The following is a 57,671-nucleotide window of genomic DNA, read 5'->3' on the forward strand; positions in this document are numbered from 1 at the left end:
ATCGAACCGATCCGGTACTGCACGTTCTCGTCCGGGGCATGGACCGCAACCGAGGTCCGTGCCCCCGTCCACACGGTCCTGCCGCCCCGCACCACGGCCGCGACGAGCGAGGGCGCACGCCCCTCGCTCTGGGCGACGGCGATGCGGTGCAGCAGGGCGCGCCGCGTCGCGGGCAGCAGTTCTTCCTCAGATGTCGTCATGCCCTCAGTCCAGCACGCCTGCCGGACGAAGGACGGTGGGCGGTGGTGACGACCGGTCAGGTCTGCGCCATGTCCACGAAGCGCGAGTAGTGGCCCTGGAAGGCGACCGTGATCGTCGCCGTCGGACCGTTCCGGTGCTTCGCCACGATCAGGTCGGCCTCGCCCGCCCGAGGGGACTCCTTCTCGTAGGCGTCCTCGCGGTGCAGCAGGATGACCATGTCGGCGTCCTGCTCGATCGATCCGGACTCACGCAGGTCGGAGACCATCGGCTTCTTGTCGGTGCGCTGCTCCGGACCACGGTTGAGCTGGGAGAGCGCGATGACCGGGACCTCCAGCTCCTTGGCGAGCAGCTTGAGGTTACGGGACATGTCCGAGACCTCCTGCTGCCGGCTCTCGGCACGCTTGGAACCGCCGGACTGCATCAGCTGGAGGTAGTCGATGACGACCAGCTTCAGATCGTTGCGCTGCTTCAGACGACGGCACTTGGCGCGGATCTCCATCATCGACAGGTTCGGGGAGTCGTCGATGTAGAGCGGTGCCGCCGAGACGTCCGGCATCCGGCGCGCCAGGCGCGTCCAGTCCTCGTCGGTCATCGTGCCGGAACGCATGTGGTGCAGCGCGACGCGCGCCTCCGCGGAGAGCAGGCGCATCGCGATCTCGTTGCGTCCCATCTCGAGCGAGAAGATGACACTGGGCAGGTTGTTCTTGATGGATGCCGCCCGTGCGAAGTCCAGGGCGAGCGTCGACTTGCCCATCGCGGGACGAGCGGCGATGACGATCATCTGCCCCGGGTGCAGACCGTTGGTGAGCGAGTCGAAGTCGGTGAACCCGGTGGGTACTCCGGTCATCTCACCGCTGCGCGACCCGATCGCCTCGATCTCGTCGAGGGCGCCCTCCATGATGTCGCCGAGCGGCAGATAGTCCTCGCTCGTGCGCTGTTCGGTGACGGCGTAGATCTCCGCCTGCGCACGGTTGACGATCTCGTCCACGTCGTCGTCGGCCGCGTATCCCATCTGGGTGATGCGCGTACCGGCCTCCACCAGGCGGCGCAGCACGGCGCGCTCGTGCACGATCTCGGCGTAGTACGCCGCGTTCGCCGCGGTGGGGACCGTCTGGACGAGGGTGTGGAGGTACGAGGCCCCGCCGACCTTGTTGATCTCGCCGCGTTTGGTCAGCTCCGCGGCGATCGTGATGGGGTCGGCCGGCTCGCCCTTGGCGTAGACGTCGAGGATCGCCGTGTAGACGGTCTCGTGGGCCGGCTTGTAGAAGTCGTGGCCCTTGAGGATCTCGACGACGTCAGCGATGGCGTCCTTGGACAGCAGCATGCCGCCCAGGACCGACTGCTCGGCATCGAGATCCTGTGGCGGCACCCTCTCGAACGCGGAGCCTCCGCCGTCCCACCCGCTGCCTTCCGGGCCGCGGTCGTGCTGTTCGTCGCGGCCCCTGCCGCGGTCCTCGCGTCGGCGGGAGGCGGGCAGACGATCGCTGGGACCACTGTCGGCCCACGGGTCGTCCAAGGGCTCGGAAATGCTCACCGAGCCACCTCCTCCCGTCCGCCGAGCGGACCTCGCCGTGCCTCTCTGTTCTACGGCACGGCACTGACAAATAAGAGGCCCAACTCCTTTTGTCGCGCGCCGGATTTGTGACGTTTCTGCAACCGGCGGACGGAGCGGGCGCCGGACCACCGTAGGCCTGTCGGCAGCGTCAGCCAATCTGGTTATCCACAGGCCATGTGGACGACGCGCCCAATGCTGTGGAGAACTCCGGGAAACCTGTGCACGAGACGGTGGACAGCCCTGTGAACAAGCCCCCAACTCTACCAAGACGAGGCCTTTGACCTGCATCTTTACCGTCCACCGGCTGTGCAGAAGAAAAACTTTCCCGGTCGGATCAAGATCGCTTCATGCGGTGTACGCAAGCCCACACCCTGCGCCACCAAGTAAGGGTCGAGAATGCTTTGCATCTCTTACCTGTGGACGATTAAATTGGTGCACATGACACAGGCCCCCGCGCGCCCCGGAGCCGTTCGACGGCAGCACGACCGAGAGATCATCATGCTGGCGGTCCCGGCCTTCGGCGCCCTCGTCGCCGAGCCGCTGTTCGTCATGGCCGACAGCGCCATCGTCGGCCATCTCGGGACGGCGCAGCTCGCCGGGCTCGGCGTCGCGTCGGCCCTTCTGATGACCGCCGTCAGCGTCTTCGTCTTCCTGGCCTACGCGACCACGGCCGCCGTCGCCCGGCGCGTCGGAGCAGGCGACCTCCCGTCAGCCATCCGCCAGGGCATGGACGGTATCTGGCTGGCGCTGCTCCTCGGTGCCGTCGCCCTGGCCGTCGTCCTGCCCACGGCACCCGCCCTCGTGAACCTCTTCGGTGCCTCCGACACAGCGGCCCCCTACGCGACGACGTATCTCCGGATCTCCACGCTCGGCATACCGGCCATGCTCGTCGTGCTCGCCGCGACCGGTGTCCTGCGCGGACTGCAGAACACGAAGACACCTCTCTACGTGGCCATCGCCGGCTTCGTCGCCAACGCCGTACTCAATGTCGCCTTGGTCTACGGCGCCGACCTCGGTATCGCGGGCTCCGCCTGGGGCACCGTCATCGCGCAATGGGGCATGGCCGCGGTCTATCTGACCGTGGTGCTCCGCGGAGCGCGCAGGCACGGGGCATCCCTGCGCCCGGACGCCGCCGGGATCAGGGCCTCGGCCCAGGCGGGTGTCCCACTTCTGGTGCGCACCCTCTCCCTTCGGGCCATCCTGATGATCGCGACGGCCGTCGCCGCCCGCTTGGGCGACTCCGACATCGCGGCCCACCAGATCATCCTTTCCCTGTGGAGCCTGCTCGCGTTCGCACTGGACGCCATCGCCATCGCCGGGCAGGCCATCATCGGCCGTTATCTCGGGGCCGGCGACGCCCAAGGAGCCCGCGAGGCATGCCGTCGCATGGTCGAGTGGGGTATCGCGGTCGGTGTCGTCCTCGGCGTCCTGGTGATACTCGCCCGGCCCGTCTTCCTGCCCCTGTTCACCAGCGACGCCACGGTCAAGGACGCTGCACTGCCCGCGCTTGTACTCGTCGCACTGTCGCAGCCGATCTGCGGCATCGTCTTCGTTTTGGACGGAGTGCTGATGGGCGCGGGAGACGGACCGTACCTAGCCTGGGCGATGCTGCTGACCCTCGCGGTGTTCACTCCGGCCGCCCTTCTGGTCCCGGCATTCGACGGAGGGCTCACCGCGCTGTGGGCCACGATGACGCTGATGATGACCGTGCGCATGCTGACCCTGTGGATGCGTACCCGCTCGGGCCGCTGGATCGTCACGGGCGCGGCACGCTGACTGTTTCACGTGAAACACGGCCATGGGGGCCGCATCCCGAAGGATGCGGCCCCCATGCTCATTGCTTCAGCGAGTCGGCGTTCAGCCGGCGACGACCTCGATGTTGACCTTGGCGTCAACCTCGGGGTGCAGACGCACGGACGTCTCGTGGGCGCCCAGCGTCTTGATCGGCGCACCCAGCTCGATGCGGCGCTTGTCGACCTCGGGACCACCGGCGGCCTTGATCGCGGAAGCGATGTCGGCCGGGGTGACGGAGCCGAAGAGACGACCGGCGTCGCCGGAGCGGACGGCCAGGCGGACCTTGACGCCCTCGAGCTGGGCCTTCACCTGGTTGGCCTGCTCGATGGTCTGGATCTCGTGGATCTTGCGAGCACGACGGATCTGCTCGACGTCCTTCTCGCCGCCCTTGGTCCAACGGATCGCGAGCTTCCGCGGAACCAGGTAGTTGCGAGCGTAACCGTCCTTGACGTCGACGACGTCGCCCGCGGCACCGAGGCCGGAGACCTCGTGGGTGAGGATGATCTTCATGAGTCGGTCACCCTTCCCTTATCGCGCGGTGGAGGTGTAGGGCAGCAGCGCCATCTCACGGCTGTTCTTGACGGCCGTGGCGACGTCACGCTGGTGCTGCGTGCAGTTGCCGGTCACGCGGCGGGCACGGATCTTGCCGCGGTCGGAAATGAACTTCCGCAGCATGTTCGTGTCCTTGTAGTCCACGTACGTGACCTTGTCCTTGCAGAATGCGCAGACCTTCTTCTTAGGCTTGCGCACAGGCGGCTTCGCCATGGTGTTTCTCCTGTGTGATCAAGAAGTGTGGGTACGGCCCCGCCTAGAAGGGGGGCTCGTCCGAGTAGCCGCCGCCGCTGCTGCCGCCGGAGCCACCGCCCCAGCCGCCGCCGCCACCGCCCTGCTGGCCACCGGCGGGTGCGCCGGTCGCCCACGGGTCGTCGGCGGGAGCGCCGCCGCCCTGCTGGCCGCCGCCGGGACCGCCGCCCCAGCCGCCGCCCTGCTGGCCGCCGCCACCACCGCCGCCGCCGTAGCCGCCCTGGCCACCGCGGCCGGTGGTCTTGGTGACCTTGGCCGTGGCGTTGCGCAGGCTGGCGCCGACTTCCTCGACGTCCAGCTCGTAGACCGTGCGCTTGACGCCCTCACGGTCCTCGTAGGACCGCTGCTTCAGCCGGCCCTGCACGATGACGCGCATGCCTCGCTGGAGCGACTCGGCGACGTTCTCCGCCGCCTGGCGCCAGACCGAGCAGGTCAGGAACAGGCTCTCGCCGTCCTTCCACTCGTTCGTCTGACGGTCGAAGGTGCGGGGGGTCGACGCGACACGGAACTTCGCGACGGCCGCACCGGACGGGGTGAAGCGCAGCTCGGGGTCATCGACAAGATTGCCGACGACCGTGATGACGGTCTCGCCTGCCATGGGGGAACCTCTCGGCGGGTTTGCTGCTGGCTGCTTGTGCTGCTACTCGAGTCCCGAGACCAGCTGAGCGGAAGGGCTCAGTGGGTCTCGGGGCGGAGGACCTTGGTCCGGAGGACCGACTCGTTCAGGTTCATCTGGCGGTCGAGCTCCTTGACGACCGCAGGCTCGGCCTGCAGGTCGATGACCGAGTAGATGCCCTCGGGCTTCTTCTTGATCTCGTACGAGAGACGACGACGGCCCCAGGTGTCGACCTTCTCGACCTTTCCGCCGCCGTCACGGACGACAGAGAGGAAGTTCTCGATCAGCGGGGAGACAGCACGCTCCTCGAGATCGGGGTCGAGGATGACCATCACCTCGTAGTGACGCATGTGGAACCCACCTCCTTTGGACTCAGCGGCCACGGTCGTTCCGTGGCAGGAGGGTCGTGATGCGTTGCGCAACGATGCCTGTCAGTAAAACAGCCGCCACTGACAATCGAGGCCGGGCGGCGGTTTCCCAGGTCGGCCGGGACGGGCCGTGGCCCTGCCCTGCTCCTGCCTGGCTCTGTCCGGACAGACACCGGTGCAGACGCTACAGAGTACCCGCACAGCGGCTTCCGGTTGAAATCCGGCTGTGCGGACCCCCAATCTGTACACATCGGGTGTGTACGGCGCTACGATCCGCCGCCTTTCGCAGGAGGTGCCCCATGGCACAGGCATTGCGACCCAACACCGCCGGAGGCCTTTTCGCCACGGACGGCAAGCCCCACCCCCTCCAGGACACCCTGCTCGCGGTGACCCTGGTGCTGGGCATCACGTCCTTCATCACGGCGATGTTCCACCATCTGCACCTGCTCAGCTCCTGGACCGGCCTGGTGGGAATCCTCACGGGTGCGTACGGCCAGTGGATCTCGGTGACGACCCGCGAACGCTTCGGTCTCGTCCTGGGCCTCGGTGCCTCGGCGGTCGGTTTCTTCCTGGGCATGGCGCACGGTGGCCTCTTCGGCGGGCTCGGCTGACCGGCCTCAGGCGCCCCCCCCTTCCGAACATCGTCCGACGTCCCGGCCGGCGACAGGCCGGGGCGAAGGGCCCGTGCGCCCAACCGGGGCGCGCCCAAGGCGCAGTAGGCTTCGCGCGAGAGCCGGAGCCCCTGACCCCATGGGGACACACCAGCCCGAGGAGCGCCCCGAATGAGCCTGACCCTGAGGACCATCAGTCGAGAGCAGCATCTGGCCTACATCCAGAGCCTGCCGTCGGCGAGTCACATGCAGGTCCCGGCCTGGGCTGATGTCAAGGCGGAATGGCGCTCGGAGAACCTCGGCTGGTTCGACGACCGGACCGGTGAGCTGGTCGGTGCGGGTCTGGTCCTCTACCGGCAGCTGCCCAAGATCAAGCGGTACCTCGCCTATCTGCCCGAGGGCCCGGTCATCAACTGGTTCGCCCCGAACCTTCAGGAGTGGATCGAGCCCATGCTCGCGCACCTGAAGCAGCAGGGGGCCTTCTCCGTGAAGATGGGTCCGCCGGTGATCATCCGGCGCTGGGAAGCCTCGACCATCAAGAGGGGCATCCAGGACCAGGACGTGAAGCGTCTGCGCGACCTGGAGGCCGACTTCATCGAGCCCCGTGCCTTCGAGGTCGCAGACAAGCTGCGCCGCATGGGCTGGCAGCAGGGCGAGGACGGCGGCGCCGGCTTCGGTGACGTCCAGCCCCGCTACGTCTACCAGGTGCCGCTGGCCAACCGCTCGCTGGAAGAGGTCCACAAGAACTTCAACCAGCTGTGGCGCCGCAACATCAAGAAGGCGGAGAAGGCCGGCGTCGAGGTCGTCCAGGGCGGCTACAACGACCTGCCCGAGTGGCAGCGGCTCTACGAGATCACGGCTGTGCGCGACCACTTCCGGCCGCGCCCGCTGTCGTACTTCCAGCGCATGTGGACGGCCCTCAACACCGAGGACCCCAACCGCATGCGGCTGTACTTCGCCCGGCACAACGGCGTGAACCTGTCCGCGGCGACGATGCTGATCGTCGGCGGGCACGTCTGGTACTCCTACGGCGCCTCCGACAACATCGGCCGCGAGGTCCGGCCCTCGAACGCGATGCAGTGGCGGATGCTGCGCGACGCCTACGCGCTCGGTGCCACCGTCTACGACCTGCGTGGCATCTCCGACTCGCTGGACGAGACCGACCACCTCTTCGGTCTGATCCAGTTCAAGGTGGGCACCGGCGGCCAGGCCGCCGAGTACCTCGGCGAGTGGGACTTCCCGCTGAACAAGCTGCTCCACAAGGCGCTCGACATCTACATGTCGCGCCGCTGACCCGCAGTTCGTCACGGTCTTCGTCTTCGTAGCCCCGAGGGCTTCGTTGGCTCCCATACCTTTGATACACCGCAGCCACGAGAAAGGTTCCAGGTCCGGCCATGGCGCTCACGCTCTACGTCGACACCGCGCGCTGGCGGGCGCATCACAAGCACGTGCAGGAGCAGTTCCCGGGTCTGGTCCCGGTCTGCAAGGGCAACGGCTACGGCTTCGGCCACGAGCGTCTCGCCGAGGAGGCCACCCGGCTGGGCTCCGACGTCCTGGCCGTCGGCACGACGTACGAGGCCGCCCGGATCAAGGACTGGTTCGGCGGTGACCTGCTCGTGCTGACGCCGTACCGGCGGGGCGAGGAGCCGGTGCCGCTGCCCGACCGGGTCATCCGCTCGGTGTCGTCGGTCGACGGCGTGTACGGCCTGGTCGGTGCCCGCGTGGTCATCGAGGTGATGTCCTCGATGAAGCGGCACGGCATCACCGAGCAGGATCTGCCCCAGCTGCACTCCGCGATAGAGAACGTCCGGCTGGAGGGCTTCGCCCTTCATCTGCCGCTCGACCGCACCGACGGCTCGGACGCCGTCGAGGAGGTCATCGGCTGGATGGACCGCCTGCGGGCGGCCCGCCTCCCGCTGCACACGATGTTCGTGAGCCACCTCAAGGCCGACGAACTCGCCCGGCTGCAGCAGCAGTTCCCCCAGACCCGCTTCCGGGCCCGGATCGGCACCCGGCTGTGGCTGGGCGACCACGAGGCGACCGAGTACCGGGGCGCGGTCCTGGACGTCACGCGCGTCGCCAAGGGGGACCGGTTCGGCTACCGGCAGCAGAAGGCCGCCTCCGACGGCTACCTGGTGGTCGTGGCGGGCGGCACGTCGCACGGAGTGGGCCTGGAGGCCCCCAAGGCCCTGCACGGGGTCATGCCGCGCGCCAAGGGCGTCGCACGCGCCGGTCTGGCCACGGTCAACCGGAACCTTTCGCCGTTCGTCTGGGGCGGCAAGCAGCGCTGGTTCGCCGAGCCGCCGCACATGCAGGTGTCGATCCTGTTCGTGCCGGCCGACGCACCGGAGCCGAAGGTAGGCGAGGAACTGGTGGCCCATCTCCGGCACACCACCACGCAGTTCGACCGGCTCGTCGACCGCTGACAGCGAGAAGGCCGGGCACGGATGTCCCGTTGCCCGGCCTTTACCGCGCCTGAGAAGGCGCCCCACCACGAGCTGTTCGCTCAGAGCGAACTGCCGGTGGCTCCCGTCCTGCCCCATTCGACCCGGCGCCCTTCGAAGTGGGCCGCGTGCCGCGCGGGACGCGCTGCGGGGCCGAGCACGAAGACGTCGTCCGCCCCGTCGAGCACGCCACCCGAGGGATCGTCGTCACCGGACCGGCGCACCGGGTCCCGGTCCGGCATCAGGATGTCGCGCACGACCATGACACACAGGTAGAGCGTCCCCAGCAGGTGCATGCCGATGACCCAGTGGTAGCCGTCGGTGGGCAGGCCCTTGTGAGCGTCCCCGCTGGTCGTGTACGCGAGGTACATCCAGATGCCCAGGAAGTACGCCACCTCGCATGCCTGCCAGATGAGGAAGTCCCGCCACTTCGGCCGGGCGAGGGCCGCCAGCGGCACCAGCCACAGGACGTACTGCGGCGAATAGACCTTGTTGGTGAGGATGAACGCCGCGACGATCAGGAAGGCGAGCTGGGCGAACCGCGGCCGGCGGGGAGCCGCGAGCGCGAGTGCCGCGACACCCGCGCAGCACAGCAGCATCAGCAGCGTGGCGAGTGTGTTGACCGTGTCGGTGCTCAGCGGGTCGTCCGAGTTCTGCGCCATGATCAGCCAGAAGGACCCGAAGTCGACCCCTCGCTCCTGGCTGAACGTGTAGAACTTCGACCAGCCGTCGAAGGCGAACAGCATCACCGGGCCGTTCACGACGAGCCAGGCGACGGCCGCGCCCGCGAGGGCCGTGCCGTACTGCCTCCAGCGACCCGCGCGCCAGCACAGCACCAGCAGCGGCCCGAGCAGCAGCACGGGATAGAGCTTGGCGGCCGTGGCCAGGCCCAGAAGGACACCGAAGGCGAGGGAGCGCCCCCGCGACCACATCAGCATCGCGGCGGCCGTCAGAGCCACCGCCAGCAGATCCCAGTTGATGGTCGCGGTCAGCGCGAGGGCCGGTGCCAGCGCGACCAGCAGCCCGTCCCAGGGCCGCCGTGCGTGCGTGCGCGTCACGCAGACCGCGATGACGGCCGCGCATGCCATCAGCATTCCGGCGTTGACCATCCAGTACCACTGCTCCTGGTCCTGGATGCTGCCGCTGCCAGGGGTGAGCCAGGCGGCGACCTCCATGAACACGCCGGTCAGCACCGGGTACTCGAGGTACTGCATGTCCCCGGGGAGCTTGTCGAAGTACGGCACCAGCCCGTCGGCGAAGCCGCGCCCCTGGTACAGGTGCGGGATGTCCGAGTAGCAGGCGTGCGTGTACTGGGAGCCGGCGCCGAAGAACCAGGCGCCGTTGTAGCAGGGCGCCTTCTGCACCAGACCGAGGGCGAACATGCCGATCGCCACGAGCGCGATCACCCGCACCGGGGTCCACCAGGACCTGCCGGGCAGGGCACGCCGTCCGAGCGGGCCGCCGATCAGCTCGCTGCCGGCCGCGGCGACCCGGTCCTCCTCGGTCGGCCGCACCGGCTCCGGCTCGTGGACGCTCGCTTGCGTCGATTCTCCACTGGGCATGCCGCACATCCTGCCGTACGAGGCCGGGGATACGCCGAGGGCCGCCGTACCCGGCGGGTACGGCGGCCCGTGTTTCACGTGAAACGCCCAAGCCGGGCGATAAGACGACTAACCGGTCGGGCCTCCGAAGAGACCGCCTCCGTTGCCGTTGCCCTTGCTGGTCCCGGTGTCACCGCTCTCGGTGGGCGACGGTGACGTGCTCACGCCTCCGTCCGTTCCACCGGTGTCCGTGCCGCCGGGACCGGTGCCTCCGGTCTCCTCTTCGTCCTTGCAGCGGAAGTCGAACGGTTCGCACGTTTCGGTTTCCTGCGGCGGCGCCGGCGTGGTCTCGGTCTCCGTGGGCGACGGCGGCGCCGAAGGAGTCGGCTCCTCCGTCTCCGTCACCGTCGGGGTCGGGGACGGCGCACCGATCCCGTCGGCGATCTCACCGATCTTCTCCGCCTCCGGGAACCCGGGGTCGGACTCGCCCTTCAGCGCTGCCTTCATGAACTCGGTCCACACCTCCGTGGGGATGTCACCACCGTGGATCGAGTCCTTGCCCGCCGTGCCGTTCATGGAGAGCAGTTTGTGGCTCTTGGGATCTTCACGGAACATCGTGACCGCGGTCGACAGCTGCTTGGTGTAGCCGACGAACCAGGCCGACTTGTTCTCGTCGGTCGTACCCGTCTTGCCGGCTGCCGTGCGGCCCAGTTCCAGCGCGTGCTGGGCGGTGCCGTTCTCGATCACGTTCTCGAGCATGTCCGTGACGTTGTTCGCCACGTTCTCGGGCATGGCCTGCTTGATGCGCGGCTTGTCGAAGCCGGGCAGCTCCGACCCCTTGTGCTTGACGGAGGTCACCGAGTACGGGTCGGCCTGCTTGCCGGATGCCGCGAAGGTCGCGTAGGCATCGGCCATGCGGATGGCGCTGGGGGTCGAGGTACCGAGCGCGAACGAGGCGTTGAGCCCGGCGAAGCTGTCCTTGAGGATGCCTGACCTCTCGGCGAGATCCGCCACGTTCTTCATCCCCACGTCCATACCGAGCTGCACGAACGGGGTGTTGACGGACTGCTCCATCGCCTTGCGCAGGGAGATGTAACCCCACGGACGGTCGCTCTCGTTCTTCTGGAGGAAGGGCGTGTTGTCCTTCTTGAGGACGAGGGACCCGTCGTTGTTCCTGATCTTCAGGTTGTCGTTGCCGTTGTACTTGCTGAGCGGCGAGATACCCACACCGTCGGTCTTGTACGTGCCGTGCTGCATCGCGGCGGCCATCACGAACGGCTTCCACGTCGAACCGACCGGGATACCCGACGTGTCCGCGTTGTTGTTGAAGTGGCCGTTCTCGAAGCCGGCGCCACCGTAGAGCGCGACGATCGCGCCGTCATTGGGCTTCACGGTCGCCGCACCGAACTGGACGTGCTTGTCCAGCTCGCGCTTCGGGTCGATGTTCTTCTTCTCGACCTTCTTGACGGCCTTGGCCAGCGCGTCGACCTTGTCCTTCTCGAAGGTCGTGTAGATCTGGTAGCCGCCCTGGTCGAACTGCGCCTCCGTGACGTCGGAGTTCTTCAGGACGTACCGCTTCGCGGTGTCGACGAGGTAGCTGATCTGACCGGTCATGCCCTTGGTCGCCTTGCGGCCCTGCGGCAGGGGGTACTTCTTGGTCGCCTGCTGGTACTCGGCGTCCGTGAGGTGGCCGTCGGCGTGCATCTGCTCGAGGATCCAGCCCCAGCGGTCCTCGGAGCGCTCACGGTTGGCCTCGGGAGTGGCCGAGGAGTCCAGGCTCTGGTTGCCCGCGGGGTCGTAGTACGTCGGGCCCTTGAGCAGGGCGGCGAGGAAGGCGCACTCGCTGGGCTTGAGGTCGACCGCGTCCTTGCCGTAGTACGTCTGGGCGGCTGCCTGGATGCCGTAGGCGCCACGGCCGTAGTACGAGGTGTTCAGGTAGCCCTGGAGGATCTCGTCCTTGGAGAGCTTCGTGCCCACCTTGATCGAGATGAACATCTCCTTGAACTTACGGGAGACCGTCTGTTCCTGGCTCAGGTAGGTGTTCTTCACGAACTGCTGGGTGATCGTCGAGCCACCCTGCGTGTCCGCGCCCCGTGCCATGTTGCCGAGCGCCCGGGCGATGCCCATCGGGTCGATGCCGGAGTCGTCGTAGAAGCTCTTGTTCTCGGCGGAGATCACCGCCCACTGCATGGCTTCGGGGATGCGGTCGATGGTGACGTTCTGCCGGTTCTGGCCGCTGCCGGTGGCGACCATCTGGCTTCCGTCCGCCCAGTAGTAGACGTTGTTCTCGGACAACGCCGCGGCGTTCTCCTCGCTGGGCACGCTGACCATCGCGTAGCCGATTCCCGCCACGGCCACCAGGCTGCCCAGGAAGGCGAGGAACAGGCCGGACACGAGCTTCCAGGACGGCATCCAGCGGCGCCAGCCGTCCTTGTCGTAGCGCGGATAGTCGATCGCCCGCTTCCTGCCGGGAGGGGCCGCACGTCCTCTGCCCCGGCCGGGCGCGGCGGGACCGGTACGCCGGGCCCCGCCGCGCTGCGCCGCGCGTCGCGCCTCGGCGCGGCTGCCGTACGTACGCTCCTCACCCCCCGAGCCGCGGGAACCCGACCCATAGGAATCGGACGGAGATCCGGTGGCGCCTCGCGGTGCCGCGCGGCGGCCGGAGGACGAGCCGGACTGGCCGCGTCGGGCCGCGGCACGTCCGCCTCCCTGCGGCTGCGGCGGTTTGCGACGGTGCTCGCTCATCGAACGACTACTCCTCGGGCAGGCGCACCCTTGCGCGCCTGGAAACGGCGGCTGGTTTCCGGTCCCCCCGAAGTACGGATGCGGCGCTTTCCGCATTCACCCGTACCGCACCGGGGACAGAGACGCCCCCGGACGTCACTCGGTTCCCGGTGGTGTGCATGGCGCACAGACTACGCACCGCCAAAACCCGCCGAGCACAGAAGTTCACCTCAAATCAGGCAACTTGCTCGCAACGAAACGGTGATGTGATCCCGTTCACTCTTCTCCCCCTTGTCGCTTCCGGCAGGCCGTTCTATCGTCGTGATGTATCGAGTCGATACATCAGCTCGACATAAAGACGGCGACGAGCCGTCCACGAGGCCGTCACGGCACGACCGCGGCAGAGGGGAGGCGACGATGAGCCGGCGTTCCGGGATCCTCGAGTTCGCCGTACTCGGCCTGCTCCGCGAATCTCCGATGCACGGCTACGAGCTGCGCAAGCGACTCAATACGTCACTGGGTGTGTTCCGTGCGTTCAGCTACGGGACGCTTTACCCCTGCCTCAAGACGCTGGTCGCCAACGGCTGGTTGATCGAGGAGCCGGGGAACACCACCGAGGACGCCCTCGCCGCTCCGCTCGCGGGGCGCCGCGCCAAGATCGTCTACCGGTTGACGGCGGAGGGTAAGGAGCACTTCGAGGAGCTGCTCTCCCAGACCGGACCGGACGCGTACGAGGACGAGACCTTCGCCGCGCGGTTCGCCTTCTTCGGACAGACGTCGCGCGACGTCCGTATGCGCGTGCTCGAGGGCCGCCGCAGCCGGCTGGAGGAGCGCCTCGAGAAGATGCGCGCCTCCCTGGTCCGGACCCGGGAGCGCCTCGACGACTACACGCTCGAGCTCCAGCGCCACGGGATGGAGTCCGTGGAGCGCGAAGTGCGCTGGCTGAACGAGCTCATCGAGAGCGAGCGGGCCGGGCGGGACCTGAAGGGGTCCGCCACCGGGGGGCCCGCTCAGCAGGACACCACATCTGGAGCGCCGGGCGGCCTGCCCCGGCCGGGGGACGAACCCCGGCCGGATTCGCCCGACGACACCGCCACGTGAGACCCGCTCAGGGACTCACTCGTACACACAGGGAGCAACCGGAATGGGTTCGGTTCGCGTAGCCATCGTCGGCGTGGGCAACTGCGCCGCGTCGCTGGTGCAGGGAGTCGAGTACTACAAGGACGCCGACGCGGCAGCCAAGGTGCCGGGCCTGATGCACGTCCAGTTCGGCGACTACCACGTCAGGGACGTCGAGTTCGTCGCCGCCTTCGACGTGGACGCCAAGAAGGTCGGTCTCGACCTCGCGGACGCCATCGGCGCCTCCGAGAACAACACCATCAAGATCTGCGACGTCCCCAGCACCGGCGTGACGGTCCAGCGCGGCCACACCCTCGACGGTCTCGGCAAGTACTACCGCGAGACCATCGAGGAGTCCGCCGAGGAGCCGGTCGACGTCGTCCAGATCCTCAAGGACAAGCAGGTCGACGTCCTCGTCTGCTACCTGCCCGTCGGCTCCGAGGACGCGGCGAAGTTCTACGCCCAGTGCGCCATCGACGCCAAGGTCGCCTTCGTCAACGCCCTCCCGGTCTTCATCGCCGGCACCAAGGAGTGGGCGGACAAGTTCACCGAGGCGGGTGTCCCGATCGTCGGTGACGACATCAAGTCCCAGGTCGGCGCCACCATCACGCACCGCGTCATGGCGAAGCTGTTCGAGGACCGGGGCGTCATCCTGGACCGCACGATGCAGCTGAACGTCGGCGGCAACATGGACTTCAAGAACATGCTCGAGCGCGACCGCCTCGAGTCCAAGAAGATCTCCAAGACGCAGGCCGTCACCTCGCAGATCCCCGACCGGGAGCTCGGCGAGAAGAACGTCCACATCGGCCCGTCCGACTACGTCGCCTGGCTGGACGACCGCAAGTGGGCCTACGTCCGCCTCGAGGGTCGCGCCTTCGGCGACGTCCCGCTGAACCTGGAGTACAAGCTCGAGGTCTGGGACTCCCCGAACTCCGCCGGTGTCATCATCGACGCCCTGCGCGCCGCGAAGATCGCCAAGGACCGGGGCATCGGCGGCCCGATCCTCTCGGCGTCCTCGTACTTCATGAAGTCCCCGCCGGTGCAGTACTTCGACGACCAGGCCCGCGAGAACGTCGAGAAGTTCATCAGGGGCGAGGCCGAGCGCTAGGACCTCCCCGATGCGGGCAGTTGAGGGTCTCCGGGTCGTATGTCCCGGAGACCCTCTTCGTATGTGAGGCTGTGCCCCATGGCCGTCGTCCGTGACCTGCGCGTTCTGCTGCGCTTCCAGGGCTTCAGACGCCTGCTCGCCGTCCGGCTGCTCTCCCAGGGCGCCGACGGCGTCTTCCAGGTCGCGCTCGCCTCGTACGTGGTCTTCTCGCCGGAGAGGCAGACATCGGCCGCGGCGGTCGCCTCCGCGATGGCGGTCCTGCTCCTCCCGTATTCCGTGGTGGGACCCTTCGCCGGGGTCCTGCTGGACCGCTGGCGCCGCCGCCAGGTCTTTCTGTACGGCAACCTGCTGCGCGCCCTGATGGCGTCGGTGACCGCCCTCCTCATCATCGGCCGGGTGCCCGACTGGCTCCTCTTCGTCTCCGCTCTGTGCGTCACCGGAGTCAACCGCTTCGTCCTCGCGGGACTGTCCGCCGCGCTGCCGCGCGTGGTGGACAGCGAGCGGCTGGTCATCGCCAACTCCCTGTCACCGACCGCCGGCACACTCGCCGCGACCGCCGGTGGCGGCCTGGCCTTCGTCGTCCGCCTGCTCGTCGCCGACTCCGACGCGGCGGTGGTGCTCGTGGGCGCCGCGCTGTACCTGGGCGCGGCCGTGGCATCACTGCGCATGGCGAAGGAACTGCTCGGCCCCGACCGGGCGCTGGTACGTCCCCGGCTGACCACGGCGCTCACCGGCACCGTGCGCGACCTGAGGGCGGGGGTACGTCACCTCGCCGAACCCCCGCGCAGAGAGGCGGCCTGGGCACTGACGGCCATGTCGCTGATGCGGTTCTGCTACGGCGCCGTGCTCGTTCTGCTGCTGATGCTGTGCCGGTACGCGTTGACCTCGACCACGGACGAGGGACTCGCCCTGCTGGGGCTGGCGTTGGGTGCCTCGGGCGCCGGCTTCTTCGCCGCGGCCGTCATGACTCCCTGGGCCGCCGGGCGGCTCGGGCCCGGTCGCTGGATCGTGGTGTGCGCCGCGTCGGCCGCGGTGCTGGTACCCGCGTGCGGCCTGCCGTTCGCCACCGGCCCGCTCCTCGCCGGGGCGTTCGTCCTGGGGCTGACCACCCAGGGTGCCAAGATCGCCACGGACACCATCGTCCAGTCCGCCGTCGAGGACGGCTTCCGCGGCCGGATCTTCTCTCTGTACGACGTCCTGTTCAACGTGGCCTTCGTCGGCGCCGCCGCAGTGGCCGCCCTGATGCTTCCACCCGACGGCCGATCGGTCCCGCTGGTGGTAACAATCGCCGTTATCTACGGAGCAGTAGCTATGGCTATGGCCCGTTTTGCACATCAGTAAGTGTCACATCAACGCCACAGAGCCTTTTAGGGCTACAGAGTTGTCAGTGCGGGCCGGTAGCTTACGTGCGTCTTATCAGCGCATCGTTCGCGCCACGCACTCATGTTCTAGGGGGACTCCCAAGTGACCACTCCGCCGCCCCAGGGCAACCCGTTCGCACAGGGTCAGCAGCAGCCCTACGGCCAGCCCCAGGGCCAGGCCCCCTACCCGCCCCAGGGCGGCTTTCCGCAGCAGGCCGGTCAGCCGGGCTTCCCCCCGCCGGGCGCCCCGGTTCCGCCCCAGCAGGGCCGCAAGATCAGCTTCAAGATGATCAAGAACATCGTCATCGTTCTGATCGTCGCGGGTGTGGCCATCGGCGGCTACATCGCCAGCCGGGACGACGCCGACACCGCAGCGGTCGGGGACTGCATGCACCGGGGCAGCACGGACGACAACAGCCCGGACCTCGAGGTCGTCGACTGCGGTGACGCGAAGGCGCAGTACACGGTGCTCGCCAAGATCGAAGGCAACTTCTCCGGTCTCACGGCCCAGACCAAGTGCGAGACGGCGGCCAAGGACTTCGAGTACGTGTACACGGAGACCAACGGCAGCAAGAGCTTCCTTCTCTGCTTGAAGGACAAGTAAGAGAGACGGCGAAAGGGCGGTGTTTCACGTGAAACACCGCCCTTCACCATGTCGACGGGGTCATGTTTCACGTGAAACATGACCCCGTTCGCGCTCTCAGTCCTGCTGCGCGGCCCACCACTCCTTGAGTGCGGCTACCGCCGCGTCGTGCTCCATCGGGCCGTTCTCCAGGCGGAGCTCCAGCATGTGCTTGTAGGCCTGGCCGACGGCCGGGCCCGGCTTGACGCCGAGGATCTCCATGATCTGGTTGCCGTCGAGGTCCGGACGGATGGCGTCCAGCTCCTCCTGCTCCTGCAGCTGGGCGATCCGCTCTTCCAGGCCGTCATACGCACGGGAGAGTGCGGCGGCCTTGCGCCGGTTGCGGGTGGTGCAGTCCGAGCGGGTCAGCTTGTGCAGCCGGCTGAGGAGCGGTCCGGCGTCGCGGACGTAGCGACGGACGGCGGAGTCCGTCCATTCTCCCGTGCCGTAGCCGTGGAAGCGCAGATGAAGCTCGACGAGACGAGAAACGTCCTTCACCAGCTCGTTGGAGTACTTCAGCGCCGTCAGGCGCTTCTTCGTCATCTTGGCCCCGACCACTTCGTGGTGGTGGAACGAGACACGACCGTCCTTTTCGAACCTGCGCGTCCGGGGCTTACCGATGTCGTGCAGCAGGGCTGCCAGCCGAAGGGTCAGGTCGGGGCCGTCCTCCTCCAGAGCCATCGCTTGTTCGAGAACGATCAGCGTGTGCTCGTAGACGTCCTTGTGCCGGTGGTGCTCGTCCCTTTCCAGGTGAAGGGCCGGCAGCTCGGGCAGCACGTACTCGGCGATCCCGGTGTCCACGAGCAGTGACAACCCCTTGCGGGGGTGCGCGGACACGATCAGTTTGTTCAGCTCGTCCCGCGCCCGCTCGGCGGACACGATCTCGATGCGCCCGGCCATCTCCTTCATCGCGGTGACGACCTCGGGTGCCACCTCGAAGTCGAGCTGAGCGGCGAACCGGGCGGCCCGCATCATCCGCAGCGGGTCGTCCGAGAAGGACTCCTCGGGTGTGCCCGGGGTGCGCAGCACACGCGACGCGAGGTCGCCGAGACCGCCGTGCGGATCGATGAACCGCTTCTCCGGCAGGGCGACGGCCATCGCGTTCACGGTGAAATCACGGCGGACGAGGTCCTCCCCGATCGAGTCGCCGTACGACACCTCCGGCTTGCGCGAGGTGCGGTCGTAGGCCTCCGACCGATAGGTGGTCACCTCGATCTGAAAGCTCCGGTCGGTGTCTCCGACACGCGCGTTCTTCTGCGCACCGACCGTGCCGAAGGCGATCCCGACCTCCCAGACGGCGTCCGCCCACGGGCGCACGATCTTCAGTACGTCCTGGGGACGTGCGTCGGTGGTGAAGTCCAGGTCGTTGCCGAGACGGCCGAGCAGCGCGTCGCGCACCGAGCCGCCGACCAGGGCGAGTGAGAACCCGGCCTCCTGGAAGCGGCGGGCGAGGTCGTCGGCGACAGGGGCGACCCGGAGCAGTTCACTCACGGCGCGGTCCTGCACCTGGCTCAGGGCACTGGATTCTTCGTTGGCGTTCGGCACAACAGAAGAGGGTACGTGGCCCGAACGGCCGGAAGCTCCTCCATTATGTGCGCGCGGACACCCCCGTCGATACACGGACAAGGCCCGCCTCCCACGATCTTGTGGACCGGTCCGCGGCACTTCCCCTCAGCGCGCATCGTTACCATGCCTGGACGCACATTCCGACGACCACTGACGACGACGAGGGACGGGCGAGCGCGTGGCCGAGGCGGCAGACTTCCAGGGGACGAGTCCCTCACCTGCCCGCCGCTGGCTGCGGCGTACCGGAGCCCTGCTCGCCGGAGCCCCCCTGCTGGCCGGGCTCCTCCAGTTGCCGGCCGCGCCCCCCGCGGACGCCGCCACACCGGACGCCTCGCAGGCCCCCTCCGGGGCGGGCTCGGTCTCCGTGTCGGTCGACTCCCTGAGCCCCGGCGCGCCGACCGACGGCGACACCGTGACCGTGTCAGGAACGGTGACCAACAGGGGCAGACAGACCGTCACCGACGCCCATGTCGGCCTACGTGTCGGCCCCCTGCTGAACACGCGCTCGGGCATCGACTCCGTCGCCCGGAACAGCGACGACGTCCTGAGCGTCATCGGCCCGGAGATCGACGACAAGTACTCCGACAAGTTCTCCAAGCTCACTCCGGGCGTCTCGCAGCCCTTCACCCTCTCGGTGCCGGTGGACGAGCTGGACCTGGGGCAGGACGGCGTCTATCAGCTGGCCGTCTCTCTCGCCGGGGAGACCGCCGCCCAGCCGTGGGAGCAGACGCTCGGTGTCCAGCGGACGTTCCTCCCGTGGCAGCCCGAGGAAGCCGGCACAAGGACGAGGACGACGTTCATGTGGCCTCTGATCTCCACCGTCCACATGACGGCGGAGACGGGCTCGGACGAGCAGCAGACGCCGGTTTTCCACGACGACGACCTCGCCAGGGAGATCTCCCCGGGCGGCCGGCTGGACCGGATGGTGGCGCTGGGCAAGGACCTCGACGTCACCTGGGTGATCGATCCGGACCTGCTGGCGTCCGTCGAGGCGATGACCGACCGTTACGAGGTGCCCGGTGAGGGAGACGACACCGTCGTCGGCGGCCACCAGGAGGTCGCCAAGCGATGGCTCACCGAGGTCCAGGAGGCGGTGGCGGAGAAGGAGGTCGTCGCGCTGCCGTTCGGCGACCCCGACCTGGCCTCGCTCGCTCACAACGGCACGTCCGTCACCGGGTCCCTGAGCCACCTCAAGGAAGCCACCGACGTCGCCTCCAGCACCGTGGGGTCGATCCTCCACGTGAAGCCCACCACGGACTTCGCCTGGCCGGTCGACGGCGCCGTCGATCCCTCCGTCGTCAGGGTCGCCACCTCTGCCGGAGCCGACAAGGTGATCGCCCGCAGCGACACCTTCGAGGACACCGGCCTGACGTACACGACCACCGCGCCCCGCCCCATCGGGGGTGGCACCACGGCGGTCGTCGCGGACGCGCGGCTGTCCACGGCCTTCCAGGGCGACATGACCAAGGCTTCCACGTCGACCCTCGCGGTGCAGCGGTTCCTGGCCCAGAGCCTGACCCTCGGCCTGCAGACGGACCGGCAGCGCAGCGTCGTCGTCGCGCCGCAGCGCACACCGTCGGCGAGCCAGGCCCAGACGATGGCGGAGGCCTTCGAGATCCTGCAGGACGGCACCTGGTCCGAGCCCCAGACCCTCACGGCGGCGGCCAAGGCCAAACCCGACCCCGCCGCCACCACCAAGGTCCCCGCGGCCTCCTCGTACCCCTCCTCGCTGCGCAAGCAGGAGCTCCCGAAGACGACGTTCGAGCAGATCGCCAGGACGCAGGCCAAGCTCGACAAATTCAAGGTGGTCCTCTCCGACCAGTCCCGGGTGGTGACACCGTTCGGGCGCGCCCAGAACCGGGGCATGTCCGTGTCGTGGCGGGGCCGGCAGGCCGAGTCGGCGATCTACCGGAGCGGTGTCGAGTCCTACCTGGACGGGCTCATCGGCCAGGTGAGACTGATCGACAAGTCGGAGACCAAGCTCTCCGGCCGGAGTGCCACGATTCCCGTGACGGTCCAGAACAACCTGGTGCAGGGCGTCGAGCACCTGGTGCTGCGGCTCACCTCCACCAACCCGACCCGTCTGGAGATCGACGGGGACGCCTACGAGGAGCAGCCCGTCGCCGTCTCCGGCGGCCACAGCCAGTCGGTGAAGTTCACCACGTCCGCCAACGCCAACGGTCGGGCGACGGTGATCGCCCAGCTGTACACGCAGGACGGCCAGAAGTACGGCGACCCCGTCACGTTCGACGTGAAGGTCACCGAGATCACCGCCACGGTGATGCTGGTCATCGGCGGTGGCGTGCTGCTGCTCGTCCTCGCCGGCTTCCGGATGTACACCCAGCGCAAGCGTGCCGCGGCCCGCGAGGCCGACGAGCAGGAGCACGAGGCGGGCGAGGACGCCGACAGCCCGCAGAACCCCGAAGCCCCCGGGGCGCGTCCCACCCGGGAGTCCGCAACGGGATCCCGGAAGGACGGCCCGGAGCAGCCGAGTGACCCGGCACCGGACACCGCACCGGAAAGCGCCGACCCGTCCGGCGCGGGTGAGAGAGTGGACCGTTGAGGATGTCGTGGCCGTGGGCCCGGGACGATGAGGTGGGGTAACCATGAACGCGCCGTACGACGGTGACCGCGGCCATGCCGCGGGCAACTCGGGCTACCCCGAGTCGGACCCCCACGAGGGTCCGCCGCCCGGGCACGACCAGGTGCCGCAGCCGCCCGCGGACATGTACGTCCAGGACGCCTACGACCAGGACCCCTACCGGGCGCAGGACATCGCCGCCCAGGATCCCGTCGCGGAGGCGCTGTACGACCGCGCCGCGCACCCGCCGCCCCCGCCTGGCGCCCACCCCCCTCAGGAGCCGCTGTACGGGCCGCCGCCCCAGTCGCCGTACGCGCCCGACCCACGGGTGTGGGCCCGGACCCCCGCCCCGGAACCGGACGGCCCTACGCAGTACCTGCCGTACGGCGACGATCCGCGCACGACACAGTTCGTGGGCGTGGACGACCTGGTCGGCCAGGCCGGGGAGCAGCGCCACGAACCGGATGCCTTCGCCCATCTCTTCCGCGACCAGCAGCAGAGCGGTGCCTTCCCGGACCAGCAGCAGGGCGGTGGGTACCCTCCGCAGCACGGCGGTGGACACCCCGGCCACCCGCCGGTGAGCGGCCATCAGCCGTACGCGTCCGCACCGGTGCCCGGCCCCGCGTCCCCGACGCCCGGCCACTACGCGGGCGCCACCCCGCCTCCCGCCGCCGAGGCACCGGTCCCGGAATCCGCGCCTGCCCCCGCGCCGAAGAAGGGCGGCCGCGCCGGGGGACTGCTGAAGTCGAGCGCCGTGATGGCGGCGGGCACGATGGTGTCCCGCCTCACGGGCTTCATCCGCTCCGCGATGATCGTCTCGGCGCTCGGCCTCGCTCTGCTGGGCGAGTCCTTCCAGATCGCCTACCAGCTGCCGACGATGATCTACATCCTGACCGTCGGCGGTGGCCTCAACTCCGTCTTCGTGCCCCAGCTCGTGCGGGCGATGAAGGACGACGAGGACGGGGGTGAGGCCTACGCCAACCGGCTGCTGACACTGGTGATGGTGGCCCTGGCCGCGCTCACCGCTCTCGCGTGGCTTGCCGCACCCCTCCTGGTGCGCGCCCTCTCGGTCCCGGTCGCCAACGACCCCGCGGCCAATGACGTCGCTGTCACCTTCACCCGCTTCTTCCTGCCCTCGATCTTCTTCATGGGCATTCACGTGGTGATGGGTCAGATCCTCAATGCCCGTGGCCGGTTCGGCGCGATGATGTGGACCCCGGTCCTGAACAACATCGTCATCATCGTCACCCTCGGTACGTTCATCTGGGTCTACGGCACCGCGGCAGACTCGCAGATGAAGGTCACGAACATCCCGCCGGAGGGCCTGCGGCTGCTCGGCGTCGGCGTTCTGCTGGGGCTCGTCGTCCAGGCCCTGGCGATGATTCCGTACCTGCGCGAGACCGGATTCCGTATCCGCCTGCGCTTCGACTGGAAGGGTCACGGGCTCGGCAAGGCGGCCATGCTCGCCAAGTGGACCATCTTGTTCGTCCTCGCCAACCAGGCGGGCGCGCTGGTGGTCACCCAGCTGGCCACCGCGTCGGTCAAGGACACGAACATCGCAGGCACGGGCTTCAGTGCCTACTCCAACGCCCAGCTGATCTGGGGCCTGCCCCAGGCCATCATCACCGTCTCCCTGATGGCCGCTCTCCTGCCCCGCATCTCCCGTTCGGCAGCCGACGACGACGCCGGTGCCGTCCGTGACGACATCTCCCAGGGCCTGCGCACCACGGCCGTGGCCATCGTGCCGATCGCCTTCGGCTTCGTCTCGCTCGGCATCCCGATGTGCACGCTGATGTTCGGCTCCTCGGGCACCGGCGCGGCCACCAACATGGGCTACATGCTGATGGCCTTCGGCCTCGGCCTGATCCCCTACTCCGTGCAGTACGTCGTCCTGCGGGCCTTCTACGCGTACGAGGACACCCGAACCCCCTTCTACAACACGGTCATCGTGGCCGCGGGCAACGCGATCGCCTCGGGCGTCTGCTACGTCGTGCTTCCGGCCCGCTGGGCCGTGGTGGGCATGTCCGCCTCCTACGGCCTGGCCTACGTGATCGGTGTCGGCGTCGCGTGGCGCAGGCTGCGCAAGCGGCTGGGCGGGGACCTGGACGGCGCCCGGGTGCTGCGGACCTACGCCCGGTTGTGCATCGCATCCGTTCCGGCCGCCGTGCTCAGTGGCGCGGCCTGCTACGGGATCAGTCAGGCACTGGGCCAGGGGGTCATGGGCTCGCTCGCCGCACTGCTGGGTGGCGGCGCCGTTCTGCTCGGAATCTTCTACGTGGCGGCCCGGCGGATGCGGATCGACGAAGTCAACTCACTGGTCGGTATGGTGCGCGGACGCCTGGGACGCTGAGACAGGGGGTAGGCGCACAACCATCACCCGCCCCAGTGTGTCGTGCATAGCGGCGGACTGTGGGCACAATTGGTCTCGGCGTCGAACGGCGCGCGACGGACGCCGGCCGACGCGCATGGGATGGGGAGGCAGGGAACGACGGTGGCGGAACGGAGCACAGCTGCCGTCGACGTGGCAGACAACAGCGGCGAGCAGCCGCTGACCGCACAGGCGGACCAGTCCACGGCCGACGGGGTGGCCAAGAACCGGGAGCGGGACACGGACAACGACGAGGCACAGGAGAGCACCGGGGCCGACGGTTCCGGGAAGACCTCGCCGCCCGAACTGCACAGCGGCCACAAACTCGCCAAACGCTACCGCCTCGAGGAGTGCGTCACCCGTCTGGACGGATTCAGCAGTTGGCGTGCCGTGGACGAGAAGCTCCGCCGCGCCGTCGGCGTACACATCCTTCCCGCCGATCACTCGCGTGCCCGGTCCGTGCTGGCCGCGGCTCGCTCCTCCGCCCTGCTGGGCGACCCGCGCTTCGTCCAGGTGCTGGACGCCGTCGAGGAGAACGACGTCGTCTACGTCGTGCACGAGTGGCTTCCCGACGCCACCGAGCTGACCACGCTCCTGGCGGCCGGACCTCTGGAGGTGTACGACGCCTACCAGATGGTCAGTCAGATCGCCTCCGCCATGGCCGCGGCACACCGTGAGGGCCTGGCCCACCTGCGTCTGAATCCCAACGCCGTCCTGCGCACCTCGACCGGCCAGTGGCGCGTCCGCGGTCTCGCCGTGAACGCGGCGCTGCGCGGCGCCAGCTCCGACACCCCGCAGCGCACCGACACCGAGTCCATCGGCGCCCTGCTGTACGCGGCCCTCACCCAGCGCTGGCCGTACGAGAGCGACGCCTACGGCATGTCGGGTCTGCCCAAGGACATCGGGCTGATCCCGCCCGACCAGGTGCGAGCCGGGGTGCACCGTGGTCTGTCCGAGCTGGCCATGCGCGCGCTCGCCAACGACGGAGCCACCGCCTCCCGCCACGAGTCGCCTTGCACCACACCGGAGGAACTGGTGAAGGCGATCGGCGAGATGCCCCGCATCCGCCCACCGGAGCCGGCGTTCACGACTCCGCCCGAGTACCAGCGCACTACGTACCAGCAGGGCACCTACGGTCGGCCGGCGCCCCGTCCCGGTGTCACCCCGCCGGCGGCGGTTCCGCCTCCGCCGCTGCAGAGCCGCACGGGCAAGGCGCTGAAGTGGGCCGTGTCGGCACTGCTGATCGCCGCGCTGGGTCTGGGCAGTTGGCAGCTCGCGGACGCCCTCATGGAACAGGGCGGCAAGGCCGACGACACGAACAAGACCCAGACGACCGACGGCGACGACAAGAGCCCCAAGAGACCTGTCAGCAAGCCGATAGGGATCCAGAGTGCGAAGGACTTCGACCCGTTCGGCAGCGACGGCTCGGAGAAGCCGGGTGACGTGGGCAAGGTCTACGACAGCACGCCCGGCTCGTACTGGCAGACGGACTACTACCTGAGCACGGACTTCGGCCGGTTGAAGCCCGGCGTCGGTGTGATCCTCGACCTCGGCAAGGTCCAGCAGGTGGGGAAGGTCACCGTCTCCTTCGTGGGGGACACGTCGGTCGAGCTGCGTGCAGCATCCGGGGAGACGCAGCCTGCATCCTTCGACGGTTACTCCAAGGTCGCCGAAGGGTCCGGTTCGACCGTGACCCTCAAGCCCCAGAAATCGGTCGAGTCCCGGTACCTTCTGGTGTGGCTGACCGAACTGCCGCAGACCAGTGACGGCAATTTCCGTGGCCGAGTCGTGGACGTCAAAGTGAGCAGCTAGGCCTTCTGCGACAAGGGGAGGACGGTCGATGGCGGACGGCGCTGCATGCGCAGAGGCGAGTGACCAGGAACTGCTCACTCGCCATGTCGAGGGCGATCCCGACGCCTTCGGTGAGCTCGTACGCCGTCATCGGGACCGGCTCTGGGCCGTGGCCCTCCGCACGCTGGGCGACCGCGAGGAAGCCGCTGACGCCGTGCAGGACGCTCTGGTTTCCGCCTACCGGGCCGCCCACACCTTCCGAGGCCAGTCGGCCGTCACGACGTGGCTGCACCGGATCACGGTGAACGCCTGTCTGGACCGTGCACGCAAGGCTGCCTCCCGGAAGACCGCGCCGGTCGACGACCCGCAGCGCCTGGAGCAGCTCCTGGAACCGCACGAGTCCGCCTCGGCGCCCGCGGAGCGCAATGATCTGCACCGCCAGCTCATCGAAGCGATGGGCACCCTTCCGCCCGATCAGCGGGCCGCCCTCGTCCTCGTGGACATGCAGGGCTATCCGGTCGCCGAAGCCGCCCGCATCCTCGATGTGCCCACCGGCACGGTGAAAAGCCGCTGCGCTCGCGGCAGAGCCAGACTCCTGCCCTTGCTCGCTCATCTACGGCCGAACGGTGCCGGTGAGGGAAAGCAGAGGGGCGAGGCACGGAACCGGACCCCGGGGACATCCGTCCCACCCGCAGCGGGTCCCCTGCGAGCGGACCCGCCGGACGCAGGATCGAATGACCCGGCTGCAGCGAAGGGCGGAGGTGGGCGAGCGTGACGTCGACGAAAGACATGGCGGAGCACCCGGACGTCGCGGAGATCTCCGACCTCATCGAGGGACTCCTCCCCTCGGCCCGGAGCGCTGACGTACGCCGGCATCTGGACGAATGCGAGTTCTGCGCGGACATCCGCGCCTCACTCGAGGAGATCCGGGACCTGCTCGGCACGGCACCGGGACCGACCCGTATGCCCGCCGAGGTAGCCGGCCGTATCGACGCGGCGCTGGCTGCGGAGGCCCTGCTGGGAGCCACCACGCCGGAGCCCGAGGCTGACCGGGACCCCACACCTCCGGCAGCGTCCGATGCCGGAGGCGCACATGTTTCACGTGAAACATCGATGCCCTCGGACCGCCCGGCCGGACGCCCTCGCTCCTCGACGGCAGGCCCCGGCCGCAAGAACCGCCTGCCGGGCGGACGCCGACGGGTCGCCGTCCTGGGGGCCGTGTTCACCGTCGCCGTCCTGGGGATCGGGTCCGTAGTGCTGTCGTCCTGGAACAACGACACGGGACCCGACGACGGGCACCCGGCGGCCGCCGCCGACACCTTCTCGGAGAGGAACCTGGAGAAGCAGGTCACCGATCTCCTGGCGCAGAGCAACGGGGAGGTCAAGGGCTCGAGGTCCCCGCACACCTTCGGACTGGAATCGGAGTCCGGCGCCGCGAACCCGAGGGTCCTCAAGGCGCCCTCCGTGCCGGAGTGCATCCGGGAAGGCATCGGCCGCAACGATGCCGCCCTCGCCACCGAGCAAGGCACCTATCAGGGGGAGGAGGCACTCCTCGTCGTGCTTCCCGACACGTCGGACGACACCCGCGTGACCGCGTACGTCGTCGAGGCGACATGCGTGAGCAACCCGTCCTCGTCCGCCACGGCAGAGGTTCTGCTGAAGCACTCGTACTCCCGCTGACGATCGGTGCTTGGTCCTCCGCCCATGTGGTAACCCGTACGCGCGGTCCTTCATCGCGACAAGGGGCCATATCCGTATGCCCGGGCACGGCGGGAATGCACGCCCCTTAGGATCCGTTGGGTGGGGTGAGAGGTCCGAAAGAAGCTTTCCCCCGGTCGAACGACGCAGACCAGAGACGAGGAATCAAGCCGTGAGCGACGTCCGTAACGTGATCATCATCGGCTCGGGGCCCGCCGGCTACACGGCGGCGCTCTACACCGCCCGTGCGTCGCTGAAGCCCCTGGTGTTCGAGGGCGCTGTCACCGCCGGCGGTGCGCTGATGAACACCACCGAGGTGGAGAACTTCCCCGGTTTCCAGGACGGCATCATGGGCCCCGAGCTCATGGACAACATGCGCGCCCAGGCGGAGCGCTTCGGTGCCGAGCTCCTCCCGGACGACGTGGTCTCCGTCGACCTGAACGGTGAGATCAAGACCGTCACGGACACCGCCGGTACGGTGCACAAGGCGAAGGCGGTCATCGTCACCACCGGCTCGCAGCACCGGAAGCTCGGCCTGCCGAACGAGGACGCCCTCTCCGGACGCGGTGTCTCGTGGTGCGCGACGTGTGACGGCTTCTTCTTCAAGGACCAGGACATCGCCGTGATCGGCGGTGGCGACACCGCGATGGAGGAGGCCACCTTCCTCTCCCGCTTCGCCAAGTCCGTGACGATCGTCCACCGCCGCGACACCCTGCGTGCCTCCAAGGCGATGCAGGAGCGCGCCTTCGCCGACCCGAAGATCTCGTTCGTCTGGGACAGCGAGGTCGCCGAGGTCCAGGGCGACCAGAAACTCTCGGGTCTGAAACTGCGCAACGTCAAGACCGGCGAGCTCTCCGACCTGGCGGTGACGGGCCTGTTCATCGCGATCGGCCACGACCCGCGCACCGAGCTCTTCAAGGGCCAGCTCGAGCTGGACGAGGAGGGCTACCTGAAGGTCGACGCACCCTCGACCCGCACGAACGTCACCGGTGTATTCGCCGCCGGCGACGTGGTCGACCACACCTACCGCCAGGCGATCACGGCGGCCGGTACGGGCTGTTCCGCCGCCCTCGACGCCGAGCGCTTCCTTGCCGCTCTCGCGGACGGGGAGAAGCCCGAGCCCGAGAAGACCGCCGTCTGACCCCCATCCGCCCCACGCACCAACCAGTTAAGGAGCCCGCCGTGGCCGGCACCCTGAAGAATGTGACCGACGATTCCTTCGAGCAGGACGTCCTCAAGAGCGACAAGCCCGTCCTGGTGGACTTCTGGGCCGCCTGGTGCGGTCCGTGCCGTCAGATCGCTCCGTCCCTCGAGGCCATCGCCTCGGAGTACGGGGACAAGATCGAGGTCGTCAAGCTGAACATCGACGAGAACCCGGGTACGGCCGCCAAGTACGGCGTCATGTCCATCCCGACCCTGAACGTCTACCAGGGTGGTGAAGTCGCCAAGACCATCGTCGGTGCGAAGCCGAAGGCCGCGATCGTTCGCGACCTCGAGGACTTCATCGCCGACTGACGATGGCGACTGACCGCCTCTCCGGCGGTGCATGTTTCACGTGAAACACGAAGGGGCCGGCCCACATGGGCCGGCCCCTTCGCATGAGGTGCGTGCAGTGCCTGCGACGCGTCAGAGAGGGCGCAGCGCCGGCTCCTTCTGCACGGCTCCGAGGAGCCGGTCCAGGGCCATCTCCACGTCTTCCTTCCAGGACAGCGTCGTCCGCAGTTCCAGTCTCAGCCGGGGGTACGCGGCGTGCTGGCGGACGGTCTTGAATCCCACGGCCAGGAGATGGTCGGCGGGCAAGACGCAGGCGGGCTCCTTCCAGCGCGCGTCACCGAAGGCCTCGATTGCCTTGAAGCCCCGGCGCAGCAGGTCCTTCGCCACCGTCTGCACCATCACCCGACCCAGCCCCTGCCCCTGATACCCGGGCACGATGAACGCCGTCATCAGCTGCACCGCGTCGGGTGACACGGGGCTCGTCGGGAACGCCGTGGAACGGGGCACATAGGCGGGCGGAGCGTAGAGGACGAAGCCCACAGGGACGTCATCGACGTAGACGACCCTTCCGCAAGATCCCCAGTCCAGGAGGACAGCCGAGATCCACGACTCCTTCTCGAGTGCTGAGGTGCCCGCCTTTACCGCTGCCTCGCCACTGACGGGGTCGCGCTCCCAGAAGACACACGAGCGGCAGCGCTGGGGGAGATCCTGAAGGTTGTCCAGCGTGAGCGGTACGAGCCGACGGCCCATGAAGGCTGTTCCTCGCTTCCTTCGCCCGCTGCCTCGCGGGCGGCTGCCAGGGCGCTCCGTTCCTTGAGCAGGCTGCCGATGAAGCCGCTGACGGCGCCCACCCCCAGTCCCGCGCTCACCACCAGTCCAGTGCGGCTCGTCATTCGCATGGCCCCTGCCTTGCTCTCAGAGGTACTGCCGGGAGGATGCGCCATATCCGAGCGCATCGTATCCATGAAGCGATTCGATCGATACCGCCGAAAAGCAAAGGGCGGACCGTGTTCCGGTACTCACCGGACACGATCCGCCCTGTTCGGCTGAGCCGGCGACGGCTCAGGACTCGTCCTCCGCGGAGTCGCCGTCCACCAGGCTCTTCTGCAGAACGGGGCCCTCTCCCGGAGCGAGCGTGCCGAGGATGCGCTCCAGGTCCTCCATGGAGGCGAACTCGACGGTGATCTTGCCCTTCTTCTGCCCCAGATCGACCTTCACCCGGGTCTCGAAGCGATCCGAGAGACGCGTCGCCAGATCAGACAGCGCCGGAGACACGAGAGCACCGGCGCGCGGGCCCTTGGAACGCTGGGCCTTCTGGGGCCGTGAGCCCATCAGGGTCACGATCTCCTCGACGGCCCGTACGGAAAGGCCCTCGGCCACGATCCGGTGGGCCAGTCGGTCCTGTTCCTCGGAGTCTTCGACGGACAGCAGCGCGCGGGCGTGTCCGGCGGACAGCACACCGGCGGCGACCCGGCGCTGAACGGTCGGCGACAGCTTCAGCAGTCGCAGGGTGTTGGACACCTGCGGCCGGGACCGGCCGATGCGGTCCGCCAACTGATCGTGCGTGCAGTTGAAGTCCTTCAGCAACTGGTCGTAGGCGGCGGCCTCTTCCAGAGGGTTCAGCTGGGCGCGGTGCAGGTTCTCCAGCAACGCGTCCAGGAGGAGCTTCTCGTCGTCCGTGGCCCGTACGATCGCCGGGATGGCCTTGAGACCCGCCTCGTGGCAGGCCCTCCACCGGCGCTCACCCATGATGAGTTCGTACCGTCCGGGTCCCACCTGCCGAACCACGACGGGCTGGAGGAGACCGACCTCCTTGATGGAGGTGATGAGCTCGGACAGCGCATCCTCGTCGAAGACCTCACGCGGCTGCCGGGGGTTCGGCGTGATGGCGTCGAGGGGGATCTCGGCAAAGTGAGCGCCCATCGGCGGCCCGGGCACGGCCGCAGCGCCCATGGCCGAAGGCTCCTCCGTTTCACGTGAAACGGACGGCAGCGTGGCCACCTTCGCGGCGGCCACCCCCCGCTCGTTCGGCAGCAGGGGGACCGCCGCAGGGGAGGTGGAAGCAGTGCCTCCCACGGCCGTCGGCGGCACCGTCTTCTCTGTCGGGGCAGCAGGGATCAGTGCACCGAGACCACGGCCCAGCCCCCTCCGTCGATCACTCACTGGACGCCCTCCACCATGTTCGGATCATTCTGCTGTGCGCCGATGTGCGCCTGCGATGCGTCATAACTGACGCCGACGCCTCTCAGCGCAATCTCTCGTGCCGCCTCGAAGTAGGAGAGGGCACCGCTCGATCCTGGATCGTAGGTCAGTACCGTCTGCCCGTAACTCGGCGCCTCCGAGATACGGACCGAGCGGGGAATGCTCGTCCGCAGGACCTCGTCGCCGAAGTGGGTGCGCACCTCGTCCGCGACCTGCGACGCGAGCCGCGTCCGGCCGTCGTACATGGTGAGCAGGATCGTCGATACATGCAGGGCGGGGTTGAGGTGCCCCCGCACCAGGTCGACGTTGCGCAGCAACTGACCCAGACCCTCCAGCGCGTAGTACTCGCACTGGATCGGGATCAGAACCTCCTGGCCGGCCACCAGGGCGTTGACCGTGAGCAGGCCGAGCGAGGGCGGGCAGTCGATGAGGATGTAGTCCAGCGGCTGCTCATAGACCTGGATGGCCCGCTGCAGACGGCTCTCCCGCGCCACCAGTGACACCAGCTCGATCTCCGCACCGGCGAGATCGATGGTGGCGGGTGCGCAGAAGAGACCCTCGACATCGGGGACCGGCTGGACGACCTCCGCGAGCGGCTTGCTGTCCACCAGTACGTCGTAGATGGAGGGCACCTCGGCGTGATGGTCGATACCCAGGGCTGTCGACGCATTGCCCTGGGGGTCGAGGTCGATCACCAGGACACGGGCACCGTGCAGAGCGAGCGATGCGGCAAGGTTGACGGTGGTGGTCGTCTTGCCGACGCCGCCCTTCTGGTTGGCGACCACGATGACGCGGGTCTGCTCGGGCCGCGGCAGGCCCTCACCGGCGCGGCCCAGAGCCTCAACCGCCAGTTGGGCAGCACGACCGATGGGAGTGTCGTCCATCGGAGGCGGTGTTTCACGTGAAACATCCACCCCCGTCGATTCGGTACGGGGACCGGGGACCGGATCGGTCATCGGTCCCGCGATGTTGGCGTCGGACCGCAAGGATTCACTCTCCTCGACTTCAGGCTCGCAATGAACAGAGCCTCCCATGCCTTCGGGGTCGTGAACCAGTGAGGCCTGACGTTCTGTGGAGAAATCCACCTCTGTGGACAACTCCATACCCCTCGAGGAGGCCGGTGTCTCGTCGGGAACAGGTGTCTCGCCGAGCGAACCGAGAGGTTTCCGTTCACGGGGTTCGGCCGCAGCGCGGCCCCGACTGATGATGCCGTGCAGCAGTGAGCGACGTTTCACGTGAAACACGATGCACAGCAGCCGAGGCGGCACTGCCGCGACACTCCGGCATGCACAGGTTTGGCAGCTTGTGTGGAGTACGTCCGGCCCTGAGCGCATGCCAATCTTCCATCGAACTGCGCGGTGCCGGACCTGAAGCGGCCGCTATCCGCGGCGGCGTCGGGCCCGCCCCGTGCGAGCCGCCTTGGCACGCTTCGCGGCGAACCTCACACCCCCAGGACTCTCCCCGACCTCAACGCGCACCACTGTGGACATCGGGTCCACGACACCCTCACCCACATGCACGATCGAGGTCGCCACGGCACCGAGCTTGCTCAGCGCCGTGGACGCGCTCTTCAGCTCTTCCTCCGCGGTGTCACCCTTGAGGGCGAGCATCTCTCCGTACGGCCGCAGCAGAGGGATGCCCCAGGTGGCAAGGCGGTCGAGCGGAGCCACGGCACGGGCGGTCACCACGTGCACGGGGTTCAGCTTCCCCATGACCTCCTCGGCACGACCACGCACGACCGTCACATGGTCCAGGCCGAGCAGCTCCACGACCTCGGTCAGGAAGTTGGTGCGCCGGAGCAACGGTTCCAACAGAGTGATCTTGAGATCCTCACGGACCAGTGCCAGGGGAATGCCCGGCAGACCGGCACCCGAGCCGACGTCGCACACCGTCACCCCCTCGGGGACGACCTCCGAGAGCACCGCACAGTTCAGCAGATGCCGCTCCCACAGGCGGGGCACCTCACGCGGACCGATCAAGCCGCGCTGCACGCCTGCCTCGGCGAGCAGTTCCGCGTACCGGACCGCGTCCGCGAAGCGATCACCGAACACGTCGCGTGCCTGCTCGGGCGCAGGGGGAAGCTCCGCTGCCTCCGTCACGGTGGACCGTCCTTCCGTACCGTGCCGGACAGGGCGCCGACACCAGAACCAGAACTATCAGGCTGACAAAGTTCGGCCCCGTCTGCGCTACAGACGGGGCCGGTGAACGTGGAACCGATCAGGCGGGAAGCACGACAACGAAGCGCTGCGGCTCCTCGCCCTCGGACTCGCTGCGCAGGCCGGCTGCCTTGACCGCGTCGTGCACGACCTTGCGCTCGAACGGCGTCATCGGGTCGAGCCTCACGGGGCTGCCGCTGCTCTTGGCCTCGGCCGCGGCCTTGGCGCCGATCTCGGACAGCTCGGTCCGCTTCCTGGCCCGGAAACCGGCGATGTCGAGCATGAGGCGGCTGCGGTCCCCGGTCTCCCGGTGCACGGCCAGCCGCGTGAGCTCCTGGAGCGCCTCCAGCACCTCGCCGTCGCGGCCCACCAGCTTCTGCAGGTCACGGCTGCCCGTGTCGCTGATGATCGAGACAGAGGCGCGGTCGGCCTCGACGTCCATGTCGATGTCGCCGTCGAGGTCGGCGATGTCGAGCAGACCCTCCAGGTAGTCCGCCGCGATCTCGCCCTCCTGCTCCAGGTGGGTCAGGGTGTCTGCGCCCTCGGCAGCGGCGGCGGTGGTGCCTTCCGTCACGGGATGGACTCCTTCTTACTTCTTGGACGGGGACTTGGGCCGCTGCGGACCCTTGCGCTGTCCGGACTGGGCCTTGCTGCGGGTACTGCCGGCGGGCTTGGCGTTGCCCTTCTTGGCAGCGGGGGCCGGCTCGGCGTCCTGAGGCTCGTCGGACTTGGTCAGCGAGGTGGGCTCGCCCGCCGCCTTGGCCGTGCCGGACTGGCGCTGGGACTTGCTCTGCCGCTTGGGCTGCTGGCGCTTGGGGGCGGCCCCGGTGGTGGCCGGCGTGCCGTCCTCGGCCTGGGCCGCGGCCGTGCTCTCGCTCTTGATCACCGCGCCGTCGGTCTGCGCGGCGAGACCCGCCTTGTTCAGACCGTTGATGAACTTGCGCTCGTACTCGTTGCGGTCACGGCCCTTTGCGACGATGGCCTTGACGATGGCGCGCTCACGGCGGTTGCGGGTCTTGCCGTGCCGGGTGACGTGCTTGGACAGGCGCTCGAGGTAGGCGGCCTGAGCCTTGGAGCCCGGCGTCGGGTTGTTGTGGATGACGTACATCTGCTGGCCCATGGTCCACACGTTGGTGGTCAGCCAGTAGACGAGGACACCGACCGGGAAGTTGATGCCGAAGACGGCGAAGATGACGGGGAAGACGTACATCAGCATCTTCTGCTGCTGCATGAACGGCGTCTTCACCGAGGTGTCGACGTTCTTCGTCATCAGCTGGCGCTGCGTGTAGAACTGCGACAGCGACATCAGGACGATCATGATCGCCGTGACGACACGGACGTCGAGCAGCGAGGAGTTGAGAGCCTCGACCTTCTCCGAGCTGTCCGTGAACTTCGCGGCGAGCGGGGCGCCGAAGATGTGGGCCTTCTGCGCGCTCTCCAGCAGGCGCTCGTTGATCACGCCGACGGTGTCGTTCGACGCGATGCTGTTGAGCACGTGGTAAAGGGCGAAGAAGAACGGCGACTGGGCCAGGATGGGAAGACACGAGGAGAGCGGGTTGGTGCCCGTCTCCTTGTAGAGCTTCATCATCTCTTCGGACTGGCGCTGCCGGTCGTTCTTGTAGCGCTCCTGGATCTTCTTCATCTCCGGCTGGAGCGTCTGCATCGCGCGTGTCGCCTTGATCTGCTTCACGAAGAGCGGGATCAGGCAGATACGGATCAGGATCACCAGGGACACGATGGACAGGCCCCAGGCCCATCCCGTGTCAGGGCCGAAGATGGCGCCGTACACGCTGTGGAACTGGACGATGACCCAGGAGACAGGTGTCGTGATGAAGCTGAAGAGGCTGGCAATCGTGTCCACTAATCATGCTCCTTGGGCATGGGACGAGGTCTCTGCGGCCGGGCTCGAAGGACTCGTCGCACTTGTGGGAGAAGTCGGTCCCTCGGTGGCCGGTTCGGCGGCGGAGGTCCCGCCCTTGCGCGCACGCCAGGCGTTGCGCAGCATCTCGTGCCACCGCGGTCGCTTGCGCGGCGGGACATGGTCCACACCGCCCAGCGACCACGGATTGCACCGCAGGATGCGCCAGGCCGTGAGTGCTGTTCCCTTGACGGCACCGTGCCGGTCGATGGCCGTGTAGCCGTAGTGGGAACACGACGGGTAGTACTTGCATACCGGCCCCAGCAGGGGACTGATCGTCCACTGGTAGAGCTTGATCAGAGCCAGCAGCGGGTACTTCATCGCGCGCCCCCTCCCAGCAGCCGCTGCAGGGCGGCATCCAGGTCTCGGGCCAGCTGTGCATGGTCGGCGTCGCCCGCACCGGGCAGCGCTCGTACGACTACCAGGCTACCGGGGGGCAGCCGGTCGACTCGCTCGCGCATCAGATGGCGAAGCCTGCGCTTCACCTTGTTGCGCACCACCGCACCGCCCACGGCCTTGCTCACGACGAAACCCGCACGCGACGGGGGAGCGCTCTCCCCAGGCGCATGCGGGTCCGTTGCACCGCTACGAAGGTGGACGACGAGATGCTGGCGCCCGGCCCGGCGCCCTCGTCGTACCGCGGTCGCGAAGTCCTCGCGCCGCCTCAGCCGGTTCTCGGTGGGCAGCACGATGTCATGACCTGACCGGGATCAGGCGGACAGACGGGCGCGACCCTTGCTACGGCGGGACGCGAGAATCGCGCGGCCGGCACGGGTGCGCATACGCAGCCGGAAGCCGTGGGTCTTGGCGCGGCGACGGTTGTTCGGCTGGAAGGTGCGCTTGCTCACTCGGGGGCTCCAGAAGAAATCGGTGTTTGCGGGGTGCCGTCCTGGCTGTCACCGTGCGCCCACGAGTAGCTCGCGTTACGCCCCAGTGCACCGCTGACCGATCACCTTGCGCGATCTGTGCCCATCGGAGGCAGGCGGCAGCAGCCATCGACAACTCGACCTGGTTACGGTACGCGCGGCTGCGCCATTCGGTCAAACCAACGGTCACCGGGAGACACTTGTCCACAGCCTGGGGACAACAACTTGAACCGTACCGGCCGCGCTGACTACCGTGGCTGGACTCCGATTCGTTCCCTTGACCCTCCACCACCCCATTTACATCCCGACCCGTCCTTCGCATCACACGATCGAGGGACCTGTGAGAGAGCGTGCCCTGTGGCTGACGTACCTGCCGATCTTGCCGCAGTGTGGCCACGCGTACTCGAGCAACTACTCGGTGAGGGCCGCGGACAGGGGGTCGAGGGCAAGGACGAGCACTGGATCCGGCGCTGCCAGCCGCTGGCGCTGGTCGCCGACACCGCGCTGCTCGCCGTACCGAACGAGTTCGCGAAGGGTGTGCTCGAGGGCCGCCTGGCCCCGGTGGTGAGCGAGAGCCTGAGCCGCGAGTGCGGCCGCCCCATCCGGATCGCGATCACCGTCGACGAAACAGCCGGTGAGCCCCCCGCCCCGCCGGCGCCCCGGCCGCAGCCGCGCTACGAGGAGCCGGAGCTCCCCTCCGTCCGGCAGGACCGCACCGAGCGCTCCCCGGAGCACCGGGAGCGGCCGGACCGGCAGGAGCGCGAGTCGTACGAGGGGTACGACGCATACGGCCGCCGCCGGGGCGACCAGCAGCGGGGCCCGTCCGGCGACCAGCTGCCCACCGCCCGCCCCGCCTACCCCTCGGAGTACCAGCGCCCGGAGCCCGGCTCCTGGCCGCGGCCGTCGCAGGAGGACTACGGCTGGCAGCAGCAGCGCCTCGGCTTCCCGGAGCGGGATCCGTACGCCTCGCCGTCGCAGGACGCCTACGGATCACAGGACGCGTACGGCTCACAGGACGGTTACGGCGGTTCGCCCTCGCAGGACTACCGCCCGCAGCCGATGGAGCGGCCCTCCTACGACCAGCAGCGCTCCGACTACGACGCGTCGCGCGGCGACTACGACCAGCGCGACGCCCGGCGCCGCGAGCTGCCCGACCCGTCCTCCGGTTCGGGGCACGTCCACCGCGGCGGCCCCGTGGGCCCGAACCTGCCCACCACCGGGGCGCCCGGCCCGCTCGCGGCGCAGCCGGCGCCGGCGACCGGTCCCGGTGAGCCGACCGCGCGGCTGAACCCGAAGTACCTGTTCGACACGTTCGTCATCGGCGCGTCCAACCGCTTCGCGCACGCGGCCGCGGTCGCCGTCGCGGAGGCGCCGGCGAAGGCCTACAACCCCCTCTTCATCTACGGGGAATCGGGGCTGGGCAAGACGCACCTGCTGCACGCGATCGGGCACTACGCGCGGAGCCTCTATCCGGGCACGCGCGTGCGGTACGTGAGCTCCGAGGAGTTCACCAACGAGTTCATCAACTCCATCCGCGACGGCAAGGGCGACAGCTTCCGCAAGCGCTACCGCGAGATGGACATCCTGCTCGTCGACGACATCCAGTTCCTGGCGGACAAGGAGTCGACGCAGGAGGAGTTCTTCCACACCTTCAACACGCTCCACAACGCCAACAAGCAGATCGTGCTGTCCAGCGACCGGCCGCCCAAACAGCTGGTCACCCTGGAGGACCGGCTGCGGAACCGTTTCGAGTGGGGGCTGATCACGGACGTCCAGCCGCCGGAACTCGAGACACGCATCGCGATCCTGCGCAAGAAGGCGGTGCAGGAACAGCTCAACGCCCCGCCGGAGGTACTGGAGTTCATCGCCTCCCGGATCTCGCGGAACATCCGTGAGCTGGAGGGCGCGCTGATCCGGGTCACGGCGTTCGCCTCGCTCAACCGGCAGCCGGTGGACCTGGGGCTGACGGAGGTCGTGCTGAAGGACCTGATGCCCGGGGGCGACGACTCCGCCCCGGAGATCACGTCGACGGCCATCATGGGCGCGACCGCCGACTACTTCGGGCTCACGGTCGAGGACCTGTGCGGCACCTCGCGCGGTCGCGCGCTGGTGACCGCCCGGCAGATCGCCATGTACCTGTGCCGGGAGCTGACGGACCTGTCGCTGCCGAAGATCGGCGCGCTGTTCGGCGGGCGCGATCACACGACGGTGATGCACGCCGACCGGAAGATCCGCAATCTGATGGCCGAGCGGCGCTCCATCTACAACCAGGTCACGGAGCTCACCAACCGCATCAAGGCCGGCTGACGGCCCCGCACAACGGACGAGGGCGCCTCCGGAGGGATCCGGAGGCGCCCTTCTTCGTACCCCGGGCGTTCCTCGCTGTTCGATTCGCAGCCGGGTTACGGTCTCCCTCCACAGATTCGGCGACTTTTTCCCGTCCACATGCTGGGGACCGGGAAGTTGTCCCGATCTTGTCCACAGCACGGGCTGGTGAGAAGCCGTCCATCCAGGTCAGACGCCTGTGGATTCGTGGACGAACGATCTCCACAGGCTGTGGACAGAGCGGCGGTCCACAGCCTGTGCACGGAGTTGTCCACGGGCAACCCACAGGCCGGCGCCGGTTGTCCCCAACGATCACCCGCTTCTCCACATGGCTGTCCACTGTTCGGCAACACGACGCGCTCTGTCACCGGGGCGAGTGAAAGGCGTCACATCAAGCTGCCGCAGGGGGCTGTGGGAAAGACCCGCGAAGCTGGGGACGGAGCTGGGGAGAACCGACCCCTGCCTGTGCACGGTGTGTGCAGAACTTTCTGTTCTCCACAGATACGCCTGGTTGTCCACCGGCTCCGCCCACAGGGCACGTGGACAAAATTGCCGCGCTGAGCTGGGCAAACAAGGTTATCCACGGTATCCACAGGCCCTACTACTACTCCCGACTAGAGAGAGCGAGGAATCCGTTTCGAAGGGGGTCCTGTGCACAACTCGCTGTCCGGGCCCCGGCTGCCACTCGTCGCGACTTGACCCCGAGGGGCACCTACTGTCAGTGCGGTGCGTCAGACTGGTCCCCGGTGTCCTTCCCCTCACAGGGGCCGACGACACCGAGTCAGACGACGAAGCCAGGCAGGGCGAGAAGCGCCGGCAACAGCAGGAGGCGGCAACAGTGAAGATCCGGGTGGAACGCGACGTACTCGCGGAGGCAGTGGCCTGGGCGGCGCGCAGCCTCCCGGCCCGTCCGCCGGCCCCTGTCCTCGCCGGCCTGCTGCTCAAGGCCGAGGACGGCCAGCTGAGCCTGTCCAGCTTCGACTACGAGGTCTCCGCGCGGGTGTCGGTGGAGGCGGAGGTCGAGGAGGAGGGCACGGTCCTGGTCTCCGGCCGGCTGCTCGCCGACATCTCCCGCGCCCTCCCCAACCGGCCGGTGGAGATTTCCACAGACGGTGTACGGGCGACGGTGGTCTGCGGCTCCTCGCGGTTCACGCTCCACACACTGCCTGTGGAGGAGTACCCGGCCCTGCCGCAGATGCCGAACGCCACGGGCACGGTCCCCGGAGAGGTGTTCGCCTCCGCCGTGCAGCAGGTCGCCATCGCGGCCGGCCGTGACGACACGCTGCCCGTCCTCACGGGTGTGCGCATCGAGATCGAGGGCGACACCGTCACGCTCGCCTCCACCGACCGCTACCGCTTCGCGGTCCGCGAGTTCCTGTGGAAGCCGGAGAACCCGGACGCCTCCGCGGTCGCCCTGGTGCCCGCCAAGACGCTCCTGGACACCGCCAAGGCGCTGACGAGCGGTGACCAGGTCATCCTGGCGCTGTCCGGCTCCGGTGCGGGTGAGGGCCTGATCGGCTTCGAGGGCGCCGGCCGTCGTACCACCACGCGGCTGCTGGAGGGCGACCTGCCGAAGTACCGCACGCTGTTCCCGACCGAGTTCAACAGCGTCGCCGTGATCGAGACCGCTCCCTTCGTGGAGGCCGTCAAGCGCGTGGCCCTGGTCGCCGAGCGCAACACCCCGGTGCGGCTGAGCTTCGAGCAGGGCGTGCTCATCCTGGAGGCCGGTTCCAGCGACGACGCACAGGCTGTGGAAAGGGTCGACGCCCAGCTGGAGGGCGACGACATCTCGATCGCCTTCAACCCGACGTTCCTGCTGGACGGCCTGAGCGCCATCGACTCCCCGGTGGCCCAGCTGTCGTTCACCACGTCCACCAAGCCCGCGCTGCTCAGCGGCCGCCCGGCGGTGGACGCCGAGGCGGACGAGGCCTACAAGTACCTGATCATGCCCGTGCGGCTCAGCGGCTGAGGGCCCGCGTCCGAAAGCCGCAGGTGAGGGCGTGCGCATGAGCGCGTATGCCCACAGATGTGCGCGAGCGTCCGGGTTTAGGCTCGGACGCCGGTACGTAAGTGCCGTCACGCCACGTCGCATACCTAAGGAACACAACTGATGGAGCTCGGTCTCGTCGGCCTCGGCAAGATGGGCGGCAACATGCGCGAGCGGATTCGCCGCGCCGGCCACACCGTCTACGGATACGACCGCAACCCGGACCTCGCCGATGTCCACAGCCTGCGGGAGCTTGTGGGCAAGCTCAGCGGGCCGCGTGTGGTGTGGGTGATGGTCCCGGCCGGTGAGGCGACCCAGTCCACGATCGACGAGCTCGCCGGGCTGCTCGAGCCGGGTGATGTCGTGGTGGACGGCGGCAACTCCCGCTGGACGGACGACGAGAAGCACGCCGGGGAGCTGGCGGCCAAGGGCATCGGCTTCGTCGACTGCGGTGTCTCCGGCGGCGTCTGGGGCCTGGAGAACGGCTACGCGCTGATGTACGGCGGCGACGCGGAGGACGTCGCCAAGGTGCAGCCGATATTCGACGCCCTCAAGCCGGAGGGCGACTTCGGCTCGGTGCACGCCGGCAAGGTCGGCGCGGGGCACTTCGCGAAGATGGTCCACAACGGCATCGAGTACGCCATGATGCAGGCCTACGCCGAGGGCTGGGAGCTGCTCGAGAAGGTCGACTCGGTGACCGACGTCCGGGAGGTGTTCCGCTCCTGGCAGGAGGGCACCGTCATCCGCTCCTGGCTGCTGGACCTCGCGGTCGACGCCCTCGACGAGGACGAGCACCTGGACGGGCTCCGGGGTTATGCGCAGGACTCCGGTGAGGGACGCTGGACTGTGGAGGCCGCGATCGACCACGCGGTCCCGCTGCCGGCGATCACGGCATCGCTGTTCGCGCGGTTCGCCTCCCGTCAGGAGGACTCGCCGCAGATGAAGATGATCGCGGCGCTGCGGAACCAGTTCGGCGGCCACGCGGTCGAGAAGAAGTAGTCCACAGGGCCCGCACGTATCCACAGGACCGCCCGTCGGTCCACAACGCCGGGGGAGGTCGGCGAAACGCCCATGCACGTCACGCATCTGTCGCTGGCCGACTTCCGCTCCTACCCCCGGGCCGAGGTCCCGCTCGACCCGGGGGTGACGGCCTTCGTCGGCCCCAACGGACAGGGCAAGACGAACCTCGTCGAGGCGATCGGCTATCTGGCCACCCTCGGCAGCCACCGGGTCTCCTCCGATGCCCCGCTGGTCCGCATGGGCGCCGACCGCGCGATCATCCGGGCCCAGGTCCGTCAGGGCGAGCGGCAGCAGCTGGTCGAGCTGGAGCTCAACCCGGGCCGCGCCAACCGTGCTCGCATCAACAGGTCCTCGCAGGTCAGGCCCCGGGACGTGCTGGGGATCGTACGGACCGTGCTGTTCGCCCCCGAGGACCTGTCCCTGGTCAAGGGCGATCCCGGTGAGCGGCGCCGTTTCCTGGACGAGCTGATCACCGCGCGTTCGCCGCGCATGGCCGGTGTCCGCTCCGACTACGACCGGGTACTCAAGCAGCGCAACACCCTGCTGAAGTCCGCTGCGCTGGCCCGCCGGCACGGCGGGCGCACCCTGGACCTGTCCACGCTCGACGTCTGGGACCAGCACCTCGCCCGCGCGGGCGCCGAACTCCTGGCGCGGCGTCTGGACCTGATCGCCGCGCTCCAGCCGCTGGCCGACAAGGCGTACGAGCAGCTCGCGCCCGGCGGCGGACCGGTCGCCCTGGAGTACAAACCGTCCGCGCCCGGCGAGGCCCACACGCGCGAGGACCTCCTCGAGCAGCTGATGTCCGCGCTCGCGGAGGCCCGCAAGCAGGAGATCGAGCGGGGCGTCACCCTGGTCGGCCCGCACCGTGACGACCTGCACCTCAAGCTGGGGCAGCTGCCCGCCAAGGGGTACGCCTCGCACGGCGAGTCCTGGTCCTACGCGCTGGCGCTCCGCCTGGCCTCGTACGACCTGCTGCGCGCCGAGGGCAACGAACCGGTGCTCGTGCTCGACGACGTCTTCGCCGAGCTGGACACGCGCCGCCGTGAGCGGCTGGCCGAGCTGGTCGCGCCCGGTGAGCAGGTGCTGGTGACCGCGGCCGTCGACGACGACGTACCTCATGTGCTGACGGGTACGCGGTTCACCGTGGCCGAGGGGACGGTGGAGCGCGTATGAGCGAGCAGGGCACGCCCGCGGGCGGCACCGGCAAGGCGCCCGAGCCCTCCGGTGTCGACCTGGCCCGCGTGGCGCTGCGCGCGGCCAGGGAGGCGGCACGCGCGCGTGGAGACGCGGCGCAGCAGAAGAAGCAGGCGCGGCGCGTCGGCCTGCGCTCCGGCGCGCGCGCCGACCGGCGCGATCCGATGGCGCTCGGCGCGGCGATCAACCGGCTGCTCACCGAGCGCGGCTGGGAGGCTCCGGCCGCGGTGGGCGGAGTGATGGGCCGCTGGCCGGAGATCGTCGGTGAGGACGTGGCCAAGCACTGCGAGCCGGAGCGGTACGACGAGGACGAGCACGTGCTGGTCGTGCGCTGCGACTCCACGGCCTGGGCGACGAATCTGCGGCTGCTCGCGCCGACCCTGGTGGCGCGTCTGAACCAGGACCTGGGCCACGGCACGGTGAAGCTGATCAAGGTCGTAGGCCCCACCGGACCCGCCCGTCGCTTCGGGCCCCTGCGCGCTCCGGGAAGCACGGGACCCGGTGACACGTACGGGTGACCGAGAGGGTGTTTTCCGTTCCTCCGGCCACACGTGACTGACATCACATCAGAGCTTCTCGGCGGTGCGTTCGCGTCGCCGTCACCCCTCTCGTCGCGCCACCGCGCGCGGTGTCGCAGCGCTACCTGACTCCTAAGTAGCCAAGGGTTGACGGCCGGAAGCGCTGAGTGCCCTCGTGGGGCTCCTGGAGCCCCCATCCGCATATCGGGAGTCGGACAAGACCGGTTGAGGGCGGCACATGCGGACTCAGGTGCCCGCAAACCCCCATCGATGTCAGCGCTACCGGTAGAATGGAAGACAATCCCGCCCCGATCGTGGGGACCGCCCGGGAAAAGCTGAGCAACGCTGATCAAGGCTTACCAACGCAACATGCCGCAGCCGCTCCGGCAACCTGCCGACGAGCCCGGCTCGTGCTGTGCCAGAAAGGGCGCTTCGTGGCCGATTCCGGCAACCCCAACGAGAACATCCCGTCCACCGACACCGGCGTCAGCGACGCGGCGAGCACCTCGACCGGCGAGGGCGCCACGTCTTACGACGCGAGTGCCATCACCGTCCTCGAGGGCCTGGACGCGGTCCGTAAGCGACCCGGTATGTACATCGGGTCGACCGGCGAGCGGGGACTGCACCACCTGGTGCAGGAGGTCGTCGACAACTCGGTCGACGAGGCGCTGGCCGGCCACGCGGACACCATCGACGTCACGATCCTGGCGGACGGCGGCGTCCGCGTCGTCGACAACGGCCGGGGCATCCCGGTGGGCATCGTGCCCTCCGAGGGCAAGCCCGCCCTGGAGGTCGTCCTGACCGTGCTGCACGCGGGCGGCAAGTTCGGCGGCGGCGGCTACGCGGTCTCCGGCGGTCTGCACGGCGTGGGCGTCTCCGTGGTCAACGCGCTGTCGACGCGCGTCGCCGTCGAGGTCAAGACCGACGGCCACCGCTGGACGCAGGACTACAAGCTGGGTGTCCCCACCGCGCCCCTCGCCAAGCACGAGGCGACCGAGGAGACCGGAACGTCGGTCACCTTCTGGGCCGACGGCGACATCTTCGAGACCACCGACTACTCCTTCGAGACGCTCTCACGGCGTTTCCAGGAGATGGCGTTCCTCAACAAGGGCCTCAGGATCAACCTCGCCGACGAGCGCGAGTCGGCGAAGGCCACCGCCGGTGCGGACGAGGCGGGCGAGGACGAGAAGCACGAGGTCAAGGCCGTCTCGTACCACTACGAGGGCGGCATCGTCGACTTCGTGAAGTACCTCAACTCCCGCAAGGGAGAGGTGGTGCACCCCACCGTGATCGACCTCGAGGCCGAGGACAGGGACAGGCACCTGTCCCTCGAGGTCGCGATGCAGTGGAACGGCGGCTACACCGAGGGCGTGTACTCCTTCGCCAACATCATCCACACCCACGAGGGCGGTACGCACGAAGAGGGCTTCCGCGCGGCGCTCACCTCGCTGATCAACAAGTACGCGCGGGACAAGAAGCTGCTGCGCGACAAGGACGACAACCTCACCGGTGACGACATCCGCGAGGGTCTGACCGCGATCATCTCGGTCAAGCTGAGCGAGCCGCAGTTCGAGGGTCAGACCAAGACCAAGCTGGGCAACACCGAGGTGAAGACCTTTGTCCAGAAGGTCGTCTACGAGCACCTCAACGACTGGCTTGACCGCAACCCCAACGAGGCCGCGGACATCGTCCGCAAGGGCATCGCGGCGGCCACCGCGCGGGTGGCGGCCCGCAAGGCGCGCGACCTGACCCGCCGCAAGGGTCTGCTGGAGAGCGCCTCCCTGCCGGGCAAGCTGTCCGACTGCCAGTCGAACGACCCCACCAAGTGCGAGATCTTCATCGTCGAGGGCGACTCCGCCGGCGGCTCGGCCAAGTCCGGCCGCAACCCGCAGTACCAGGCGATCCTCCCGATCCGCGGCAAGATCCTCAACGTCGAGAAGGCGCGCATCGACCGGATCCTGCAGAACCAGGAGATCCAGGCGATGATCTCCGCGTTCGGCACCGGTGTGCACGAGGACTTCGACATCGAGAAGCTCCGCTATCACAAGATCATCCTGATGGCGGACGCCGACGTCGACGGCCAGCACATCAACACCCTGCTGCTGACGTTCCTGTTCCGCTTCATGCGGCCGCTGGTCGAGGCCGGGCACGTGTTCCTCTCCCGCCCGCCGCTCTACAAGATCAAGTGGGGCAAGGACGACTTCGAGTACGCGTACTCCGACCGCGAGCGCGACGCGCTGATCGAGATGGGCCGCAACGCCGGCAAGCGCATCCGTGAGGACTCCGTGCAGCGCTTCAAGGGCCTCGGCGAGATGAACGCCGAGGAACTGCGCATCACCACGATGGACCAGGAGCACCGCGTCCTCGGCCAGGTCACCCTGGACGACGCCGCCCAGGCCGACGACCTGTTCTCGGTCCTGATGGGTGAGGACGTCGAGGCCCGCCGCGCGTTCATCCAGCGCAACGCCAAGGACGTCCGCTTCCTCGACATCTGAGTCGGTCTCAGCTGACCGCACCAGGAAGGACCTTCACCAGCAATGACCGACGAGAACACTCCCGTCACGCCCCTGGAAGACCCGGACACGACCGGAATGCGCGTGGAGCCCGTCGGGCTCGAGACGGAGATGCAGCGTTCGTACCTCGACTACGCGATGTCCGTCATCGTGTCGCGAGCGCTGCCCGACGTCCGTGACGGCCTCAAGCCCGTCCACCGCCGCGTGCTGTACGCGATGTACGACGGCGGCTACCGCCCCGAGCGCGGCTTCTACAAGTGCGCCCGCGTCGTCGGCGACGTCATGGGCAACTACCACCCGCACGGCGACTCCTCGATCTACGACGCGCTGGTCCGTCTCGCGCAGCCGTGGTCGATGCGGATGCCGCTGGTGGACTCCAACGGCAACTTCGGCTCCCCGGGCAACGACCCGGCGGCGGCGATGCGCTACACCGAGTGCAAGATGGCGCCGCTGTCGATGGAGATGGTCCGTGACATCGACGAGGAGACCGTCGACTTCACGGACAACTACGACGGCCGCTCCCAGGAGCCGACCGTCCTGCCGGCCCGCTTCCCGAACCTGCTGATCAACGGCTCGGCCGGTATCGCGGTCGGCATGGCGACCAACATCCCGCCGCACAACCTGCGCGAGGTCGCCGCCGGAGCCCAGTGGTACCTGGAGAACCCGGAGGCGAGCCACGAGGAGCTGCTCGACGCGCTGATCGAGCGGATCAAGGGCCCCGACTTCCCGACCGGCGCCCTCGTGGTCGGCCGCAAGGGCATCGAGGAGGCGTACCGCACGGGCCGCGGCTCGATCACCATGCGCGCGGTGGTCGAGGTCGAGGAGATCCAGAACCGCCAGTGCCTGGTGGTCACGGAGCTGCCCTACCAGACCAACCCCGACAACCTGGCGCAGAAGATCGCCGACCTGGTGAAGGACGGCAAGATCGGCGGCATCGCCGACGTGCGCGACGAGACGTCCTCGCGCACCGGCCAGCGCCTGGTCATCGTGCTGAAGCGGGACGCGGTCGCCAAGGTCGTGCTGAACAACCTCTACAAGCACACCGACCTGCAGAGCAATTTCGGCGCCAACATGCTGGCCCTGGTCGACGGCGTGCCGCGCACGCTGTCCCTGGACGCGTTCATCCGGCACTGGGTGACGCACCAGATCGAGGTCATCGTCCGCCGCACGCGCTTCCGGCTGCGCAAGGCCGAGGAGCGGGCGCACATCCTGCGCGGCCTGCTGAAGGCCCTGGACGCCATCGACGAGGTCATCGCGCTCATCCGGCGCAGTGACACCGTGGAGATCGCGCGCGGGGGTCTGATGGACCTCCTGAGGATCGACGAGATCCAGGCCAACGCCATCCTCGAGATGCAGCTGCGCCGGCTCGCCGCCCTGGAGCGCCAGAAGATCGTCCAGGAGCACGACGAACTCCAGGCGAAGATCAGCGAGTACAACGACATCCTCGCCTCCCCGGTCCGCCAGCGCGGGATCGTCAGCCAGGAACTCGCCGCGATCGTGGAGAAGTTCGGCGACGACCGCAAGACGAAGCTGATCCCCTACGAGGGCGACATGTCCATCGAGGACCTGATCGCCGAGGAGGACATCGTCGTCACGGTCACGCGCGGGGGCTACATCAAGCGCACCAAGACCGACGACTACCGGGCCCAGAAGCGCGGCGGCAAGGGCGTACGCGGCACGAAGCTCAAGGAAGACGACATCGTCAACCACTTCTTCGTGTCGACGACCCACCACTGGCTGCTGTTCTTCACCAACAAGGGCCGCGTGTACCGGGTGAAGGCGTACGAGCTCCCCGACGCCGGACGGGACGCGCGCGGGCAGCACGTGGCGAACCTGCTGGCCTTCCAGCCGGACGAGACGATCGCCCAGATCCGCGCGATCCGCGACTACGAGGCGGTGCCCTACCTGGTCCTGGCCACCAAGGCGGGCCTGGTGAAGAAGACCCCGCTGAAGGACTACGACTCGCCGCGTTCGGGCGGTGTGATCGCGATCAACCTGCGGGAGCAGGAGGACGGTACCGACGACGAACTGATCGGTGCCGAGCTGGTCTCGTCCGACGACGATCTGCTGCTGATCAGCAGGAAGGCGCAGTCGATCAGGTTCACGGCGACGGACGACACACTGCGTCCCATGGGCCGTGCGACCTCGGGCGTCAAGGGCATGAGTTTCCGCGAGGGGGACGAGCTGCTCTCGATGAATGTTGTTCGACCCGGTACGTTCGTGTTCACTGCCACAGACGGCGGGTACGCGAAGCGGACCGCTGTCGACGAGTACCGCGTCCAGGGACGCGGCGGCCTCGGCATCAAGGCCGCCAAGATCGTCGAGGACCGCGGTTCACTCGTCGGCGCGCTGGTGGTCGAGGAGACCGATGAAATCCTCGCCATCACGCTGTCGGGCGGTGTGATTCGTACGCGAGTCAACGAGATCAGGGAAACCGGCCGTGACACCATGGGCGTCCAACTGATCAATCTGGGCAAGCGCGATGCCGTGGTCGGTATCGCTCGTAACGCCGAGGCGGGGCGCGAGGCGGAGGAAGTCGACGGCGACGTGGCCGTGGACGAGACCACCGACGGGGACGCGACCACCGGTACGGACGAGGGTGAGGCGCCCTCGGCCGAGTAGCACGAGGAGTGAGTCAGCGTGAGCGGAGCCACGGGCGCCGGACCGACCGGTACCAGTACGGGAACGGATGGCGGTGGCCGTGGCTCCGCCGCGCGGGCGGCGGATCCGCACACGACCAATCTCAAAGCGATCAAGTCGCCCGCCAAGGACGCCTCCTCGTCCGACAGACAGGGATCCCAGGGGGGAACTGTGAGGGACACCCGAGGCCCGCAGCAGGCCGCGCCGGAGGGCGCCGCCGCTCAGACGGCCTCACCGCTGCCGGGGGAACGGCAGCCGCAGCAACAGGCGGGCCCGTACCACCCGCCGCAGGCCTACCCGGCGCAGGCGGGTACGGCGGCCGGCCAGACCGGCGCGGTACGGCGCCCGCGCACAGGGGCGCGCACCACCCCGCGCGTGCGCAAGGCGCGCCTGCGCGTGGCGAAGGCCGACCCGTGGTCGGTGATGAAGGTCAGCTTCCTGCTCTCCATCGCGCTCGGCATCTGCACGATCGTCGCGTCCGCGGTGCTGTGGATGGTCATGGACGCGATGGGCGTGTTCTCGTCGGTCGGCGGCACGATCGCCGAGGCGACCGGGTCCAACGACTCGAACGGCTTCGACCTCCAGTCGTTCCTGTCGCTGCCCAACGTCCTGATGTTCACGACGATCATCGCGGTCATCGACGTCGTCCTGGCGACGGCCCTGGCCACGCTGGGCGCGTTCATCTACAACCTCTCCGCGGGCTTCGTGGGCGGCGTCGAGCTGACGCTGGCCGAGGACGAGTGACCTGCTCACCGCGCTTTCCCCGCCTGCACCGACGGTTCCCCGACAATCGATTTTGGGACTGCCCCGGTCGTGCGCTAATCTTCAGGAGTCAGCGCGCGGGACACATACCGCAGAGCGCGGCGGGGCTATAGCTCAGTTGGTTAGAGCGCATCCCTGATAAGGATGAGGCCACAGGTTCAAATCCTGTTAGCCCCACCAGCGTAAGACCCCCAGTCGATCACGACTGGGGGTCTTTGGCATCATCCACAGATGGTCCGTGGTTCCCGTGCCTCCGTGCCTATGCCCCGCCCTCGGAACTGTCCGCCGAGCCGGTTTCCGATGAAGCGCACGGACACTCCTCGGGGGCCGGGTCCGGGAACAGGCGGCAGCGCGAAGGCCCCCGTCGAGATGGCGACGGGGGCCTTTCCGGTGCGGGGAGTCTTCGTCGTGCCGTGGTGCTGTACGCAAGTTCGCCAGGACTTCGGGAAGCAGCGACGGCGCGAGAAGGGCTCGGCAGTGGCCGGCGGTCAGCGCTGGAGCGGGATGCGTCCGGTGACGGGTTCCGGCCGGGAGGACGCCGTGTCGTCGGAGCAGTCCGCGGAGTCGGACTCCGCCGTCGTGTCCGACAGGGGGCGGTGCCGGCAACTCGGGGACTTGCCGTGGGCCTCGGCGTGGATGCGCTGTTTCATCGTGGGGGGCAGGGCCTTGACCAGTGACCAGGACCAGAGGGGCGTGGCCGGCGCCGGCGTCCTGGGTGCGCTGTCGCTGTTGCGCGCCTTCTCGGTCTGCGGTACCGCCGCCGAGGCGGTCGTGGTGATGAGTCCGAGCGCCGTGCACAGCGCGAGGAAGGCGGTGACGATGGCGTTCCACAGCTTCATGACCTTGTTCCGGGCCATGGCCCCTCACTTTCGGGTTGGGCGATTTGCGTACTTTCCTCATGATGTGTATGAGGGCCGCGAAGTGGTGGACCGACGCCCGTGGCGCGTGGATGTTCAGATGAACACCACTCGGATGGGTGCATGAGGGTCGAAAACGTGGGAAGGCAGGAGGGAAGGCGTCAAAGTGACCATCCGTGAAGGTGTGATCACTCTCCGGCCGGATCGCGGTACTCCGCTTCTACTGCGCCGGACGCAGGGGCAGTTCGAGGAGTCGACGCAGGTCACCGATCGGTATCGACCGGTGTGTATAGTCGGGCGCCAGAGGTCCCCTACGTCAACGAAAGACGAGGTCGCGCGGTGAAGAAGCTTCTCCTGGTCGCACTGGCCGCCATCGGCGGGCTCCTCGTGTACCGCCAGATCCAGGCGGATCGCGCCGAGCAGGATCTGTGGACGGAGGCGACTGACTCCGTGCCCACGGGTTCGTGAGCCCCGGTATCCGACGCTGAACAGACCCCGGCCGCACTCGCGGTCGGGGTTTTGTGTGTGGCGGAGGGCCTTGTGGACCGGCTTCGTCCACGGGGCAGGATGGGCGACACGGTGCGACGTCCGGGCAGCGACGAGGGGTGGCGCGTGAGGGGATGGGCGTGTACGGCGCGGGGGCGGGCGGAATCCCGGCCCCGCCGGCGACCGGCCGCGGGATGCGTGGGCGTGGCGGTCGTGCTGGGGCTGGGAGGCGTTCTGCCGGGGCAGACGGCGGCCGCGGCCGCCGGGAGTGCCGGGACGGCCGGAAGCTACGCCTTCGCCGAGGACGCGCGGAGCATCGACGGTGCGGTGACCACCGCTGACGCCGTGGAACTGGTGCCGGGCCGGACCTACCGGAGCACGCTGCCGACGACCGGCACGACCTACTACCGCCTGGAACTCGACGACACCAGCACCCTCTACGCCTCCGCCACCGCCGTCCCCCCGGCCGGCCGCGACAGCTCCGTCATCGACGGCCTCAAGGTGTCCGTGCAGAACGGCGACGGCCGCTCCTGCGATGCGGACACGGCGACCTTCGGTGCCGGCGGCAGCCCGCATCCGGTCGCCGCGTGGGCCATGCGGGAGATCTCCCCCAGGAGATCCCTGTGCAAGGACGCCGGTACGTACTACCTCACCGTCGAACGCGCCGACCCGGACGGAAAGGGCTCCTCCCCCGGCCCCTGGGAGATCGAGCTCACCGCGGTGTCGGAGCCGGCGCTGGAGGAACCCGGTCCGACGGAGGCGCCCGAGGAGTGGAACTCCGCCCCGCCCCGCCCCGTGACGGGGGAGCCGGAACGGCGCCCGGGCGGTGGGGGGTTCGCCGAGGCCACCCCCCTCGGCCAGGGAGTGTGGCGGGACGACATACGCCCCGGCCAGACCCTCTTCTACAAGGTCCCCGTCGACTGGGGACAGCAGCTCCACACCACCGCCGAACTGGGCAGTGCGGGCTCGGCCGGCCGCGGCTTCGTCGCCGCCGCGCTGGACCTGGACCTGTACAACCCCGCCCGCGGCCACGTCGAGGACCTGGGCGTCGGCTACGACGGCGGCCAGAAGTCGAAGAGCCTGGCCCCCCTGCCGCCGGTGGCGTACGCCAATCGCCACGCCCCCGGCCGGCAGGTCGCGGCGGTGCGTTTCGCCGGTTCGTACTACCTCGTCGCGCACCTCTCGGCAGAGGTCGCGGACGACTTCGGCGACGCTCCCGTCCCGCTGACCCTGCGGGTGCGGCTGAGCGGTGCCGCACAGGAGGGACCCGGGTACGCGGGGCGGTCCGTGCCGTCGGGCCTCTTCACGGTCACGGAGGAGGACCGGGAGGCGGCCGCCGAAGGCGGGGCGGCGGGCGGCGACGCCGTGTACCGGGCGCTGGCGGTCGGCGGCATCGGTGCCGGGAGCGCGTTGCTGGCGGGGCTCGGTGTCTGGACCCTGGTGGCTCGGCGGCGGGCCCTTCCGTAGGCCGCGGTGGCTCAGATGCGGGTGAGGGCCCAGAACCCCACGGCGTAGCAGGCCAGGGCCAGCAGGAGGACGGGGACGGCCAGCCGCGCCGGAGGGCCGGGCCGGCGGCTGCGCCGGCGGTGGGAGCGAGGGCCGGCCGCGCCGTGCCGCGGCATCGGTCTGCCCGGACGCGGAACCTGCGGGCCCTGGGCGGTGTATTCAGCAGTAGAGGCGTCGGGATACGCGGACGGCCGTGGCAGGGGGGAGCGCAGCGGATGAGTGGGGTCGTGCGGGGAGACGTAGGGGGCGGCGTCGGCGGGCCGGTGCCGCGCGCCGTCCGGGGGCTGTTCCGGGGCCTGGGGAGGCTGAGGGGCGTGTGCCGGAGCCTGCGGGGCGGGCACGGGGGAGGAGGTGACCGTGGCCTGGGGCGGCGGGAGGGGGAAGCTGCCGGTGTCCGACATGCCGGCCGGCTGCGGGAAGGATCCGGACGACGCCGTGGGGGAGGCGCCGCCGCTCCGACGCGGATCGCCGGGGACGGCACTCCCGCGGCTGCCTGTGTCGCGGTCCGGACCCACCGGCCCCGGCCCCGGCTCGGTTCCGGCTCCGCCGGGCTCACCGGGCTCACCGGGCTCACCGGGGCCCGCTGCCGGGACAGGCCGGGCGGACACGGGGGCGGCCAGGGCACCGGAGGCGTCCGTGGCGCTCGTGCCCCGGTTCGATGCGGAGGGCGCGGCATCGTCTCCCCCGGCCGTTCCGGCGACCACGCCCTGCGCCGGGCCGGCCTCTCCGGACCCGGGAAGGGACGTCGCCCCGGGTCCGTGTTCCTCCGTGGCCGTACCGCCCCCGCCGGCCGGTCGCGCGCCCGAGGCCCGCTGCAGCGGGCCGTCAGCGGCGAAGCCCGGGGGCAGCGGCCCCAGCTGGTCGAAGATCTCGATCAGTTCGTCGTCGGGGCCGGGTTCCGGCAGCAGCTCCGCGGCCGCGGCGAGCGCCTTGCGGGCCCCGGTGGCCGTGCGGAACCGCGCCTGGGGATCCGGCTGGAGCAGCGTGGCCACGACCTGCCACAGCGGCCCGGGGATGCCCTGGGGGGCGCCCGGTGTCCCGTGGTCGGCGAAGTACTGGATGAGGGCCTTGGTGTCCGGCTTGGCGCCCTCGAGCAGATACAGAGCCACCAGGCCCACGGCGAACAGGTCGGAGGGGAAGTCGGGTTCGGAGCCCATCATCTGCTCCGGCGCGAGATATCCCGGCGTGCCCACGACCAGGTTGGTCTCCGTCAGCCGGGGTTCGCCCAGCCGCATCGCGATGCCGAAGTCGGACAGCCGCAGTCGCGGCCTGCCCGTGCCGGTGGCCTCCAGGAGCACGTTGGCGGGCTTGATGTCGCGGTGCACGACGTCTTCCGCGTGCACCGCGGCGAGCCCCGCGAGCAGCTGGTCGAGCAGGGTGCAGACGAAGGCCGGCGGCAGGGGGCCGTAGTCGCCGACCAGGTGGACCAGGGAACCGCCGGTGACCAGGTCCATGGTGAACAGGACCTTGTCGTCGTCGGCGGCCCAGCTGGTGGGAGCCAGGACATGGGGGTGGTCGATGCGCAGAGCCTGCTCGCGGACGAAGCGGAGGAGGGAGTGGGCGTCGCTCTGCAGCAGGACCTTGGCGGCCACATAACGGCGGCGGCGGTGGTCCCAGGCGCGCCAGACGGCACCGACACCACCGCGTCCGATCGGATCGACCAGTTCGTACCGGCCGGCGAAGACCTCACCCATGGCTGTGCGTCGCTCCTCCCCCTGCGGTGTCCCCCAGTCACTCCCCCTCGGCGAGCGATACGACTCCCCTCGCGCCCCTGATCTCTCTCCTGCGTCCTCGGCTCCCTCAGGTCGCCCGCCCCCAGGCTTCCCGCGGGTCCCCGGCAGCCGCCCCCTTCGGCCACCGGGCGGGAGATCAGTTCTGGTGCGACTGGTAGTGCGTGACCGCGTCGGACGTCCGGCCGGCGCCGTAGACGCGCAGGAACTCCGCCAGTTCGGGGTGGGTGGGGGCGAGGGTGTCGGCGGCCTCGATGATGTCGCCGGCGGCCGCCACCGAGCGCAGCAGGGACTGGATCTCGCGGACCACCCGCTTGACCGTGGGCGCTCCCGAACTGCTCGTCGTCTGCGTGGTGTTGCTGAGCACCGAACCCCCCTGGGACTTCTTGATCTCCTCCATGCGCTCGGTCGCCTCGGCCGCGCTGACGCTGCCGTCCGCGACCTGCCCCGCCAGGTCCTGCAGCAGCTGCACCCGCTGCACCACCGCGGGATTTCCGATCTTCGCCCGCTGGCCGCTCATCAGCTGCGACAGCATCGGCGCGGACAGTCCCAGTACCCCCGCGAGACGAGCCTGGTTGAGGCCCAGGTCGTCTATGAGCCTACGGAAGAGCGCCCCCAGCGGCTCCCCATACCAATTCCGCTGCAGTTCCCGCGCTCTGGCGGTGGCTTCCTGCTGTGCGGCGTCCATTGCGTCTCCCCATCGCTTCCCCATGAACTGCGGTTCGCTAGAGCGAACCACGCCGAGCATCTTACGGAGAGTGGTCGGTCACGGGGACCCCCAATCTTTTTGCGGAATCCCCGGGGGGACCCGGTACTCTGGTTCCGGGCGCCCACCAGGATGTGTTCTTCCGGGTGGACGCTTTCCTTCCGGGGCCTTAGCTCAGTTGGTAGAGCGCTGTCTTTGCATGGCAGATGTCAGGGGTTCGACTCCCCTAGGCTCCACACCTGGACCCCTCCCACCTGCGGAAACGCGGTGGGAGGGGTCCTGTTTCACGTGAAACGGCGCGGTGGGGCAGAAGACCCTCAAGTCTTCTGCCCCACCGCGCCGTTGGTGCAGTCGCGCCTCAGGGCTCGTCGCGCCTGGCGGCCTCCTCCGCGGCCTCCTTGGCTTCGACCTCGGGGTCGAGCGCGCTCAGGTCGCTGCCGTCCACCGACGTCAGCTTGGTCGAGCCCGACACATCCGTCGCGGCCGGCGGTTCCACCAGCCAGTCCGGGTTGGTCTGCTTGTCCCACCACTTCCAGACGGCGAAGGCACCGCCTGCCACGGCGCCCAGGATCAGGACCTTCCTGGCGGCACGACCGGCCCTCGCCCGCCGCTGCTGCTTGCGGATGATCTTCTGGATCTGCTCGGCCGACACTTGGCCCCGCAGGGCGGCCAGTGCGGCGGCACTGCGGGCCGCTGCCTCCTCCCTCGCGGGACCGGCGGCGGCCACCGCCTGCTCGAGCATCGGCCGGGAGTACTCCGCCGCCTGCCGAGCGGCCATGCGTGTGCGGATGGCGGCCTGCTGGGCGGCCTTGTCGACCTTCGGCGGCACATGCGTCCGGGCCTGTTCCACATAGGGCTGCACATGGGCGCCGTAGTGGACGCGAGCCTGTCCTGCGGCCTGCGTCACCTTGGGCGCCAGCCGTACGCGGGCCTCCTGTGCGTAGTGCGCGGCCCTGACCTTGGCCGTGTCGGCGTAGGGCGCCACCGCTTCCGCGGCGTGCAGCACGCTGTCCTTCGCCGAACCGGTCGCGGCGCGCACGCTGTCGATGCGGGTCACGGGTTCCTCCTCCTCGGTGGCGTACGGTATTTCGACTTTCCACCCTTTTACGGATCATGCCTGCCGGGTCGCTCCGGGGCATGCGCGGACGGGCATACGGGTGCCGGTGAAGCTGATCGATTGCGATGTCGAGTGCGATAGCGGATGAATCCGGGGCAACGGGAGCTTGTCGTCGACAATGCCACGGATCGTCGCCGGGCGCCCCCGCCACGGGAGGACTCGGCCCGTTTTCCGCAAGCCGAACGGCCCTGCAGCCCTCCTTGTGAACGGAGGCCGGGCGACTGGGCGTCCCGTCCGTGCGAGGATCAGGGAGTCACGGAAAGACAACGGAAGGCACATCGTGGCTGAGCAGCTCTACGCCACCCTGAAGACCAATCACGGCGACATCGAGGTCCGGCTCTTCCCGAACCACGCGCCGATCACGGTCAAGAACTTCGTCGAGCTCGCCAAGGGCGAGCGGGAGTGGACCCACCCCCAGACCGGTAAGAAGTCCACGGACAAGCTCTACGACGGCACGGTCTTCCACCGGGTGATCAGTGGCTTCATGATCCAGGGCGGGGACCCGCTGGGCAACGGCACCGGTGGACCCGGCTACCAGTTCGAAGACGAGTTCCACCCGGACCTGCGCTTCGACAAGCCCTACCTGCTGGCGATGGCCAACGCCGGTCCGGGCACCAACGGCTCGCAGTTCTTCATCACCGTCTCCCCGACGGCGTGGCTGAACCGCAAGCACACCATCTTCGGTGAGGTCACCGACGCCGCGAGCCAGAAGGTCATCGACACCATCGCGTCGACGCAGACCAACCCGCGCACCGACCGCCCGCTGAACGACGTGGTGATCGAGGCGGTCGAGATCCGCGAGGGCTGAGTACCTCGTCCCCTCCCCGGGGTGCGAAAAGCCCGTGAAGGGAACCAAACGCCCCGCTCGTCCGTAAGGATGGGCGGGGCGGGGCTTTTCCACACGACCTAGGGGATCCCATGGACGACCAGGCTGCCGGCAGCCCGCAGGACGCCCGGAGCGTCCCCGTCTGCTATCGCCACCCGGACCGCGAGACCGGTATCCGCTGCACCCGGTGCGAGCGGCCGATCTGCCCCGAGTGCATGGTCGACGCCTCGGTCGGCTTCCAGTGCCCGGACTGCGTCCGCGGCGGTTCGGGCACGGGGCACTCGCCCACGGCCTCCATGCCCCGCACGATCGCCGGCGGAACCGTCGCCGCCGACCCCCGGCTCGTGACCAAGATCCTCCTGGGGATCAATCTCGCGGTGTTCCTCGCCGTGCAGATCCGGTCGTCGCTGCTGTCCGAGCTGTATCTCATCGGCGAGTGGCCGCCGGCGCCGTTCCTGCCGACCCAGGGTGTGGCCGAGGGTGAGTGGTACCGCCTGGTCACCTCGATGTTCACGCACGAGGAGATCTGGCACATCGGCTTCAACATGCTCGGCCTGTGGTGGCTCGGCAGCATGCTGGAGGAGGCCCTCGGACGCGCCCGCTATCTGGCGCTCTATCTGATCTCGGGTCTGGCGGGCAGCGCGCTGACCTACCTGCTGGCGTCGGGGACCACGGCCTCGCTCGGCGCGTCCGGCGCCATCTTCGGGCTGTTCGGTGCGACCGCGGTACTGATGCGACGGCGCCGTTACGACATGCGGCCGGTCGTCGCCCTGCTGGTGATCAACCTGATCTTCACCTTCGGCTGGAACGACATCGCCTGGCAGGCTCACATCGGAGGGCTCGTCGCCGGTGTCGTGATCGGGTACGCCATGGTCCACGCCCCGCGGGAGCGGCGGGCGCTGGTGCAGTACGGCACGTGTGCGCTGGTGCTCGCCGTGATCGTCCTGATGACCGTGTTGAGGACGGCGCAGCTCACCTGAGCCCCACGTTTGTCCACAGACGGTGCCGGATCTTGTGCATAGGGTGGGTGACGGGGCGCACCCTGGGTGATCGACCTGCGTTTATGCAGGTCAGGCCGTGTGCGAACGTAGTTTCGATTGCCGGTATTCCTGTCACACCGGCGTCAACCTCCGGAGGGTTATCCACAGATCGAGTTGCCTATCCACATGTGGACAAGGCCTGTGGATAACTCAGGGGATAACCCTGCCCAGAGCTGCGGACAGCTCTGGGCAGAGCAGCGCTCACCGTGCGGCGGGCGCTACTTCCACTGGGTCGAGACGCCGAATCCGGCGGCGATGAAGCCGAAGCCCACCACGATGTTCCAGTTGCCCAGGGCGTCGATGGGCAGCGAGCCGTCGGTGACGTAGAAGACGACGATCCAGGCCAGGCCGATGAGGAACAGAGCCAGCATCACCGGCGCGACCCAGGCACGGTTGGTCAACTTGAGGGCGGTCGCCTGCTTCGCCGCCGGCGGCGTGTAGTCGGCCTTCTTGCGGATACGTGACTTCGGCACGAGGGTCTCTCCTGTCGATGCGCTGCGTGGCCGCGCAGGGAACTGGGTCGGGCTCGGGGGCAGCGTACAAGGGGACTCCGAGCGCTCCCCCGGGCGTCCGTTAGCGTAGTGCTTCCGCGGCGCAGAAGGAGATAAGGGTACGTTGAGCAATTCTGCCGACTTCCCCGGACCGGAATCCAGTCCTGCCCGCCGGCGCCGTGTCCGGCCCGTGCGGATCCTCACCGCGGGTGTCTTCGCCCTGGCGGGGCTCATCTTCTTCACCAGCTTCGACACGGCCAAGGGCACCAACATCCGCACGGACGCCTCGCTGCTGAAGCTCTCCGACCTGATCCACGAGCGCAGCCGCAAGAACGGCGAGCTCGACGAGTCCAACGGCGCGTTGCGCGAGGACATCGAGTCCCTCGCCGAGCGCGACGACGGCAGCACCCGGGCCGAGGACGACAAGCTGGCCGACCTGGAGAGG

51 protein-coding genes and 2 tRNA genes (2 of these 53 running past the window's edge) are annotated in these 57,671 nt (G+C 68.8%); 30 read left to right on the forward strand and 23 right to left on the reverse strand.

Annotation, left to right across the window (positions count from 1 at the left end; all coding sequences use genetic code 11):
- Both F1615_RS06410 and dnaB read right to left on the reverse strand, forming a co-directional pair.
- Nucleotides 1-200, reverse strand: the 5' end (the start) of a protein-coding gene (locus F1615_RS06410; RefSeq protein WP_149547902.1) for a serine hydrolase domain-containing protein. It extends 1,186 nt beyond the left edge of the window; the window shows 200 of its 1,386 coding nt (coding positions 1-200); it begins with the start codon at nucleotides 198-200; its stop codon lies beyond the left edge, outside the window.
- 56 nt (nucleotides 201-256) lie between these two features.
- A complete protein-coding gene (gene dnaB / locus F1615_RS06415; RefSeq protein WP_149547903.1) occupies nucleotides 257-1,735 on the reverse strand; it encodes a replicative DNA helicase in 1,479 nt (492 codons plus the stop codon).
- Between the two features lie 459 nt (nucleotides 1,736-2,194).
- On the opposite strand from dnaB, the gene F1615_RS06420 reads away from it, so the two are divergent.
- The gene (locus tag F1615_RS06420; RefSeq protein ID WP_149547904.1) at nucleotides 2,195-3,532 is read left to right on the forward strand and encodes an MATE family efflux transporter; all 1,338 of its coding nucleotides are present in this window, start codon (nucleotides 2,195-2,197) and stop codon (nucleotides 3,530-3,532) included.
- An 81-nt stretch (nucleotides 3,533-3,613) separates the two neighbouring features.
- On the opposite strand, the gene rplI is transcribed toward F1615_RS06420, so the two are convergent.
- From rplI to rpsF, 4 genes are all read right to left on the reverse strand, one after another.
- Nucleotides 3,614-4,060 (reverse strand): 50S ribosomal protein L9, encoded by a 447-nt coding sequence (rplI, locus tag F1615_RS06425; protein ID WP_149547905.1) that lies wholly within the window; start codon nucleotides 4,058-4,060, stop codon nucleotides 3,614-3,616.
- Nucleotides 4,061-4,078: 18 nt separating this feature from the next.
- On the reverse strand, nucleotides 4,079-4,315 hold the full coding sequence (rpsR, locus tag F1615_RS06430; protein WP_003949403.1) for a 30S ribosomal protein S18: 237 nt from the start codon (nucleotides 4,313-4,315) through the stop codon (nucleotides 4,079-4,081).
- A 43-nt stretch (nucleotides 4,316-4,358) separates the two neighbouring features.
- Nucleotides 4,359-4,952, reverse strand: a complete 594-nt coding sequence (locus tag F1615_RS06435; RefSeq protein ID WP_149547906.1) for a single-stranded DNA-binding protein — start codon at nucleotides 4,950-4,952, stop codon at nucleotides 4,359-4,361.
- 77 nt (nucleotides 4,953-5,029) lie between these two features.
- Complete coding sequence (rpsF, locus tag F1615_RS06440) at nucleotides 5,030-5,320, reverse strand: 30S ribosomal protein S6 (protein ID WP_004985983.1); 291 nt, start codon at nucleotides 5,318-5,320, stop codon at nucleotides 5,030-5,032.
- A gap of 317 nt (nucleotides 5,321-5,637) precedes the next feature.
- Here rpsF and F1615_RS06445 point away from each other — a divergent pair, with 317 nt between their 5' ends.
- From F1615_RS06445 to F1615_RS06455, 3 genes are all read left to right on the forward strand, one after another.
- Nucleotides 5,638-5,949: a hypothetical protein gene (locus F1615_RS06445; RefSeq protein WP_149547907.1), complete on the forward strand. Its 312-nt coding sequence runs from the start codon at nucleotides 5,638-5,640 to the stop codon at nucleotides 5,947-5,949.
- Nucleotides 5,950-6,120: 171 nt separating this feature from the next.
- Entirely contained in the window at nucleotides 6,121-7,242 is a 1,122-nt protein-coding gene (gene femX / locus F1615_RS06450; protein WP_149547908.1) for a peptidoglycan bridge formation glycyltransferase FemX, read from the forward strand.
- Nucleotides 7,243-7,343: 101 nt separating this feature from the next.
- Complete coding sequence (locus F1615_RS06455) at nucleotides 7,344-8,375, forward strand: alanine racemase (RefSeq protein WP_149547909.1); 1,032 nt, start codon at nucleotides 7,344-7,346, stop codon at nucleotides 8,373-8,375.
- 80 nt (nucleotides 8,376-8,455) lie between these two features.
- Here F1615_RS06455 and F1615_RS06460 read toward each other — a convergent pair whose 3' ends face one another.
- Both F1615_RS06460 and F1615_RS06465 read right to left on the reverse strand, forming a co-directional pair.
- The gene (locus tag F1615_RS06460; RefSeq protein ID WP_149548221.1) at nucleotides 8,456-9,964 is read right to left on the reverse strand and encodes a glycosyltransferase family 87 protein; all 1,509 of its coding nucleotides are present in this window, start codon (nucleotides 9,962-9,964) and stop codon (nucleotides 8,456-8,458) included.
- A 99-nt stretch (nucleotides 9,965-10,063) separates the two neighbouring features.
- Nucleotides 10,064-12,679 (reverse strand): transglycosylase domain-containing protein, encoded by a 2,616-nt coding sequence (locus F1615_RS06465; RefSeq protein WP_244328650.1) that lies wholly within the window; start codon nucleotides 12,677-12,679, stop codon nucleotides 10,064-10,066.
- A 396-nt stretch (nucleotides 12,680-13,075) separates the two neighbouring features.
- Between F1615_RS06465 and F1615_RS06470 the strand changes: the two genes are divergently transcribed.
- The 4 genes from F1615_RS06470 to F1615_RS06485 all read left to right on the forward strand — a co-directional run bounded on the left by F1615_RS06470 (nucleotide 13,076) and on the right by F1615_RS06485 (nucleotide 16,850).
- A complete protein-coding gene (locus tag F1615_RS06470) occupies nucleotides 13,076-13,759 on the forward strand; it encodes a PadR family transcriptional regulator (protein ID WP_149547910.1) in 684 nt (227 codons plus the stop codon).
- Between the two features lie 43 nt (nucleotides 13,760-13,802).
- Entirely contained in the window at nucleotides 13,803-14,885 is a 1,083-nt protein-coding gene (locus F1615_RS06475; protein WP_149547911.1) for an inositol-3-phosphate synthase, read from the forward strand.
- Nucleotides 14,886-14,963: 78 nt separating this feature from the next.
- Nucleotides 14,964-16,226 (forward strand): MFS transporter, encoded by a 1,263-nt coding sequence (locus F1615_RS06480; RefSeq protein ID WP_149547912.1) that lies wholly within the window; start codon nucleotides 14,964-14,966, stop codon nucleotides 16,224-16,226.
- Nucleotides 16,227-16,349: 123 nt separating this feature from the next.
- Nucleotides 16,350-16,850, forward strand: coding sequence for an LppU/SCO3897 family protein (locus F1615_RS06485; protein ID WP_149547913.1), 501 nt, complete (start codon nucleotides 16,350-16,352; stop codon nucleotides 16,848-16,850).
- Between the two features lie 96 nt (nucleotides 16,851-16,946).
- Here F1615_RS06485 and F1615_RS06490 read toward each other — a convergent pair whose 3' ends face one another.
- Nucleotides 16,947-18,413, reverse strand: a complete 1,467-nt coding sequence (locus F1615_RS06490) for a CCA tRNA nucleotidyltransferase (RefSeq protein ID WP_425385626.1) — start codon at nucleotides 18,411-18,413, stop codon at nucleotides 16,947-16,949.
- Nucleotides 18,414-18,612: 199 nt separating this feature from the next.
- Between F1615_RS06490 and F1615_RS06495 the strand changes: the two genes are divergently transcribed.
- The 7 genes from F1615_RS06495 (at nucleotide 18,613) to trxA (ending at nucleotide 28,387) form a co-directional block, all read left to right on the forward strand.
- Complete coding sequence (locus F1615_RS06495) at nucleotides 18,613-20,997, forward strand: DUF6049 family protein (RefSeq protein WP_149547914.1); 2,385 nt, start codon at nucleotides 18,613-18,615, stop codon at nucleotides 20,995-20,997.
- Between the two features lie 43 nt (nucleotides 20,998-21,040).
- A complete protein-coding gene (murJ, locus tag F1615_RS06500) occupies nucleotides 21,041-23,365 on the forward strand; it encodes a murein biosynthesis integral membrane protein MurJ (protein WP_149547915.1) in 2,325 nt (774 codons plus the stop codon).
- A 141-nt stretch (nucleotides 23,366-23,506) separates the two neighbouring features.
- Nucleotides 23,507-25,195 carry a protein kinase family protein gene (locus tag F1615_RS06505; protein WP_149547916.1) on the forward strand — a complete coding sequence of 563 codons (1,689 nt, stop codon included), beginning with the start codon at nucleotides 23,507-23,509 and terminating at the stop codon, nucleotides 25,193-25,195.
- A gap of 28 nt (nucleotides 25,196-25,223) precedes the next feature.
- A complete protein-coding gene (sigM, locus tag F1615_RS06510) occupies nucleotides 25,224-25,949 on the forward strand; it encodes an RNA polymerase sigma factor SigM (RefSeq protein WP_149547917.1) in 726 nt (241 codons plus the stop codon).
- Nucleotides 25,946-26,854, forward strand: coding sequence for an anti-sigma factor family protein (locus tag F1615_RS06515; protein WP_149547918.1), 909 nt, complete (start codon nucleotides 25,946-25,948; stop codon nucleotides 26,852-26,854). The genes sigM and F1615_RS06515 overlap by 4 nt, the downstream gene beginning before the upstream one ends.
- 190 nt (nucleotides 26,855-27,044) lie before the next feature.
- A complete protein-coding gene (gene trxB / locus F1615_RS06520) occupies nucleotides 27,045-28,013 on the forward strand; it encodes a thioredoxin-disulfide reductase (RefSeq protein WP_149547919.1) in 969 nt (322 codons plus the stop codon).
- Between the two features lie 41 nt (nucleotides 28,014-28,054).
- Nucleotides 28,055-28,387: a thioredoxin gene (trxA, locus tag F1615_RS06525; protein WP_037936319.1), complete on the forward strand. Its 333-nt coding sequence runs from the start codon at nucleotides 28,055-28,057 to the stop codon at nucleotides 28,385-28,387.
- Between the two features lie 111 nt (nucleotides 28,388-28,498).
- Here the strand turns inward: trxA and F1615_RS06530 are convergent, their stop codons facing one another.
- The 9 genes from F1615_RS06530 to rpmH form a co-directional block, all read right to left on the reverse strand.
- Entirely contained in the window at nucleotides 28,499-29,116 is a 618-nt protein-coding gene (locus tag F1615_RS06530; protein WP_149547920.1) for a GNAT family N-acetyltransferase, read from the reverse strand.
- A gap of 312 nt (nucleotides 29,117-29,428) precedes the next feature.
- Complete coding sequence (locus F1615_RS06535; RefSeq protein WP_149547921.1) at nucleotides 29,429-30,529, reverse strand: ParB/RepB/Spo0J family partition protein; 1,101 nt, start codon at nucleotides 30,527-30,529, stop codon at nucleotides 29,429-29,431.
- Nucleotides 30,526-31,602, reverse strand: coding sequence for a ParA family protein (locus F1615_RS06540; RefSeq protein ID WP_149548224.1), 1,077 nt, complete (start codon nucleotides 31,600-31,602; stop codon nucleotides 30,526-30,528). The genes F1615_RS06535 and F1615_RS06540 overlap by 4 nt, the downstream gene beginning before the upstream one ends.
- Nucleotides 31,603-31,947: 345 nt before the next feature.
- The gene (gene rsmG / locus F1615_RS06545; protein ID WP_149547922.1) at nucleotides 31,948-32,667 is read right to left on the reverse strand and encodes a 16S rRNA (guanine(527)-N(7))-methyltransferase RsmG; all 720 of its coding nucleotides are present in this window, start codon (nucleotides 32,665-32,667) and stop codon (nucleotides 31,948-31,950) included.
- Nucleotides 32,668-32,785: 118 nt separating this feature from the next.
- Nucleotides 32,786-33,298 (reverse strand): protein jag, encoded by a 513-nt coding sequence (locus F1615_RS06550; RefSeq protein ID WP_149547923.1) that lies wholly within the window; start codon nucleotides 33,296-33,298, stop codon nucleotides 32,786-32,788.
- Nucleotides 33,299-33,313: 15 nt separating this feature from the next.
- Entirely contained in the window at nucleotides 33,314-34,585 is a 1,272-nt protein-coding gene (yidC, locus tag F1615_RS06555) for a membrane protein insertase YidC (protein ID WP_149547924.1), read from the reverse strand.
- Nucleotides 34,586-34,588: 3 nt separating this feature from the next.
- Nucleotides 34,589-34,963, reverse strand: coding sequence for a membrane protein insertion efficiency factor YidD (gene yidD / locus F1615_RS06560; RefSeq protein WP_149547925.1), 375 nt, complete (start codon nucleotides 34,961-34,963; stop codon nucleotides 34,589-34,591).
- Nucleotides 34,960-35,331, reverse strand: coding sequence for a ribonuclease P protein component (gene rnpA / locus F1615_RS06565; protein ID WP_149547926.1), 372 nt, complete (start codon nucleotides 35,329-35,331; stop codon nucleotides 34,960-34,962). Before rnpA ends, yidD begins: the two co-directional genes overlap by 4 nt.
- 21 nt (nucleotides 35,332-35,352) lie before the next feature.
- On the reverse strand, nucleotides 35,353-35,490 hold the full coding sequence (rpmH, locus tag F1615_RS06570) for a 50S ribosomal protein L34 (RefSeq protein ID WP_003956500.1): 138 nt from the start codon (nucleotides 35,488-35,490) through the stop codon (nucleotides 35,353-35,355).
- Nucleotides 35,491-35,865: 375 nt separating this feature from the next.
- Between rpmH and dnaA the strand changes: the two genes are divergently transcribed.
- The 9 genes from dnaA to F1615_RS06625 all read left to right on the forward strand — a co-directional run bounded on the left by dnaA (nucleotide 35,866) and on the right by F1615_RS06625 (nucleotide 48,647).
- Complete coding sequence (dnaA, locus tag F1615_RS06580; RefSeq protein ID WP_149547927.1) at nucleotides 35,866-37,815, forward strand: chromosomal replication initiator protein DnaA; 1,950 nt, start codon at nucleotides 35,866-35,868, stop codon at nucleotides 37,813-37,815.
- An 856-nt stretch (nucleotides 37,816-38,671) separates the two neighbouring features.
- Nucleotides 38,672-39,802, forward strand: a complete 1,131-nt coding sequence (gene dnaN / locus F1615_RS06590) for a DNA polymerase III subunit beta (protein WP_081236176.1) — start codon at nucleotides 38,672-38,674, stop codon at nucleotides 39,800-39,802.
- Between the two features lie 141 nt (nucleotides 39,803-39,943).
- Nucleotides 39,944-40,819: a phosphogluconate dehydrogenase (NAD(+)-dependent, decarboxylating) gene (gnd, locus tag F1615_RS06595; RefSeq protein WP_149547928.1), complete on the forward strand. Its 876-nt coding sequence runs from the start codon at nucleotides 39,944-39,946 to the stop codon at nucleotides 40,817-40,819.
- 72 nt (nucleotides 40,820-40,891) lie between these two features.
- Nucleotides 40,892-42,013 carry a DNA replication/repair protein RecF gene (gene recF, locus F1615_RS06600; protein ID WP_149547929.1) on the forward strand — a complete coding sequence of 374 codons (1,122 nt, stop codon included), beginning with the start codon at nucleotides 40,892-40,894 and terminating at the stop codon, nucleotides 42,011-42,013.
- Nucleotides 42,010-42,552, forward strand: a complete 543-nt coding sequence (locus F1615_RS06605) for a DUF721 domain-containing protein (RefSeq protein ID WP_149547930.1) — start codon at nucleotides 42,010-42,012, stop codon at nucleotides 42,550-42,552. The genes recF and F1615_RS06605 overlap by 4 nt, the downstream gene beginning before the upstream one ends.
- Before the next feature lie 434 nt (nucleotides 42,553-42,986).
- Complete coding sequence (gene gyrB / locus F1615_RS06610; RefSeq protein ID WP_208818261.1) at nucleotides 42,987-45,047, forward strand: DNA topoisomerase (ATP-hydrolyzing) subunit B; 2,061 nt, start codon at nucleotides 42,987-42,989, stop codon at nucleotides 45,045-45,047.
- A gap of 42 nt (nucleotides 45,048-45,089) precedes the next feature.
- Entirely contained in the window at nucleotides 45,090-47,687 is a 2,598-nt protein-coding gene (gene gyrA, locus F1615_RS06615; protein WP_149547932.1) for a DNA gyrase subunit A, read from the forward strand.
- Between the two features lie 18 nt (nucleotides 47,688-47,705).
- A complete protein-coding gene (locus F1615_RS06620; RefSeq protein WP_149547933.1) occupies nucleotides 47,706-48,449 on the forward strand; it encodes a DUF3566 domain-containing protein in 744 nt (247 codons plus the stop codon).
- A gap of 121 nt (nucleotides 48,450-48,570) precedes the next feature.
- Nucleotides 48,571-48,647, forward strand: a tRNA-Ile gene (locus F1615_RS06625).
- Between the two features lie 308 nt (nucleotides 48,648-48,955).
- Here the strand turns inward: F1615_RS06625 and F1615_RS06630 are convergent.
- Nucleotides 48,956-49,324, reverse strand: a complete 369-nt coding sequence (locus F1615_RS06630; RefSeq protein WP_208818262.1) for a DUF6344 domain-containing protein — start codon at nucleotides 49,322-49,324, stop codon at nucleotides 48,956-48,958.
- A 339-nt stretch (nucleotides 49,325-49,663) separates the two neighbouring features.
- Here F1615_RS06630 and F1615_RS06635 point away from each other — a divergent pair, with 339 nt between their 5' ends.
- Both F1615_RS06635 and F1615_RS06640 read left to right on the forward strand, forming a co-directional pair.
- Nucleotides 49,664-49,792, forward strand: a complete 129-nt coding sequence (locus F1615_RS06635; protein WP_003999697.1) for a DLW-39 family protein — start codon at nucleotides 49,664-49,666, stop codon at nucleotides 49,790-49,792.
- A gap of 99 nt (nucleotides 49,793-49,891) precedes the next feature.
- Entirely contained in the window at nucleotides 49,892-51,277 is a 1,386-nt protein-coding gene (locus F1615_RS06640; protein ID WP_167533678.1) for a hypothetical protein, read from the forward strand.
- 11 nt (nucleotides 51,278-51,288) lie between these two features.
- Here the strand turns inward: F1615_RS06640 and F1615_RS06645 are convergent, their stop codons facing one another.
- Both F1615_RS06645 and F1615_RS06650 read right to left on the reverse strand, forming a co-directional pair.
- Nucleotides 51,289-53,010, reverse strand: coding sequence for a protein kinase domain-containing protein (locus F1615_RS06645; RefSeq protein WP_149547935.1), 1,722 nt, complete (start codon nucleotides 53,008-53,010; stop codon nucleotides 51,289-51,291).
- A gap of 175 nt (nucleotides 53,011-53,185) precedes the next feature.
- A complete protein-coding gene (locus F1615_RS06650) occupies nucleotides 53,186-53,734 on the reverse strand; it encodes a helix-turn-helix domain-containing protein (RefSeq protein ID WP_103545009.1) in 549 nt (182 codons plus the stop codon).
- A 181-nt stretch (nucleotides 53,735-53,915) separates the two neighbouring features.
- On the opposite strand from F1615_RS06650, the gene F1615_RS06655 reads away from it, so the two are divergent.
- A tRNA-Ala gene (locus tag F1615_RS06655) sits at nucleotides 53,916-53,988 on the forward strand.
- A 122-nt stretch (nucleotides 53,989-54,110) separates the two neighbouring features.
- Here the strand turns inward: F1615_RS06655 and F1615_RS06660 are convergent.
- Entirely contained in the window at nucleotides 54,111-54,809 is a 699-nt protein-coding gene (locus F1615_RS06660) for a DUF5324 family protein (protein ID WP_149547936.1), read from the reverse strand.
- 340 nt (nucleotides 54,810-55,149) lie between these two features.
- On the opposite strand from F1615_RS06660, the gene F1615_RS06665 reads away from it, so the two are divergent.
- Nucleotides 55,150-55,677 carry a peptidylprolyl isomerase gene (locus tag F1615_RS06665; protein WP_149547937.1) on the forward strand — a complete coding sequence of 176 codons (528 nt, stop codon included), beginning with the start codon at nucleotides 55,150-55,152 and terminating at the stop codon, nucleotides 55,675-55,677.
- 110 nt (nucleotides 55,678-55,787) lie between these two features.
- Complete coding sequence (locus F1615_RS06670) at nucleotides 55,788-56,675, forward strand: rhomboid family intramembrane serine protease (protein WP_149547938.1); 888 nt, start codon at nucleotides 55,788-55,790, stop codon at nucleotides 56,673-56,675.
- A gap of 278 nt (nucleotides 56,676-56,953) precedes the next feature.
- Here the strand turns inward: F1615_RS06670 and crgA are convergent, their stop codons facing one another.
- Nucleotides 56,954-57,208 carry a cell division protein CrgA gene (gene crgA / locus F1615_RS06675; protein WP_149547939.1) on the reverse strand — a complete coding sequence of 85 codons (255 nt, stop codon included), beginning with the start codon at nucleotides 57,206-57,208 and terminating at the stop codon, nucleotides 56,954-56,956.
- 142 nt (nucleotides 57,209-57,350) lie between these two features.
- Between crgA and F1615_RS06680 the strand changes: the two genes are divergently transcribed.
- On the forward strand, nucleotides 57,351-57,671 hold the 5' portion of the coding sequence (locus F1615_RS06680) for a DUF881 domain-containing protein (RefSeq protein WP_149547940.1). 459 nt of this gene lie beyond the right edge of the window; only the first 321 of its 780 coding nucleotides appear in the window; the start codon lies at nucleotides 57,351-57,353; the stop codon falls past the right edge of the window.

The sequence above is a fragment of the Streptomyces marokkonensis genome, assembly GCF_008312835.1.
GTDB lineage: Bacteria > Actinomycetota > Actinomycetes > Streptomycetales > Streptomycetaceae > Streptomyces > Streptomyces marokkonensis_A.

Excerpts from the sequence above, each read along its gene's own strand:
- F1615_RS06420 (WP_149547904.1), top strand. The coding sequence starts at position 2,195 with ATGACACAGGCCCCCGCGCGCCCCGGAGCCGTTCGACGGCAGCACGAC.
- rplI (WP_149547905.1), bottom strand. The coding sequence starts at position 4,060 with ATGAAGATCATCCTCACCCACGAGGTCTCCGGCCTCGGTGCCGCGGGC.
- rpsR (WP_003949403.1), bottom strand. The coding sequence starts at position 4,315 with ATGGCGAAGCCGCCTGTGCGCAAGCCTAAGAAGAAGGTCTGCGCATTC.
- F1615_RS06435 (WP_149547906.1), bottom strand. The coding sequence starts at position 4,952 with ATGGCAGGCGAGACCGTCATCACGGTCGTCGGCAATCTTGTCGATGAC.
- rpsF (WP_004985983.1), bottom strand. The coding sequence starts at position 5,320 with ATGCGTCACTACGAGGTGATGGTCATCCTCGACCCCGATCTCGAGGAG.
- F1615_RS06445 (WP_149547907.1), top strand. The coding sequence starts at position 5,638 with ATGGCACAGGCATTGCGACCCAACACCGCCGGAGGCCTTTTCGCCACG.
- femX (WP_149547908.1), top strand. The coding sequence starts at position 6,121 with ATGAGCCTGACCCTGAGGACCATCAGTCGAGAGCAGCATCTGGCCTAC.
- F1615_RS06455 (WP_149547909.1), top strand. The coding sequence starts at position 7,344 with ATGGCGCTCACGCTCTACGTCGACACCGCGCGCTGGCGGGCGCATCAC.
- F1615_RS06460 (WP_149548221.1), bottom strand. The coding sequence starts at position 9,964 with ATGTGCGGCATGCCCAGTGGAGAATCGACGCAAGCGAGCGTCCACGAG.
- F1615_RS06465 (WP_244328650.1), bottom strand. The coding sequence starts at position 12,679 with ATGAGCGAGCACCGTCGCAAACCGCCGCAGCCGCAGGGAGGCGGACGT.
- F1615_RS06470 (WP_149547910.1), top strand. The coding sequence starts at position 13,076 with ATGAGCCGGCGTTCCGGGATCCTCGAGTTCGCCGTACTCGGCCTGCTC.
- F1615_RS06475 (WP_149547911.1), top strand. The coding sequence starts at position 13,803 with ATGGGTTCGGTTCGCGTAGCCATCGTCGGCGTGGGCAACTGCGCCGCG.
- F1615_RS06480 (WP_149547912.1), top strand. The coding sequence starts at position 14,964 with ATGGCCGTCGTCCGTGACCTGCGCGTTCTGCTGCGCTTCCAGGGCTTC.
- murJ (WP_149547915.1), top strand. The coding sequence starts at position 21,041 with ATGAACGCGCCGTACGACGGTGACCGCGGCCATGCCGCGGGCAACTCG.
- sigM (WP_149547917.1), top strand. The coding sequence starts at position 25,224 with ATGGCGGACGGCGCTGCATGCGCAGAGGCGAGTGACCAGGAACTGCTC.
- F1615_RS06530 (WP_149547920.1), bottom strand. The coding sequence starts at position 29,116 with ATGGGCCGTCGGCTCGTACCGCTCACGCTGGACAACCTTCAGGATCTC.
- F1615_RS06540 (WP_149548224.1), bottom strand. The coding sequence starts at position 31,602 with ATGGGAGGCTCTGTTCATTGCGAGCCTGAAGTCGAGGAGAGTGAATCC.
- yidD (WP_149547925.1), bottom strand. The coding sequence starts at position 34,963 with ATGAAGTACCCGCTGCTGGCTCTGATCAAGCTCTACCAGTGGACGATC.
- gnd (WP_149547928.1), top strand. The coding sequence starts at position 39,944 with ATGGAGCTCGGTCTCGTCGGCCTCGGCAAGATGGGCGGCAACATGCGC.
- recF (WP_149547929.1), top strand. The coding sequence starts at position 40,892 with ATGCACGTCACGCATCTGTCGCTGGCCGACTTCCGCTCCTACCCCCGG.
- F1615_RS06605 (WP_149547930.1), top strand. The coding sequence starts at position 42,010 with ATGAGCGAGCAGGGCACGCCCGCGGGCGGCACCGGCAAGGCGCCCGAG.
- gyrA (WP_149547932.1), top strand. The coding sequence starts at position 45,090 with ATGACCGACGAGAACACTCCCGTCACGCCCCTGGAAGACCCGGACACG.
- F1615_RS06630 (WP_208818262.1), bottom strand. The coding sequence starts at position 49,324 with ATGGCCCGGAACAAGGTCATGAAGCTGTGGAACGCCATCGTCACCGCC.
- F1615_RS06640 (WP_167533678.1), top strand. The coding sequence starts at position 49,892 with ATGGGCGACACGGTGCGACGTCCGGGCAGCGACGAGGGGTGGCGCGTG.
- F1615_RS06645 (WP_149547935.1), bottom strand. The coding sequence starts at position 53,010 with ATGGGTGAGGTCTTCGCCGGCCGGTACGAACTGGTCGATCCGATCGGA.
- F1615_RS06650 (WP_103545009.1), bottom strand. The coding sequence starts at position 53,734 with ATGGACGCCGCACAGCAGGAAGCCACCGCCAGAGCGCGGGAACTGCAG.
- F1615_RS06670 (WP_149547938.1), top strand. The coding sequence starts at position 55,788 with ATGGACGACCAGGCTGCCGGCAGCCCGCAGGACGCCCGGAGCGTCCCC.